Origin of the sequence: Flammeovirga sp. SJP92, assembly GCF_001583495.1 — a bacterium.
Lineage (GTDB): Bacteria > Bacteroidota > Bacteroidia > Cytophagales > Flammeovirgaceae > Flammeovirga.
Map to the genome: position 1 here is coordinate 1 of NZ_LQAQ01000074.1, position 57,671 is coordinate 57,671.

General features: G+C 37.1%; 30 protein-coding genes. 9 read left to right on the forward strand and 21 right to left on the reverse strand.

All coding sequences use genetic code 11. The annotated features are described in order from the left end of the window. From AVL50_RS17260 to AVL50_RS17290, 7 genes are all read right to left on the reverse strand, one after another. On the reverse strand, positions 1–213 hold a 213-nt coding region (locus AVL50_RS17260; protein ID WP_157491386.1), incomplete at its 3' end, for a hypothetical protein. Positions 214–325: 112 nt separating this feature from the next. Continuing rightward, positions 326–916 (reverse strand): hypothetical protein, encoded by a 591-nt coding sequence (locus AVL50_RS17265; RefSeq protein ID WP_157491387.1) that lies wholly within the window; start codon positions 914–916, stop codon positions 326–328. Positions 917–991: 75 nt separating this feature from the next. Then, complete coding sequence (locus tag AVL50_RS17270) at positions 992–1,693, reverse strand: hypothetical protein (protein WP_062617747.1); 702 nt, start codon at positions 1,691–1,693, stop codon at positions 992–994. Between the two features lie 37 nt (positions 1,694–1,730). Next, positions 1,731–2,570: a hypothetical protein gene (locus AVL50_RS17275; RefSeq protein ID WP_062617748.1), complete on the reverse strand. Its 840-nt coding sequence runs from the start codon at positions 2,568–2,570 to the stop codon at positions 1,731–1,733. A gap of 221 nt (positions 2,571–2,791) precedes the next feature. Then, positions 2,792–3,634: a hypothetical protein gene (locus tag AVL50_RS17280; protein ID WP_062617749.1), complete on the reverse strand. Its 843-nt coding sequence runs from the start codon at positions 3,632–3,634 to the stop codon at positions 2,792–2,794. A 299-nt stretch (positions 3,635–3,933) separates the two neighbouring features. Then, positions 3,934–4,521, reverse strand: coding sequence for a hypothetical protein (locus tag AVL50_RS17285; protein ID WP_062617750.1), 588 nt, complete (start codon positions 4,519–4,521; stop codon positions 3,934–3,936). A gap of 106 nt (positions 4,522–4,627) precedes the next feature. Further along, positions 4,628–5,119, reverse strand: a complete 492-nt coding sequence (locus AVL50_RS17290) for a hypothetical protein (protein WP_062617751.1) — start codon at positions 5,117–5,119, stop codon at positions 4,628–4,630. 530 nt (positions 5,120–5,649) lie between these two features. Here AVL50_RS17290 and AVL50_RS17295 point away from each other — a divergent pair. The 5 genes from AVL50_RS17295 to AVL50_RS17315 all read left to right on the forward strand — a co-directional run bounded on the left by AVL50_RS17295 (position 5,650) and on the right by AVL50_RS17315 (position 9,768). Further along, the gene (locus AVL50_RS17295; protein ID WP_062617752.1) at positions 5,650–6,993 is read left to right on the forward strand and encodes a metallophosphoesterase family protein; all 1,344 of its coding nucleotides are present in this window, start codon (positions 5,650–5,652) and stop codon (positions 6,991–6,993) included. 14 nt (positions 6,994–7,007) lie between these two features. Further along, the gene (locus tag AVL50_RS17300) at positions 7,008–7,262 is read left to right on the forward strand and encodes a hypothetical protein (protein WP_062617753.1); all 255 of its coding nucleotides are present in this window, start codon (positions 7,008–7,010) and stop codon (positions 7,260–7,262) included. Between the two features lie 46 nt (positions 7,263–7,308). After that, on the forward strand, positions 7,309–7,983 hold the full coding sequence (locus AVL50_RS33785) for a CatB-related O-acetyltransferase (protein WP_062617754.1): 675 nt from the start codon (positions 7,309–7,311) through the stop codon (positions 7,981–7,983). Between the two features lie 25 nt (positions 7,984–8,008). Further along, the gene (locus AVL50_RS17310; protein ID WP_062617755.1) at positions 8,009–8,596 is read left to right on the forward strand and encodes a Crp/Fnr family transcriptional regulator; all 588 of its coding nucleotides are present in this window, start codon (positions 8,009–8,011) and stop codon (positions 8,594–8,596) included. A 329-nt stretch (positions 8,597–8,925) separates the two neighbouring features. Then, positions 8,926–9,768, forward strand: a complete 843-nt coding sequence (locus AVL50_RS17315) for an oxidoreductase (RefSeq protein ID WP_062617785.1) — start codon at positions 8,926–8,928, stop codon at positions 9,766–9,768. A gap of 482 nt (positions 9,769–10,250) precedes the next feature. Here the strand turns inward: AVL50_RS17315 and rocD are convergent, their stop codons facing one another. From rocD to AVL50_RS17365, 10 genes are all read right to left on the reverse strand, one after another. After that, positions 10,251–11,501, reverse strand: coding sequence for an ornithine--oxo-acid transaminase (gene rocD / locus AVL50_RS17320; RefSeq protein WP_062617756.1), 1,251 nt, complete (start codon positions 11,499–11,501; stop codon positions 10,251–10,253). A 4-nt stretch (positions 11,502–11,505) separates the two neighbouring features. Further along, positions 11,506–13,596 carry a GEVED domain-containing protein gene (locus tag AVL50_RS32610; RefSeq protein WP_063850769.1) on the reverse strand — a complete coding sequence of 697 codons (2,091 nt, stop codon included), beginning with the start codon at positions 13,594–13,596 and terminating at the stop codon, positions 11,506–11,508. 379 nt (positions 13,597–13,975) lie between these two features. Next, the gene (locus AVL50_RS17330) at positions 13,976–15,352 is read right to left on the reverse strand and encodes a YfcC family protein (protein ID WP_062617757.1); all 1,377 of its coding nucleotides are present in this window, start codon (positions 15,350–15,352) and stop codon (positions 13,976–13,978) included. Between the two features lie 14 nt (positions 15,353–15,366). Further along, entirely contained in the window at positions 15,367–16,296 is a 930-nt protein-coding gene (locus tag AVL50_RS17335; protein ID WP_062617758.1) for an isoaspartyl peptidase/L-asparaginase family protein, read from the reverse strand. A 5-nt stretch (positions 16,297–16,301) separates the two neighbouring features. Then, entirely contained in the window at positions 16,302–17,120 is an 819-nt protein-coding gene (locus AVL50_RS17340) for a cyanophycinase (protein WP_063850772.1), read from the reverse strand. Between the two features lie 297 nt (positions 17,121–17,417). Further along, entirely contained in the window at positions 17,418–18,947 is a 1,530-nt protein-coding gene (locus AVL50_RS17345; RefSeq protein WP_062617760.1) for a C39 family peptidase, read from the reverse strand. 418 nt (positions 18,948–19,365) lie between these two features. Continuing rightward, the gene (locus tag AVL50_RS17350) at positions 19,366–20,598 is read right to left on the reverse strand and encodes a PKD domain-containing protein (protein ID WP_062617761.1); all 1,233 of its coding nucleotides are present in this window, start codon (positions 20,596–20,598) and stop codon (positions 19,366–19,368) included. 166 nt (positions 20,599–20,764) lie between these two features. After that, a complete protein-coding gene (locus tag AVL50_RS17355; protein ID WP_172826868.1) occupies positions 20,765–22,144 on the reverse strand; it encodes a RagB/SusD family nutrient uptake outer membrane protein in 1,380 nt (459 codons plus the stop codon). A gap of 11 nt (positions 22,145–22,155) precedes the next feature. Next, a complete protein-coding gene (locus AVL50_RS17360) occupies positions 22,156–25,122 on the reverse strand; it encodes a TonB-dependent receptor (protein WP_062617763.1) in 2,967 nt (988 codons plus the stop codon). A 21-nt stretch (positions 25,123–25,143) separates the two neighbouring features. Then, positions 25,144–27,060: a cyanophycinase gene (locus AVL50_RS17365; RefSeq protein WP_082795885.1), complete on the reverse strand. Its 1,917-nt coding sequence runs from the start codon at positions 27,058–27,060 to the stop codon at positions 25,144–25,146. Between the two features lie 574 nt (positions 27,061–27,634). Here AVL50_RS17365 and AVL50_RS17370 point away from each other — a divergent pair. The 3 genes from AVL50_RS17370 to AVL50_RS32615 all read left to right on the forward strand — a co-directional run bounded on the left by AVL50_RS17370 (position 27,635) and on the right by AVL50_RS32615 (position 39,014). Continuing rightward, positions 27,635–29,053 (forward strand): DUF4919 domain-containing protein, encoded by a 1,419-nt coding sequence (locus AVL50_RS17370; protein WP_062617765.1) that lies wholly within the window; start codon positions 27,635–27,637, stop codon positions 29,051–29,053. A 1,432-nt stretch (positions 29,054–30,485) separates the two neighbouring features. Beyond that, complete coding sequence (locus tag AVL50_RS17375) at positions 30,486–36,236, forward strand: Ig-like domain-containing protein (RefSeq protein WP_062617766.1); 5,751 nt, start codon at positions 30,486–30,488, stop codon at positions 36,234–36,236. A gap of 228 nt (positions 36,237–36,464) precedes the next feature. Beyond that, a complete protein-coding gene (locus tag AVL50_RS32615) occupies positions 36,465–39,014 on the forward strand; it encodes a carbohydrate-binding protein (protein ID WP_063850773.1) in 2,550 nt (849 codons plus the stop codon). A gap of 259 nt (positions 39,015–39,273) precedes the next feature. On the opposite strand, the gene AVL50_RS17385 is transcribed toward AVL50_RS32615, so the two are convergent. Continuing rightward, positions 39,274–40,677 (reverse strand): sulfatase-like hydrolase/transferase, encoded by a 1,404-nt coding sequence (locus tag AVL50_RS17385; protein WP_082795886.1) that lies wholly within the window; start codon positions 40,675–40,677, stop codon positions 39,274–39,276. Positions 40,678–40,853: 176 nt separating this feature from the next. Here AVL50_RS17385 and AVL50_RS17390 point away from each other — a divergent pair, with 176 nt between their 5' ends. Then, a complete protein-coding gene (locus AVL50_RS17390; protein ID WP_062617768.1) occupies positions 40,854–41,840 on the forward strand; it encodes an AraC family transcriptional regulator in 987 nt (328 codons plus the stop codon). Between the two features lie 101 nt (positions 41,841–41,941). On the opposite strand, the gene AVL50_RS17395 is transcribed toward AVL50_RS17390, so the two are convergent. The 3 genes from AVL50_RS17395 to AVL50_RS17405 all read right to left on the reverse strand — a co-directional run bounded on the left by AVL50_RS17395 (position 41,942) and on the right by AVL50_RS17405 (position 57,407). After that, entirely contained in the window at positions 41,942–42,544 is a 603-nt protein-coding gene (locus AVL50_RS17395; protein ID WP_062617769.1) for a DUF4382 domain-containing protein, read from the reverse strand. Positions 42,545–42,710: 166 nt separating this feature from the next. Next, entirely contained in the window at positions 42,711–56,327 is a 13,617-nt protein-coding gene (locus AVL50_RS17400; protein WP_062617770.1) for a gliding motility-associated C-terminal domain-containing protein, read from the reverse strand. Between the two features lie 21 nt (positions 56,328–56,348). Beyond that, a complete protein-coding gene (locus AVL50_RS17405; protein ID WP_062617771.1) occupies positions 56,349–57,407 on the reverse strand; it encodes a PorP/SprF family type IX secretion system membrane protein in 1,059 nt (352 codons plus the stop codon). Positions 57,408–57,671: the final 264 nt, after the last annotated feature.

The following is a 57,671-nucleotide window of genomic DNA, read 5'->3' on the forward strand; positions in this document are numbered from 1 at the left end:
TTCTTCTACATCAATATATTTTCCTAGCAATGCCAATTTAGTTTCATACACACAATCTTGATTGTTAAAGTCTATATTGATTAAGTCAAAAAAGCAGTCTGAACCAAGTCTAGATTCAAGGTCAGAGTTATTATATAACCAAAATTCAAATTCTTTTACTGCGATATTACCTGATAGGAAGTCTAAAATTTTTCTTTTGGTATTCTCTTCCATAAGCTCCATCTTTTTTATTACCTGTTGTTGCTATAGACGGGTGATTAAAAATCAATAAAAATATTGAGCTAAGAATTATTGTTCTCATGATTGTTTCCTTTATAAGTTTGCTTTATTCCTCCTCTTTTAATTTTTCGTATTCTTCTTCAACATTTTCACCCACTTCAAATTTTAAAGTATTTTCATCTAAATACTTTATTTTTTCTAGGCTACTTCCTCCTAAACCAGTATATAGTATATAAAATTCTTCTTTGTAAATAACTACTTGAGGTATAGGTTGACATGTTGTTATGAATTGCTGCTTTCTATCTGGTTCATATTCATCAAAGCTTTGATAAGAGCCAATCAATGAGTTACTTTTAAACCTCAGCTCAATTACTCTCAATTGGGTTTTCTTTGTAATTTCTGTGATAACATCATTGTATTTATGTATATATATTGTTCCAGAATCTGTCAAAATTTCAACCCTAGAGCTATCACTATTTAAGCTATAAGATACACTTAAAGTATCAGTTAAAAATTCTCCTTCTTTATAAAATCCAATTAACTTCCATTTCCCATTAAGTTGTGAACTTATACTTTTTAAAGTATCAGCATAAAGTGTTTGCTCTTCTTGATCTATGAATTCGGTATTTTGACAATAACAGTATGAAGTCATAATCAAGAAAAACTTTAACAGATATAGCCTTTTAATTTTCATCATAAAATCTAATGGAATAACTTTAATATTCTCAACAACTGAGGTTTAAGTTATGGTTAGAAGTTTGTTTTTTTATATTTATAGTCTTTCCAACATGTAAAGAGTATCTGATATTTTTTTGCTAAATACTTCATCTTCACTTTCATATTCGAAAAAACCTTTTTCTAGTTTATTTGAGTTAACCTCAATCCACAGAATTAAAGTATCAATTTCATCTTGATTCAATCCACTGAGTGATTTATTTTTTCCTTTCAAGTCATAATAATAGTTTTCAATAAAGTCTACATAGTTTTTGAAACCCTGACTATTAATGTTTAAATCCCATTCATGAAGCATTCCTTTCAAATCATGAATTTTATTGTTGATTTCAATTAAGGTTTTAGAATCGAAGTAAGGTGCATTATTAATGTCGTATTTCCACCATGCCTTCAGAAATTTTATAATTGTATTTCTTTCATCAATTTCCCATTCATTCCAATTCCCGTAGTCAAGCTTTCCCAAAATTACAAAAGTGTCCAATACCAATTTTCTTGTGGCAGTTAGTTCAAAAATTCGAGGTAAGTAGTGTTTGAAGTCATAAATATCACCCCAAGTTGTCATCGCTTTAAATGCATATTTTGAAATGTCATCGTCTTCTAATTCCCTTAGCTTTTTAGAATGTAAGGTAGATTTATCGTTATCAGAAACACAACACGGACACCCTTCCATAGTTGGCTTGAGTGAATATTTATCAAACGTACTATAAAGTTCTTCTATTGCTATTTTAAATTCTTCTGTCATGTCTTTTTTAGCGTGATAACATTATGTGTGTTTTGATTTATAGGTTTATTAATACCGGTATTGAGAGGTTAACCTTTACTTTTTTCCCTTTCTTTACCGCACTATCAAAATGTAACTTATTTACTATTTCTTTTAAGGGCTTTTCCAGACCTAGAAGATATGGAAAACTAAAATCTGTATTTTCTTGAATTGATTGATAAATTAAACTTCCATTTTCCATTATTGTGATATTCACATGAACAAGGTAATTTAGGTTTAATTTTAAATGACCAAACTTTTTGTATAATTCTGTATTGATCAAATCATTCACTTCTTCATAATTTCCTAAGGGATAACCTCCAAGATTTGACTTTTGAAAATAATATTCTTCCGTTACATAGTAAGAATTTTTTAGTCTTTGAGGTGATTTAAAAAAGGGGAATTTGTAAGGTTCTAATATTATTGACTCCACTTCTTCTAAGGTCAAAGTTTTGAATTGTTCTGTTTGTGACAAACCATAAAACCGTCCTTCAACATATTCATTTTTTACATTTAAATAATTTTCCCCACAATTTGAGATTCGATATTTAGAACGACTATTGTCTATCGCAAATAACCAAATAGAACCTTTTTGAAACATAGAAAAGTTAGGAGAACAGTCAACTACTTCTCTAGTAAGCATAATTGTATCCTTCTCTAAAAAGCCTCTATAATTTTTATGAATCACTATTGATAGAGAATTTTGTTTTAAGTTATTTTCTACAATTTCGCCTAGAACAACAAGGTCTTTTGTTTGATTGGAGTAGGCAAAGCCTCCTACATAATAACAATCACAGCTAAAACCATTATTGTAAGTAAGCACAAAAAGAAGGAGTAATATTGAAAATTTAGAGTTCATTTTTTTTTCTTAGAAAAGTGATGACTAAACTTATTAATGAGGACTAACCGAACAAGTCTTGCTATATATCTGAAGTAATCTTACCCTTAATTTTTCACTGTTCATGTAGGATCTTTTGATAATTCTTTAAGATAATCAGAGAGCTCTTTCAGGTTATAATCCAATGTAATTCCGTTTGCATTTAGGGATAACTTATTTGGCCTAAATATTACAGTACGTTTTTATATTCTTATATACTTTCCTGCTTCCGTTTTAATATGAAGAAATTGAACCTTCTTAATTTTTTGAAGTTCCTCAAGTTGATTTTCTGTCAATCTATTTTCTCTCAACTTAAAATGGAAATGTTCATAAGAGAATACACTTGAACTAAAGAGCTTTTTAAAATTATTGAATGAGGTGAATTCCTCATCCTCTAAATCACCAAATTGGTCGTAGGTTTCGGTGTAGTCCAAACTCCTTAATGCTTTCAAGTTTTCAGATTCTGCTAAATTTTCAATAAAATTCTGATGGTTATAACCTGCTTGGATCGAAAGTGAAGAGATTTGTAAATGAGGAATTTTGAAAAAGTCATTATTAGGAGCAGAGGGAAGTTCAAGCTCTTCAAGTTTTGGCATTTTTAAAACCAATTTTGCAATCATTCCATCTTCATCATCATATTCTCCAATGACACTTTGATTGTGGTCTCCAACATCAGTCAATGCAACTTTAAAAGCCTTTAAATTCACGAATTTAATATCAGACTTTATAATTCTATTAAAGTTCCAATTTCTTGTGCCGTTCGCCCCAGCATCTGGTCCCGTAAAAATTAGTGAGACTATTTGATCTGGGTTTTCGATTAAAAAATCTTGTAAAGCACAAAACCCATAATTGTATTCATCAGGATCAAATTCAGAAGAAGGCATAGTATCATCATCATCATACCCTTCTCCATAAAATACGATTTCGTATAGGTTTCCAATTCGTGAGAAACTAATTCTTGGAGAAGAAGCTAAATTGTAGTCAAGCTCAGAAGAGTTATGATAATTGTAAATTCTCTTTTGTAATTCAAGTAGTTTGTCTTCCATTTTGTTTAGTTTGATTGTTTAGATGGCTACAAGCCTTTTTTATTCGGTTTGAAGAGATCTTGCTTAGAGGCAATAGTTTGTTAGTATTACTACTAACATGATGCTTGTTCAGCTAAATATAAGCATATAACCTAATTTTATCATCAAATTCATCAACTCTGAATTTTCCGACTTTATCTATTTCAGCTTTAATGGTTTTAAAGTCCTGATTATATAGTTGCTTAAAGTCAGCGAATTTTCTAAACTACGTTTTGTGAGTATGTTTATCAATAACTTAAATTTCTACTATTGATATATTTCTAGTTTTCATTTAGGAGGTGTTCCAAACATGCTCTAAGTTCTCTGATTAGGTTAATAGACTTTCGATTTTCAAAATAATTGATGTATTCAGTACGTGATTTAAATGCTTCCGGATTGTCCTTACATCTTTTTTCATACCCCTTTATCATCTTTAAGATTACCTTGCTTTTTTTCTTTTTTGTTTCTGTATTCTTGAGAAATTGCTTAGTTAACTCTCTGTCAAATCCGAAAATTAATTCCACATCCAACTCAAAACTGTTATCATACGTGTTGCCAAACTTTGCTTTATACAATAGATAAATATCTTCCAATGTCATGACTTTATATAACATGAAAGCACATAGTTCCAATGAAGCTATAGAAATTGAAATTTTATTTGCACATCTTATTTCTTGTTTCAAAATCCATCTGATTAGAGGCTTATCCTTTATTGAATAATTTCTAAAAAGTTCGAGAACCAAATCAATTCTATTTTGTAGGTTAAAATCGTTGATCTTACCATATTCCGTCTCTCCATTATGCTTAAACCTGTATTTATCTAATAACTCTTTCTGTCCACTTCTCCTGAACTCTTCAATAATTTGCATAGATTGATATTTTTTGTGAGCCAAATGACTCGGCTTATTAACGATAACCTTTAAATTTTTGGCAGGGTTGCTTCTAAGTTAAAACCTGCCAATTTTCACTGCTAACTTAATGTTTTTTATTTATGACAAAGTATTTATTTCTGTTGTCAACGATTAATCTAAATATTGTAGCATTTACTAAAATTTCCCCACTTTTATCTATCTGATAAACGTACTTATGAGCTACTGAATGATCTAAATATGCTACAGTATCTGTTCTAATTTCGAGCTTGTTGGTCAAAACTACCTTTTCAAGGTTTTTCTTATCAATTACAATTGTGTTATCGTTGATTTTATAAGTGCCATATCTATACTCACTTAGCCCAAGACTCGAATTATTAAATATATAAGAGCCATCCGTTTTAAAGTCGATGCCTGTTCCATTGTAGTCACCATCATAAAATATGCGTACAAGTGTCGGTTTATCAAAAGTAGTATTGATCTGAACATTCCATATTAAAACTATTGAGCCAAAAACTATTGATAAGCCAACGGGTAAAAGCAAAAATATTTTCTTTTCACTTCGAAAATGTTTGATGTCAGTAAATAGCGACCACATCAAAAAGAGCACTCCAATAATTAAAAACCCACCAAAAATTCAAAAGGGATGAGTTTAGTCGATATCTCAGAGAATATCAAGGAGCTATATGATGAACGTACCAATCAGTAATTCGCAAGTGATCTATAATCAGAAGGTCCACTTTTTAATACAAAAATAAAGCGATACTTCATGTTTTGAAAAGGGAAAATATATTGTCTCCTACGTCGCCACCCCTGTCAAAAATGAAGTAGCACTTTAAAATGTATCATAAGATCTTTAGGAAAAAAGAAATTTAATTGAGAAATAAGAAGTAAATTAAGAGTTCAGAAGAAAAACGAGACAGCGTTCAACTAACACTTCCAATACTAATCCCAATTATTGTTTTGCGGTTAATACCTTAAATAAAAAACGACCAATAGAACCACTATATATACGTTTTTTTGCGTTACCTAACCAAATTTAATTAAGTATTAATGATCAATTATTTTTGGTTTAGTACTTTAATGTGTAGAATGTTATTCTGTTTACTTTAAATTAAACTATATTTTATGAGAATCTCTTTCATTCTAACGCTTTTCAGTCTTTCTCTTCTTTTCATCAACACATCATTTGGTCAACATCATCATGACCATGATCATACACATGAAGGTTTGCATCATTGGGAAATCCCAAGTAAAGATCCTGATCGAATAATACTGACATTCCATGGAGACCCTTCTACAAGCAGAGCAGTGACATGGAGAACGGATAAAAGTGTGGATAGTGCAGTAGCAGAAATTGCGGAAGCAACTGTCAATTCAAAATTTGAAGATAAGGCCCAAAAAATAACGGCAACAACGGAGGTGTTTGATTTAGGATTGTATAAAGGCAATTCATCACTGAAGGTAAATTACCATAGTGTTGTTTTTGAAGGTTTAAAGCCTAATACTTTGTATGCTTATAGGGTAAGTGATGGCGGAAAACATAGATCGGAATGGATTCATTTCCGTACCGCTAAAAAAGAATATGCTCCAACAGAGTTTGTCTATTTTGGAGATGCTCAAAATGATGTTTTAGACCATTGGTCCCGAGTGATCAGAATGGCGTATCAAACGTCACCTAATGCATCTTTTGTCATTCATGCAGGTGACTTAATCAATCAGGCTCACAAAGACATGGAATGGGCAGAATGGTATAAAGCAGGTGGATTTATCCATAGCCAATGGTCGGCGATTCCAGTGGTTGGAAATCATGAATTCCGAGGATTGGAAAAAGGAGAGAAGAAGCAATTAGCCATCCAATGGAGGCCTCAATTTACGCTTCCTGTTGAAAAAGAACTGGATGAAAAATTACATGAAACTGTATACACAGTAGATTATCAAGATGTTCGAATTATTGTTTTGAATTCTAATGACTTATTGGAAGAACAAACAGCCTATCTTGAAAAGCAACTGAAAAACAGTGATGCTAAATGGAAAATCATAACGTGTCACCACTCCGTTTTTTCACCTGCAAAAGGACGTAATTTCCAATTTGCAAGAGACCATTGGAAGCCACTTTTAGATAAATATAACGTTGACTTAGTATTGAATGGTCATGATCATACCTACGCTAGAGGGCATGTTCCTACTCGTACTACAGATTCAAAAAATACAAAGGATTTGAGTACTGTTTATGTTACGTCTGTGAGTGGACCAAAGCAATACAAATTGGATCCAGAACAAATGAAAGAATACACCGCAGATGGTTATCAATTAGATCAATCAGGGGAGCAAATTCAATTTTATCAAGTCATTAAAATTGATGGAGATCAACTCACTTATGTGGCTTATACTGCTGTAGGGGAGGAATATGACCGTGCTGTGATTACAAAGAATTTTAAAACAGGAAAGAAGAAGTTGTCACAAAAATAATTGAATAATAAGATATGAATGAAATAGATTGGATTGGCTCATTAGGAGTCTTTCAAATATTATTAGCCTACACTTTAAATGTAACAGGGAAACTAGATAGGGGAAGTATTGCTTATAAATTATTAAATCTCTTTGGTGCTTCTCTTGCGTGCTTAGCATCAGTTTTAATGAATTATATTCCTTTTATTGTTTTAGAAGGCGTTTGGGCTTTTGTTTCTCTTTTATCTTTGGTTCGGAAAGAGAAAAATCAGGAAGAAGGAAAAGTGTAACTTTACTAAAGCCTAAGTTCTAATATCAATTATAAATACAACAAATATGAACAAAGTAAATTTTAATACCCTTTATCCCATTGAAGAATTTAAGAATACGGTTTCTTTAAAAGTGTTAGTGGAAGAAAGTGATGTCAAAAATGTAATCGTAGGAGATTATTCTTATTACAGTGATTTTGATGACCCCACAAAGTTCTTGGAAAAGAATGTGATGTATAATTTTGGAATGTCAGGCACTCAGCTGAAAATTGGGAAATTCTGTGCTTTAGCCCATGGGGTGAAGTTTATTATGGCAGATGCCAATCACTCTACTAAAGGAGTTTCCACTTTTCCATTTGCAGTTTTCGGTAAAGAATGGTCGGATAAATTACCGATCGGAGAATATCCATTTAAAGAATACAAGGATATTGAAGTAGGTAATGACGTGTGGATTGGCTACGGTGCTACTATCATGCCCAATGTGAAAATAGGTGATGGAGCTATTATTGGCAGTAATTCCACAGTGACATCAGATGTTCCTGATTATGCGGTAGTGGGTGGAAATCCTGCAAAAGTAATTCGCTATCGATATACCAAAGATGAAATTCATTTATTGAAAGGTTTGAAATGGTGGAATTGGGATAGAGTATATCTGGACGAGGCCATTGAGATCTTAGTGAAAGGAACGGTAGAGGATCTGCACTTTTTTGCCACTAAAAAAGGATTGATAAAAACATCATAATCATAATAAATAACTCTAATATAAATTGACTGATTACAATAACATACTCCAAAACATCAAACGTTATGTCGCCCTCACTGAAGAAGATGAACAAGATTTTGTAAGCATCATCAAAACTTCCAAAGTGAAAAAAAGACAGTTTATTGTACAACCTAATTTTGTTTGTGAACATCAAACCTACGTTCAAAAAGGAGCTTTTAGAAGTTACTTTGTGAGTGACGAAGGAGTGGATCACACCATTCAGTTTGCCATTGAAGATTGGTTTATCAGTGATTTCAATAGTTATATTCATCAAGAACCCGCATCTCTTTTTGTGGAAGCATTAGAAGATGCGGTCATTCATCAAATTGCTTACAAAGATGTAGAGGCTTTGTGTGACCGAAACCCAAAATATGAACGCTTTTTCCGATTGGTCGCACAAAAATCCTTTGCTTATGCTCAAAAAAGAGTACTATCCAACTTAGGAAAAACTGCAGAGGCAAGATATATTGAATTTCAAGCCCTCTATCCCAGTATTGTAAAAAGAGTACCCCAATACGCTTTAGCTTCTTATTTAGGTATGTCGGCCGAGTTTTTAAGTAAGATTAGAAAACGCTTGGCGGATAAATCTTGAACTAGTTCAAGATAATTTCCTGTTCTAGTTCATTTTTGATGGGAAGTGAATCCACCACTTTTGTAGTAGTACTAGGAGAGAAGAAACCGATATTCTTTTAAAGGGAAAAAGGAAGATGGTTCTTGATATGGTTCGTGTGGACGTTGCAATGCAACGTCCCTACAACGGTATCCATCATAAAGTATATTCTACCAAAAATTGAAAGTAGGATGTAGGGACGTTGTATTACAACGTCCACCGGACCACCATAAAAACCACTTTCGGTCAACAAAATGACTCATTTCTCCTACCCCAGTACTAATCAATCTTCATCAAACCAAAATAAAAAAATGGAAACTACGAATAAGAGAATTTGGATGATTACAGGCATTTCAAGTGGATTAGGAAAAGCGCTAGCAGAAACGGTCCTTGCATCAGGAGATTTTGTCATTGGTACCTTCAGAAATAAAACCCAAACAGAACAATTCAATCAAGAATACGATGGAAAAGCTTTCGGTATCACACTTGATATTACAGAGACCGACAAAGTAACCGAGGCGGTGCATTCTATTTTCAATAATTATGGAAGAATTGATGTATTGGTCAACAATGCAGGAGTGGGATATGTTGGAGCAATAGAGGAAGCTTCATTAGAAGAAGTAAGAGCGGTTTTTGAAGCCAACTTCTTTGGAACATTACATCTCACCCAAACTGTTTTACCATTTATGCGTGAAGCAAAACAAGGTCATATTCTTCAAATTTCCTCTCATGGCGGTATCAAAGCATTTGCGGGTTTTGGAGTTTATAATGCGAGTAAGTTTGCGTTAGAAGGGTTTAGTGAGGCGTTAGAACAAGAAGTGAAACCGTTTGGCATTAGAGTATCTATCGTAGAACCAGGGCCTTTCAGAACTAATTTTGCAGGGAAAGGATTACAGATCGCTCAAAAGACCATTGATGAATATGCTAAAACGTCAGGTGCCTTTAAGGCAAAATTGAAAGGAGTAGATGGAAAGCAGGAAGGTGACCCAATGAAAGCTTCCCAAGCCATTATTGATTTAGTAAATGCCGATAATCCTTCTCTTCGAATGCCTTTGGGAAAAACGGCGTTGATGACGATTAATATGAAGTTGGAGAGTGTGAAAGCAGATTTAGAACAACATGAAAAAGTAGCTTCTGAGGCAGTTTTTGCATAAAAAAACATCGCGTAATTAGTGAGAGCTAAGACTTACATATTGTACAAGGTAGCATGTACGGTGCGTATGTGCTAGGACTTCCATGTTGTACAAGGTAGCATGTACGGTGTGTATATGCTAGGACTTCCATGTTGTACAAGGTAGCATGAACGGTGTGTATGTGCTAGGACTTCCATGTTGTACAAGGTAGCATGTATGGTGCGTATGTGCTAAGACTTCCATGTTGTACAAGGTAGCATGTATGGTGTGTATGTGCTAGGACTTCCATGTTGTACAAGGTAGCATGTACGGTGTGTATGTGCTAGGACTTCCATGTTGTACAAGCCAGTATGTACGGTCAGTACGTGCTAGGACTTACAAATTGTACAAGCTAGCATGTACGGTCTGTACATGTTAGGAATTATCAAAAAAACAAGCACCAAACAAATGTCTGGTGCTTGAATAACTTTCTAGGTTCCTGTAAATAACCACAATTATCGTTTTTAGCTCATAACCAATTCAAATTTCTTTATGGTAGCTTCAATAATATCTAAACACTTATTCAGTTGATGTTCATTGATAACTAGAGGAGGAGCAAAACGAATGATGTTGCCATGTGTGGGTTTTGCCAGCAGACCATTGTGCATCAATTCATAACAGATTTGAGTGGCCGTACTGCTTTCTTCAGTGTCATTGACAATAAGTGCATTAAGCAAACCTCTACCTCGTACTCCCATTAACAATTCCGTTTGTTTGCATAATTCCTGCATTCTTTCTCTGAAAATATTACCTAGTCGGAATGCGTTTTCTGTCAACCTTTCATCTTGCAACACTTGTAAAGCTTCCATCATCACAGCACACGCCAATGGGTTCCCACCATACGTAGAACCATGTTGGCCGGGTTGGAAAACGTCCATTACTTCAGAGGAGGTCAACACTGCTGAAACGGGATAAAAACCACCTGAAATGGCTTTTCCCAAAATGATCATATCAGGTTTGATTTCTTCATAATCAGAAGCCAATAACTTCCCTGTTCTTCCCACTCCGGTTTGTACTTCATCTACCATAAACAGCACGTTATACTTCTTGCAAAGTGCTTGTGCTTTCTTCAAATAACCATCATCCGGCAGATAAACACCCGCTTCCCCTTGTATAGGTTCCATCCACAAACCAGCTACATTTGGGTTTCGTAAAACGTTTTCCAAAGCCTCTAAATTGTTGTAAGGTACAATCTCAAAACCCGGCATAAACGGCCCGAAGTTGGTGGTAGCTACAGGGTCAGTAGAAGCAGAAATAATAGTGGTGGTTCTTCCATGAAAGTTCTTTTCTACTCCAACAATGATCGCTTCATTTTGAGGAATTCCTTTTCGCTCATAACCCCACTTTCTTGCCAATTTAATGGCTGTTTCATTTCCTTCAGCACCTGTATTCATGAGAATCGCTCTTTCATAACCAAAGAGTTGACAGAGCATTTGCTCCGCTTTTCCTAATTGATCAGAATAAAAAGCCCTGGAAGTTAATGTCAATTTAGAAGCCTGTTTTGTCATTGTATTTAAGATTCTCGGATGCACATGACCTTGATTGACGGCGCTGTAAGCAGAGAGAAAATCAAAATATTTTTTCCCTTCTACATCCCAAACATAAACACCTTCACCACGTTCCAAGACCACGGGAAGCGGAGCGTAGTTGTAGGCCCCATATTTTTTCTCTAAATCGATTGCCTCCTGTGTAGAAGTTCCCATTTCTTTTATCATAATTTTATTTCTTAATGACTTTATGTATTGATTTTACGCCATCTTCTTCCACTTGAATCATGTAAATTCCAGCATTCAGTGAAGAAAGATCAACGCTGTTTGTCTGTACTTTTATTAATGTGTTTCCAAGCATATCTACCACTTTTAGTGCTATGTTTTCAGCATTAGAATGGATAGAAATAATCCCTTCAGTTGGGTTTGGATAGAGTGCGTTGTTAGGGGCTAGTGTTGTGAAGTTTTGTGTTCGCTGAGAAGAACTTCCATTAATTGAAACCGTGTAATCTTCCACCTCTCCGTAGCTGATAACATCACAAGGGTTAGGGTAGCCATCATTGGCGTATTGCATGCTCACCCTCATTCTAGTAGTGCCGTTTAATGCAGAAGTAGGAACAGTGAAGTTACTTGTAAACGAACGCCTTGTCGATTTATAAGCGATTTCCTCCGTATTTGTATCGAAAATACCATCTTGATTGTAGTCAATCCAGATCACAAAACGTTCTCGGTCAGAGGTATTAGGATCTACAAAAAGCGTATGAGTATTTCCTTTTGTCAAGTTGAAAGTGACGGAGGTGTAATTTCCGTAACCGTTATCATTACCCGAAAAATTATAAACACCATCAATACCTACTTCATCAATAAATTCATAGCTAGTAGAGTTGCCATAAGAACTGCAATAACTGATACTTCCTGAAGTAGAAACTGTTTGAATAGGAGAGTAGTTGCTTTGCTCCGTTCCGCAAACGCTTCTCACCCTGATGTCATAAGAAGTGGAAGAAGTTAAACCTTGGATAGAATAGTTGGTTGTGTTCACCGTCACTGTTGTCCATGAGGAAGTACCAGTGACTCTATGTCTTAATAGATAGGAAGAGGCGCCTGTATTATTCCAAGAAACTGCGATGCTTGAAGCGGTGGTAGTGCCTATAGCAACCGTAGGGATGTCGCATATAGGAGGGGTCGTTCCTCCATCACAATTTGGAGCTGTGGCACCGATGCTTGCACCACTTCCATTGATGTAATTGAAACCGTTATAACCATTGCTAGTATACATATCTAACCATCCGCCACCAGATGCAGTGGTCCAATCCGTAAGGCTAAATGAATTGCCATTGCCATTGGTAGATCCTTGTATTACATAAGCCTTTACAGCGGCGTTGTTATTATTCCAAACCAGAGATTGCCCTGATGTGATAGTTTCAGGAACAGCACAGTTAACCACCATAAAATAAGCCTTTGTAGGGTATTGCGTCTGTCCGCCGTCACCAAATACTTTTGCCATTCCATTGACATCAATACACACAAACGTAGCTTCATCACAAGCAATCGCATATCGAGCAGTTGCATTATTGTCAGCAACTGTTCTAGCCAGTAATCCAAATGCTCTGCCGTATCGGTTTTCATTATTAGTGCCGTGTGTTCGGTCTAAATGTGTGTCAGTGATAACGTTGGTAAGAACAGGGTTGTTGATAAAATCATTATAAAATAAAGAGTTGCTTGTGTAAGGGTGATAAGGATTGTTCAGTATTTCAGAGCTTAAAATCCCTGAAGTTTCAGGAGCATAATAAGAACCTCCCATAATGGCCATACCTGCCGAAGTACCACCAATTGGCACATTTTTGACATTGATAAGATAATTAAGAGCATCTTCAACGGCTGTCCCTTTCCAGAGATCCATATACTCTCTTTGGTCACCGCCAGCAATAAAAACCGCTTCTGCGTCTCTGATATACTGGGCCACGGTGGCGTTATTTGCACCATTTTTGGTGGTGATGGAAAGCTCTGCGGCGGCGCTGATTGAATTGCTGAAATTACTCCATACCCATGAAGCCTGACCTCCCACAGCATCAGTTCTTAGTACCAAGTAGTCGCCTCCATCTGCTTGGTCTACAAACCACTGTGTGGCATTGACCTCACCATCTCCACCAACTTCGGCACCGCCTACAAGCATAGTTCCCCCATTAGGAGAAATGCTGCCATGCCCATTCCATGTGCCTCCTTCTAAAGAGAAGTTATAGCCTTGTGCGAAAGTGTTGAGCACGTTTAAAAATAAAATAGCAATGAATGCAAATCCTTTTACATTGTAATAGTTACTTTTCATAATAGTTATAATTTATGGAGTGAATTATAATAGACATTCAAGGAGTATCTTCTACTGTGAATGCGAGAAGCATGCTTCTTGTAATTGAGTGTTGAGACAATAGAATGTCACCCCAAGAATGTCTTTTGGAAAAAGGTTTTCTTTTAAGGACTAGGACAATTTGAATGAAAAATTAAGAATGATGAATGTAGAAAAAAGTGCTCGTAAAGAGGTTTTTATAATGGTTCGGCGAACGTTGTAGGGATGTTGCATTGCGACGTCCACTGGACCACAACACGAACCATTTTTCTTCCCTCTTAATTCTTAACTCTTAACTCTAACCTTAAAATTGTCAATAGTTGGTTGAATATTTTCTGAATAGTGGATGAGTTATTTTTGTTTATAAAAGATTAATATAAAGTGGAAGAATAAGAAGTACGCCTGCGGTCAGCATTAAAATACCTAAGAGAGGCGACATCCATTTCAGCCAAACTTCATACGGAATTTTAGCAATGGAAAGCACACCCATGGTGACACCACTTGTAGGGATGATAAGGTTGGTGAGACCATCGCCAAATTGGAATGCTAATACGGCTACTTGTCTTGAAATACCCAACAAGTCACTTAGTGGTGCTGTGATGGGCATTGTCAATGCGGCTTGTCCTGATCCCGATGGCAATACTGTATTCAATGCACTTTGAAACAAGAACATCGCTTCTGCTGCTGCGTATTTTGGTAAGCCGTTCATAAGGTTTGAGATGGAAAATAATACAGTGTCAATAATCTTCCCTTCTGTGGCTACAATCAAAATTCCTTTACAAGAAGCAATGACCATAGCGGCGGTCATCATTTCTTTGGCGCCTTTAATGAAGCTGTCGCTCATTGCATTGGCATGAATTCCACAAATAATACAGCTGAGGAACCCAATCACAAAGAATAAAGCACCAATTTCCACCATGTACCATTGGTATTGGGCCACGCCTATCACGAGCGTTAAGATACCGAAGAGGAAAAGCATTAAGACAAGGCCTCTTTTAAAGGTGAAATCAATGACTTCAGGTTGCTGTTTTTCAATGATATTAGCAGAAGTGTTGAGTACGCTTTTTTGAGGATTACTTTCTATTTTTGAAATGTAATGCATTATATATAATACGCCAATCAAAGTGAAAATTCCCCAAATGAATATTCTATATTCCCAACCACTGAAAAGAGGAATTTCTGCAATCCCCTGTGCAATGCCAATGGTAAATGGATTACTGATAGCTCCTGCAAAACCTACACCTGCTCCCACAAAAGGGATCGCAATCCCAACAATAGGATCTAGCTTCAAAGCTTTTGCCATAGGAAGGGTAATGAGTATAAAAATGAGCACTTCCTCAGACATTCCAAAAGTGGCCCCCGCAACAGAAAAGCAGACGATCACAAACGGAATCATGACCTTTTTATAGGACGATTTCTTATTGCTCCACGCTACTAATTTTTGCAATCCGGCATCAATTGCTTTGGTGGTAGTCAGCATCCCGAAGGCTCCTCCAACGATAAAAATAAAAGCAATGATTTCAGCGGCCGCAATAAAACCTTCAATAGGGGCAGTAAAAAAAGAAGTGATAGACTGAGGTTGAGCCTCTACTAAATGATAAGTATCTGGAATTAAAATATTCCTTCCATCTACAACTTCCCTTTGATATTCTCCTGCTGAGATTACCCATGTAAGACCAATAAAAAAGAGCAGAATACAAGAGGTGATGACCAGTGTATCCGGTAGCTTCTTGACCATTTTATTTTGATTATCTATTTAAAAATAGCAACGTTGAGTTTCTGTTCTTCTGATGAAGTCCAACCTCTGTACATCCCTTCAGAGTTGAATGAAAGCTCAATATTACCTTCATGATCAACGGCAATAATTCCACCTTCACCTTCCATTTTCACTAGCTTATCATGCACCACTTTATCCGATGCTTCTTTTAGTGACAGCTGTCCCATTTCCATATAAGCGGCGATATCTCTAGCCACCGTTGCCTTTAGGAAAAACTCTCCGTAACCCGTACAAGAAACGGCACAACTTTCATTGTTGGCATAAGTACCTGAACCAATCACAGAACTGTCGCCTAGTCTGCCGTATTTTTTATTGACCAATCCGCCTGTAGAAGTTGCTGCCGCAAGATTTCCTTCATGATCCAATGCTACGGCGCCAACCGTTCCAAATTTTCTTTCCCCGTCATGATCCACCAACATTTGATTGGTCTCTTTGGCCATCAGCCATTGCTTGTATCGTGATTGCGTAAAGAAATATTCATCTTTTACTTCTTGCAGTTGATGTCTTTTAGCAAATTTTAAAGCGCCTTCTCCATGCATAAATACAAAGTCCATATCATCATGGATTTTCTTGGCCAAATGAATAGGGTTTTTAATACCGCGGATACCTGCCACAGCACCGGCTTCTAAGGTTTGACCCGACATAATAGAAGCTTCCATTTCAAAACTACCGTCATGAGCCATTACAGCCCCTTTACCTGCATTGAATAAAGGGCAATCCTCTAAAGCGGTCACTGCAATTTCAACGGCATCAACAGCAGTGCCTCCATCCATCAAACATTTTTTGCCTTCATAAAGCGCATGTTGTAATGCTTCCTGTATTTCATCTGCTTTTTCAGGTGTAATCTCTGAAGGTAATAGTGTTCCAGCACCTCCATGAATGGCTAGGGCAAATTTCTTTTTCATAGTTCTTATAGTTTTATTTTATCACCACTGCGAAGAATACTTACATTCATCTTTCGCGTACTGATTTTTGTTTTGTCTGTGTTTATATGTTGGGGTTTTTCTACAAGTATTACCTGACTTTCACCCACCACTTCGGCTGTATTGTTCTCTACTAAAATTGCCGTTGATTCGTCTATTCCAATCCCTTTTAATTCAGGATGTTCAATCACCGCAGAAAATAAGCGGTTGTATCTACTTCTTTGTATAAAGTGCTGGTCGATGATCACATTTTTCAGCATACCAAGACCTTTACTGTAAATAAGATTATTACTTTCTATGGTTCTGCCGGTATCGTCGTATTCAGGATAATTCTTCTCATCTCCCGTGATCATCACATGACTCATTACCGCAGCGCCTGCACTTGTTCCGGCAATCATTCCCCCGTTTTCATAGCAAGAATGAATGGCCTCATAGATTCCAGTTCCTTCAATTCTCTTCATAAATCGGTTCTGATCACCACCAGTGATATAAATTAATTTTGCACCTTTCAAAGAATCTAACGCAGAGGAAGAAGGCATGTTCTCATGTGTATAATACATTGACTGAACATTTGTAAAACCTAGCTCCTTGAATTGTTTTATCCCATAAAAGCTAGAAGTATCAGGTTCTATACTTGACATGGCAAGCACGATACCATACCCTTCCTTCAAATTGGCCTCATCAGCTAATCGTTGGATTAGAGCAGGAGGTCTTTTTCCTCCACCAATGATAAATAACTTACCCTGAGCCACAACTGATGTGGCAAAGAGTATTATAAAGGGCAATATTAATCTGATCTTTTTCAAAATTGCTGACTTTTTTAAGACTCCCTCTCCAGCTATGGGAGAGGGAGATGTTAATTTATTGTTTTGTAAAAGAGTGGTGACGAAATAATTAACGTCAACTAGCTCTTAAGTACAAATTCAAAATTATCTCATACTAATTCTATTTATTGTTTTGCGATTACTTCCTTCAAAAAACTTTTAATACGTTTTTTAGAGTTGTACTCACAAAAAATAAATTAGAATTAACTATGATTTATTTTTGATTTAGTACTTATTAAAAAATACTTTTCTAGCCTACTACTGTATGGTTCATTTTAATTACATGAAGTAAATTTCATGTAACCAAACGTATCCATCAGGGGCAAATGCCGCTCGTACATCATCTTTATGGTACTTTACAGCTTTACCTACAGTTCGCGTTTTGTAATAACCTGAACTTCCATATCTGCCATCCCAAGCTCCATATGGATCATTCACATAATAATAAGTTCCGTCAAACCCTAAAAAGACTACTAAGTGTCCATAGCTTGTGGTGTAGCCATGTGCCATTACAGGTTTTCCTTCAGAAAGTAAGCGGTTCAATTGTGATAAAGAACCATACTGTGTCCCTGCATCTCGAACATTAAGACCTGCATAAGCCGCTTCAGAGTTAAATACAGATTGGAAACCGGGTACCGTCTGTGCCTGGTTTTTGCCATAATAATTGGTGATCTGATCAGGAGTTGTATTTCCTCCATAGTAGTTGATCACCATGGCTATGGCTGTATTTTGACAAGATGAGTAAGGATAAACACTGTTATCCAATTGCCAGTAGTAAGGTACACCTGTGATATAATTACTACCACCACCGATGTTATCCGGGTAAGTACCTTGACGGCTGGCAAGCAGTTTAGTCTTATTGGCATTATACACTTTTATAGTAGTGTAAATTTGTCCTGTTTGATTAAACTGTGAGGTGAAAGTACGACTCGTTTGTGTACTACCTGCATTAATGCTCATATTGCCACTTGCTATAACCCAACTCCCTGAACTACGTTGCACTACTACTTCAACAGCATAACTTCTGCTGATCGAAGTGTTGCTACTCTCTGAGAGATTGACTACTATTTCTTCATTTGTATTGACTTCCAAAGGAGCAGACGAATAGTAAAACTGTCCAATAGAAGGTGTAGGAGAGTTTCCACCGATTCCTACAGATTGACCATTAGCATAGACGCCCTCAATGCTACTGTTTTTAATGGTGATTCTACCGCTTGGTACGTTGAGTACCACGTCAGAACCACTATAACTTACTGCTACTTGATTAGCACTTATCCCTTCGAGAAAGAGGAGGTCACTTCCTCCATCATCGCTTATGACGTCATATCCGCCATAAAGTGCATAGTAATAATTGTCATTTCCAAGTCCTCCATAAAGCATGTCATTTCCTTTATCTCCATAGAGGTGGTCATTACCATCTTCTCCATGTAGGTCATCGTTGTCTTTTCCTCCATAAAGGTCATCATTACCTGTGCCTCCGTAAAGTTTGTCAAGACCGCGGTCACCTCTAATAATATCAGAACCACTATTGCCTTGTAAAAAGTCATTTCCTTTGCCTCCATAGATGACATCATCACCTGCATTGGCATACACTTGGTCATCAGCAGCATAGGCTAAGATTTCTTCTGACAATGAAGTTCCCTCAATGAAGTCTGAATTGGAAGTGCCGTAGATTGTTTTTGAGACGGCTTGTCTTTTGTTACTTTCTTCGATAGTGCTTTCATCTTCTGGTTGAAGTTGTTCTTTTACGCTACATGCTGTAATACAGACAAGTGCAAGTAGCAATAAAAAGTGTGTTACTTTTTTCATAATAGTAATAATTGTATTTAGCTTTTGTATTTAAATAGATATAGTAGGATAGAAGTTCATAATAAAATTAACAATTTATTCTTCTGTCTTTTAACGTGTTACAATTTATATTTATAAACAATAAGTAAACCGAACGAAAGCAATATACGTGCACTTTTCATGACTCATTATAGCTGTATATCAGTAGTAATAAGTACAAATTCAAAAATATCTAATACTAATTCTATTTATTATTTTGCGATTACTTCCTTCAAAAAACTTTCAATAGAACCACTATTAATACGTTTTTTAGCGTTGTACTTACAAAAAATAAATTAGAATTAACTATAATTTATTTCATATAATTTTCTTTTTTAACTCCCCCTCTCAAACTAAAAGGGGGAGTGTAATTCACCTAAAATTTAGCTAAGCTAACCGTCTAATATAAGCCCAATGCTAAGGCATATGGTCTTAAGGTTTTAGCATCTCCAACCACAGGAGCGTCCTCAATATCTAGCACTACTTTGATGTCTGTTCCGTCAAGATTTGCCGACATGATTTTACCATCAGTTCCATCGTCATTGCTTCCTCTATCTGTCCAGTATACTCTTTCTGTGATAGGGTCAGCAATAGTACCCCAAACAAATCTTGAAGGATAATCTACAAACTCTGTTGTTGACTCAGATGCGATGTCATAGATTGTACCTTTAGAAGTGGCATAATCAAAATAATATAATTTACCATCTAAATAAGAGATGTCACCTGCATCCACACCACTGATAATTTCTTCTAAACCAGTTCCGTCTAAGTTCACTTTGTATACACCTCCACTGAAATCATAAGCATCATTCGCGAAGTAAATCACTTGATTTTCTGCATCATAAGAAATTCCCAAAGGCAATGAACCTTCCAAAGCACCAGTATTCGTTGAGAATTCAACAAAAGCTTTCAAGTCTGTGCCGTCAAGGGCCGATGTGTAAATACCTCCGTCAGCACCCCAATACAATCGTCCTTCAATTACTTTTACACCTGCAGGATAGTACATCATATGTTCCTTGTCACCAAGGTCTGCCACGTTCAATAAAACTGATTTCTCTCCATTTACCAACGCATTGTATTGATATAATAACTCGTCTGCTTGATCAATCACGTAAAGGTTTTCATTGTCCAAGTCTGCTACGATTCCATAAGGCTTTGTGTGATTTTCACCGAAAGTCTGGATAACTGGAGTTGTGGCTTCATCATCCAAAATGATCATATGCACTTGTCCTGTTGCTCTATCAGTGTAGTAAAGCGTTGGTTTTTTACCGCCTAGAGGATCTTTGATAACAATGGTCTGAGTTGTTGTGTCTGCTCTTTCATCATCTGCTCTTGCAATTAAAGTGACATCAAAAGTTCCGAACTCCTCGTAAGTGAATTCAGGATTTTCATCTGTTGATGTTTCACCGTCTACACCGAAATCCCAAACGTAAGATGTAGCAGCAATTGATGTATTGTTAAAAGTTACAGTAGATGGAGCGATACCTTCATTCGATAATTCATAATCAAATTTAGCCACAACACTTGCCAATGCAGGTGGTTCTTCGTCTTCTGTACAGCTCGTTAATACTATAAATGAAAGCGGTAGTAAGGTTACTAAAAACCTTAAGAATAAGTTAGAAAAAGTTTTCATAGTTCGTTAAATAAAATAATTAAAAGATATGCTGTTGGGGGCTGTTTTTTAGGTCAGCCCATGTTTTATTTTTTATTTCTCACCATCAAAAATGGCTTTTTAGGCAATAACTCTCCACCCTGCAAAATGAATCACAGGTGGGATTTGTAGTTATTGTTTGCTTCTTCTAGTACCCAGGATTTTGATCGTCCTGTGATATACTCGTATTCGTCTGAATTTCTTTGAGAGGAATAGGGTACAATGTAGCATTTACCGAAATTCCTAAAGTAGAAGATGCTCTGTCGGTTCTTACCAAATCATTCCATCGATGCCCTTCAAAGCACAATTCCCATCTTCTTTCATCCAAAACCGTTTTAATGGGATCACTGCCCAAACTTGTCAAAGGAGTGATGGCACGGTCTCTCACTGCATTCAAAGCTTCAAGAATTGCAGTGGCACCACCCAGTCCATCAATTCTATAATGGCACTCTGCTTGTATCAAATACATTTCTGCTAATCGGAGGATAACGATCGGATCAGCTCCATTGGCGGTGTCTTGGTACTTTGCAACTCTTTTGCTTGTTCCGTTGCCGTCCAAAGTAGGGAAGTCTTGGAAAATAAAAGCGGAGCGTGCATCGTCTTTTTTATAAGAATTGGCTAAGCCATTGGTGTAACTCACTTCACCACGACCACCCAAGGAAGTTGGCGAAAGGTAATAAGACATTCTGTTTCTGTCTTGTGAAGAATAATTCAATTGAAAGATTACTTCATTATTTTCTTTAGAAGTGAAGATGGTTCCAAACTCCTCTTCTAATTCATACTTAGAATTATCCACTACAGAAGTGGCCAAGTCTAATGCTTTCTGGAAGTGCGACTTTCCATCTTCATTGTTACGAAGCAATTCACTGCCATAATAAAGTTCCACTCTTGCCATAAATGCATCAACAGCCGTATTGCTCACAAAGAAATTTCCTTTTTCAATGGTGATTTTCTCTTTCGCCGTAGCCAAATCTTGAAGAATCAAAGTGTAAACTTCCTCTTTGGATAATCGGGCAGGGTTGATGTCGCCGGTGATGCCTTGTGTAGAAATGGATTTGTATGGCACTCCTCCGAAGTTTTTCAACAAATCAAAATGGGCCAAAGCTCTCATAAAATAAGCTTCACCAATGACGTTGTTCTTCTGAGCTTCATCCATCACAATTCCTTCTCCTCTTTCAATGATGTTGTTGGCCGTATTTACTGCTCCATAAGCACTCGACCAAAAGCTTTCAATGTTGGCATTGTCACTTAAAATAGAGTGATTTTCAAATTGCTGATAATCCAGAGAGGTACCCGTTCTTTGACCATCATTGGCTGATAATTCATTCAGAATGTATAAATCCCTTCCGTAATAGCTGTCGGATTGAAATTCGTTGTAAAGACCCATGAGTGCAGAATTCAAACCGTTGGCATCGGTAATGGCCTCATTAGCATCAATGGAAGCTACTGGTTTTACATCTAAATTACTCTCACATCCAATCAGAAGTGCTGCCAGTAAAATGCTTGATATATGTTTTATTTTTTTCATGATTGATTGCATTAGAATGATACATTTAAACCAGCTGTGTAAACTCTTGCATTCGGGTAAGTGAAGAAATCAGTACCCATTCTTACTCCATCATCACCGGCATAATTTACCTCTGGGTCCATACCAGAATAGTTGGTGAGGGTGAATAAGTTTTGACCCGAAACGTAAACTCTCATGCGGTCAATAAATGCTTTGCGAGTAATCTTTTTCGGAAGGGTATAACCCAATGTTACATTTTTTAAGCGGAGGTAAGAACCGTCTTCAACAAAACGGCTTGAAGCTCTGTTGTTATTGTTAGGGTCGTTTGCGGTGGCTCTTGGAATATCCGTTACATCACCTGGTGCTCTCCATCGGTTCAAAATAGCCGTGGTTTGGTTGTCCTCTCCTTTCATCGATTCTAAATAAACTCTTGTACCGTTGTAAATATCATTGCCCACAGAATACTGGAAGAAGATATTCAAATCAAAGTTTTTATAGTTTAATGTATTGGTAAATCCACCAAAGAAATCAGGGTGAGGATTGCCAATTTTTGTTCTGTCTTCTGCTGTGATTTCACCGTCACCATTTACATCTTTAAAGACCATATCACCTGTAGAAGAATCAACGCCAAGTGCTTTGTAGCCATAGAAAATACTGATTGGTTCACCTTCTTCAATTCTATTATTTCCTCTACCAATGTTGTCAATAGGCTGTCCGTTGTAAAGTTTCAAAACTTCATTTCTGTAAGTCGAAACATTCAAAGAGGCTTTCCAAGTGAAATCTTGTTTTCTGAAAATCTCGTAGGCCAACAATACTTCAATACCTGTATTTCTCATTTCTCCAATATTAGAGATAACGGAAGAGAAGCCCGTGGTAGGAGGTAGTGGTCTTGATAACAACATGTCTGTTGTTGTTTTCTGATAAATGTCTGTCGTTAAAGTAAGACGATTGCCCCAGAAACCTAAATCAAGACCGAAGTTGACTTGTTTCACGGTCTCCCATTTCAAGTCTTCATTAGGTAATTGTGAAGGAGCGATGCCGGGCTGACCGTTGTAATCTGCTCCTGAACTGTAAAGTGCTTGGTATCTGAAATCACCAATGGCATCATTACCCGTCAGACCATAACTACCTCTGACTTTAAAATCTGAAAACAGACTTGAGGTTTTCATAAAGTTTTCTTCAATCATTCTCCAAGCCACAGAAGCAGATGGGAAAGTACCGTATCTATTATTTGTGCCGAATTTCGACGAACCATCTCTACGTACACTGAATGCAAAAATATACTTGTTGGCATAACTGTAGTTGGCTTTCGCGAAAAATGAATTCAAACCTCTGTCCAAACCGTAACTGTCGGCTTCAATAATTTCTGAAGCGGAAGTAATGTATTCAAATTCAGGTCTAGAAAAGTTTTGAGCTCTGATGTAATTGCTTCTGTTTTCATAGCTTTCAGAACTAAAACCTGCCAGTACATCAAAGCGGTGATTATTGATTGATTTTACATATTGTAATGTTGCATTGACAGTAGTATTGATGGAAGTATTATTGGCACTAAAACCCAAACCATTGTAAGATGCTCCCTGACGTGTGGTCACTGGATCGTAGCTGTGTTCTCTAAGGTTATAATAATCAAAACCAACCTGTGTGCGGAAAGTTAGATCATTCATAATGGCTACATCTAAGTATGCATTGCCTAACCCTCTGTAAGTGTAGGCTTTATTGATGGCCTCATTGGCAATTGCCACAGGGTTCGCATAGGGACCGTCCTCATTGTAAGTGCCGTCCTCATTGTACACAGGGTAAATGGCCGGTAATGATAAAGCATTTGGAAGGGGAGCGTTGAGTGATTGATCACCTTCAATTCTGTTGTTTTCTGACATTCCAAACTGTAAGCTCGTTCCCACTTTCACTCTTTCAGAGAAGTGATGGTCAATGTTGGCTCTTAAGTTTGTTCTGTCATATCCACTGCCTTTAATTACACCTTGCTGATCAAAATAACTTCCTGATAAGTAGAAGCTCGTTTTTTCATTTCCACCTTGCAAAGAAAGGTCATAAGAAGCGATAGGGGCATCTCTGTAAATTTCATTTTGCCAATCCGTATCATGCGGATAGTTATCAATATACTCTTGTGTATATTTCTCAATCCCTAGCTGATCATTTTTATATTCAAACCACTGTTGTTTGTTTAGTAAATCCAATCTTTTGTATACTTGCTGAATACCTCCATAAGCATTAAATGAGATCTTTGTTTTACCTGTAGCTCCTCTTTTGGTGTTGATCAAAACCACCCCATTGGCCGCTCTCGAACCATAAATTGCCGCGCCTGCACCATCTTTCAGCACTGTAATGGATTCAATATCCGAAGGAGATAAATCCGACAAAGCACTGATTGTTTGTCCACTGAAACTCACTTGTGAGCTGTTTTCTGTGATCACAGGAATACCGTCAATCACATAAAGCGGTTGATTGGCCGCATTGACAGAACCTACACCACGAACACGAACGGAAAGTGCACTACCCGGAGTTCCTGAGTTGGAGTTGATCTGAACACCAGAAGCTTGGCCTGCCAATGCAGCATCTAAAGTAGCCACTGGGAGATCTTTTAAAGTTTCACTGTCCACGGACTGCAAAGAAGAGGAAAGCAACTTTTTACTTGTTGATGAATACCCCACCACAGTCACTTCTTCCAATTCCTCTAATTCCGATACCATACTGATGTTGAGTGTTGTCTGATCACCAATTGTATGTTCTTGGTTGACCATTCCGATATGATTAAAGACGAGCAGTTTACCTTTGTCTTGTGCTGTCACCAACAAAGAATATTTGCCATGCAGGTTTGTAACCGTACCATGTGTAGTTCCTTTGATAAAAACAGTTACACCAGGAATCGGTAACCCGTCAGCTTCACCTATAACTTCCCCTTCAATTTTAAAATCTTGGGAATAGGCTAAACTTATGCTAAATACTAGAATAGCAGTAAAAATTAGTCGAATATGTTTCATAATAATTGTACTTGGGTGTCTTTAGTTTTTTTTGATTTTCAATGTTTTCTGAGCACCAGAATTAAGATCAATGGCTCTGATAATCATTGGAATATTAGACTGAATTGGTAAATCAATAAACTGAGCAGAACTAATGAATTCATTTTGCAGTTTTCCTTGAAAGTCGATGAGTTGAATTTTCCGATCACCCAAATCTTGAAAGATCAACTGATCATTTTTCCATTGGAAGTGAATACCGTTCGTCTCTTTTAAATCATTGATAATAATTGAATTGAATGTTGGTTTGTACTCCTCAAAAGAAGCTTCTTTTAAGAGCGTTGTATTGTTGAAAATAACATGCGACGTGATAGAAGGATAACCGACTATTGCACGTTTGCTGTTGGCCAGACTATAGTTGTCAGATTGATTTTCGAATACAATGGAAGAGCTTTCGCCACTATAATCTACTTCCCATTGCTTTTCCTTTACTTGAAAAGTAGTGACTGACTTTTCAGCGATTCCTACTGTCCACTGAAGGTCTTGTGTCATCAATCCTTCCTGTAAAACTCCAAGCAAATTTTCATTATAATCACTCTCTTTAAAAATATCATTGACAATCAAAACTTTCTCTATAAGACCTAACCCTTCTTTGTAACTCAAGTTACCGTTGTAAGCGACTGATGCATTAGAATAGAGATTTGAAGCATATTGAGCTCCTGCGAAAGGAATAGCCTCATCAAAAACATATACCTGCGTTGTACTGTTTTTCATCTGATTCAATACCCAATTCAAGATTGAATTTTCATCATAAAAGTTTGTGATGTATTGACTTCCAAAAGGGAGTAATAGAAATTCTTTTGTTTCTTGTAGTGTTTTTTTGAAATCTTCCAGTTGTGATGTAGGAAGGTCTTTTAAGTTGATTAGCGTAACATTTTCTCCCCAAGTATTTTCAATTGAAGTTGTTTGATCATAAATAACCATTGCTTTTTTGGAAGAGTTTTGAAGATAATCCTCAAATTCCCCACCGTTGATCAATGATACTTTATTCTGATGTATCTTTGAAATGTGCAATTTTGAAATACTGTCAGTACTCAATTTCAACTGATTCGTAAGGTTGTATTGTTGCCCATGAATACAGCTTGTAATCTGAGTGTTGTTGAGCTGTAAAGGTGATGAAGGAGAGATGTTATGCGTTGAGTTGAGCGTTATAAATGATACTGCTCCAGTACCATAAACAGTACTCACTTTAGTTTTGTCAATACAAAGTGCAGTTCTGTCATCGACACCAATACCTATAGGATTATCGTTGGAATTATGAATATTCCAATACGCTAGCATACTCACAAGCCTAGTCAATCGACCGCGTTCAGCAAAATGAGTATCTACTAAAGTATTAGGTAATACATTAAGGAAATCATTTTGGAACGTGAAATATTTGGCATCCATGTTATTGAATCCATCTTCAGGATAAAGGCTCCCTTTTTCGGCTGTATAAACAATAGAAGCAAGAATTGCCATGCCAGCAGATGTACCGCCAAGCACTACTCCATCTGTAATTTTATCTTCTAATAATTGATGAAAGCTTGAGTTTTTATAATTAGAGTAATATTTGTTTTGATCGCCTCCTTTAAAGAAAAAGGCTGTGTAACCCCTTAATTCACTGATTAAATCAGCATTATTGGCGTTTGTTCGATCAATTTTAAAGTCCTTGACTTCTTCAGCTCCTAAAGCTAGAAAGTAATTTTTTAGCCAGTCATCATCGACTTCTGCATAAGAGATAATTGCTACTTTTTTGTTTTCAGATTGATCTACAAACCACTGATACGGTTCATCAGACCATCCTTCTTTTATCTCACTGCCACCCCCAACTAATAAAAGTGGAATGTCTTGTGCGAATAACGATGAATTAAAAATAGAAGAGACAAGGACAGTAAGCATTAGATAGTAATACTGTCTCATGAATCAAATTATGAAATAGGATAAAAACGAGAGATTTTTAAAAAATATGAAATATAAAAAATGAGATAGGGGGTATGAATCAGCAGTTAAATATGGGCTGTAATCCTTGTAGTCCGAGGTCTTTACAAGGCAAACATTTTGGCGATATGTTTATTAAAAATAATTTCATTTTCTCTGTTGCTTACCGCAATTAAGTAAATAAAATTTAACGAAACAAGCTCCCCTATAATTTTTTATAACTTCTTGTTAAAATCTAATTTTTATTCTGTTAAAACGCAGGTTTTTGAATATATATTCATTTTTATGATAGGTATGGTGTTGTAAATGAATAGAGTAGGCGAATAAATCCAAATTATAATTTGTTGGGAATAATTTCATTTTCTTACCACAATGAGAATTTCATGCTTAAATAATTCTAATATTAGGAGTGTTATTGTTATTTAATTAGTAATTCATAAAATGTTGATTTAACTTAAAAAATAATCTGTTAAAGCAAACAGCATGTGTAACTGACTTTTGATTGAAATGAAAACTGTGATTTCAGAATATTGAAAGCGATAAATTAAACTTCGATATGAAAAAATACCTTATACTATTATTACTGAATCTTTTTATTGTTGCCCCCTCTTTCTGTCAAAATCTTGAAGAAGAACTGGATAATGCGATAACACTGATGGAAAACGAGAAGATTGATGAGGCCATTGTTCTATTAGATAGTTTGATTGCAATAGATTCTGTCAGCAAACAAATTTATTACTTAAAAGGGAGTTCCCATTATCAAAAAAAGCAATATGCATTATCAATTCAAAGTTATCAAAAAGCTTTAGAATTGGACCCTACATATGATAGAGCTATTTTCAACTTAGCCAATGGCTATGAGATGTGCAATAAGCCAGATAGTGCGGAGGTTTATTTCCGAAAATACCTAGAAGTAGAAGGAGAGAGTTCTTACTCTTATATCAGACTAGCAAATACATTGAGCAGTCAAGGAAAGATGGACAGTGTAATGTATTATTATGAGAGAGCATATGAAGTGGATACTACCTATTTGTATGCTATCTACACCTTGGCACAGGAATACTTCATCATGGAGGATTATGTCAAATCAGAAGCTTTTATTGAGAAAGGAAAAGCATTAGATGAGAAAAAAGTAGATTTTTATACTTTACAGGGGGCTTTAGAAAGTAGTAGAAACAATTACAATAAAGTAATTGAGATCTGTGAAAAAGCATTGACTATAGAACCTACCAATTTCGAGATCAATAGGTTATACATTGAATCCACAATGTTACTGAAAACAGACCCTCAGAAGGTTTGTGAGATTGAATATGAAACAAAGTTTGTGGACTATGGCAATACAAAATTAGAAGAGATTTTGGGGAGTATCAGCGAAAAAGATTATGAAAAATACCTGAAAAGAATCAAAACTGGAGAGATCTTATCTTTAGAAGATTATTTACGTTTTTACCTTTCACAGATATACCATCCAAACTTTTCACCTTACTTTAATCAAGATAATGAGGCGATTAAGCAAAGCTGGAATGAAGAGAATTATGAAGAGTTGGTAAAGCACAGTTCAGAAATCTTTAATAATGTACCTTTAAAATTCCCTGACTTGTATAAGGTATGTAGTGCCTATTATTCATTAGATGATATGGAGAATTTCAGAAAGTATTACGCAATTTACTATGGAGTATTGGAAAGCATTCTGGCCACAGGCAATGGTTCTGAACCTGAGTCGGCTTATATTGTTGTTTCAGCTTCAGATGAGTATGATATCCTATATTATACGCGTTTAAATTCATCAGGCCAGTCATTGGTAAATGAAAAAGGACATAGCTATGATATTCTTACAACACAATACAATGATGGTGAAGAAGGCAAAGAAAAGAAAGTATATTTCAACATTGACATCCCAATGAAAAGTCTCCATTCTTCTTTTTCTGCCAAAGCTAAAAAGGGAAAGAAGAAGAAAAAACGTAAAAATAAATAAATGGTGTTGGATAAGTACTAGGACAGAAGAAAAGGGATAATTATAGGTTAATATTTTTTATTCTAATCGAGGCAGATTTGCAGAGTATAGCTTAGTTACGCGATAAAAATCTAACGAAGAGTAGGATAAAAAAGGTAAGATAAAATGTCCGTTTTCTTTTGTCCTAGTACTTAATTAAAGTAACCCTATCAAGATTGAAGTATAGAGATGATTACGAAGGCACATTTTAGTATTTGTGAAGTCAGTATCACTTACTTACGACTATTTTAATCTAGGGAAATAAATTTTTCATCAAGTGCTTATCATTGTAAATCTCAAAAAGGAAGAACAACAAGCCCTATTTCAGCCATTATTTCGAACAAAACTACTCTTAACAATCATTTTGTATAAAATTAGTTTAATGTGAAACAAAATAATCAATGATTCAGTTTATATAAACAGAAGTTAGATGAATGCGCTTAGTAGATAAGTGATAAAAAAAATTGAGAGGGTTAAGTTCATGAAACACCCAGTTGATGATGTCAGGTGGGTGTTTTTTTATGTTTTATTTCAGTTCTCAAAATGCCGAATATCATCTTTGTATATTTTAAAAAACACTTTTTCTGTTTGTCAGCAGGGAGAATAACTAAAAAAAGGTATAAAAATGGTGTTTTTTTAGGGGGATAATTCGAATTATTTGGAGTTGGAGTTGTTCAGTTTTTGAGTAGTAAATAGTAGTCTTATTCAGCGAAAAAGTGTTATCTGTAGAGTAAATATCCCTATATTATACAGTTCTAGTCTAGTTTTTTTTTTGATTGTCTAGTGAATTTTGACGATTCGCGATAGGTGGGATACCTGAAAAAATTATTTAGTATACAGTTTTTGTCTAGTTGGAAAAATTGATTGGGATTTCAGATCTCTTCATATTTGCTAACGTAGATATTACACTTGTGGTGACCACTTATAAAAACAAGTGAACGCGAAACCAAACACCACAAGTGTTTATTTACATTCCCTCCTTTTACATGAAAAAGAGCCTACCAAAAAGACGGCAATCTTATGACTGGTAGACTCTAAATTGAAATTATGTTCAACTTCAAACTGCAATATGAATGAATTATTATTAAATCTCTAATCTATTCTAGATTTTTTCTAGTCTAAATGAATCTTCGTGATTTTTACAGCTATGGATCATGAAGAAAGCAAGCTTAGTTATGTGCGTAAGTGTCAGGACAAAGTTATTTTATTGTAATTCTATTGTGTTTTGCGATTACTCTCTTCAAAAAACTTAAAAATAGGAACATTATAACTGTGTTTTTTCAAGCGTTGTACTCACAAAAGTAAAGCAGAATTGCTTATCATAAATTTTGACTTAGCACTTATTGGAAACTGTATTCATCTTACTTTAAGTAGTATAGTTTTGGCACTATATCCAATGAAATGAAATTTAAAAATGAACTATTTTTTACAAATTAATAAGAGGATTGCCCTTTTGTTAATACTATTCTCATGTGCATACTTCAGTAAAGCACAAGACGTCAACGTAGACGTCAATTTAAATATCAAGCACTCTGTCAACGGCGTATCCGAATTTGAAAGGGAAAAATACATGACCCTTCATGGTACCGCTTTCGAAACGGACTGGGATGGAGAAGAAGACAAACTGGACTATCTCTTAAATAAACTCGATACGTATTTTGGTAGAGATACAGGTTCTGCTACTTGGAAATTCAGTGCTACTGAAGAAGACCCCAATCGTCCTAACCGCCCTAGTTTAGAGCACATGAATGAGCTTGGGACTTGGTTAAAAGGGGAATATGAAAAGGATTATCTCACGCATCAGTATGAGAAAAAAAGCCGAGAACTGATCGGAGGTACCAATCCTCACCCTACATATCCTACGTTGTCTTGGAATGGCGATGGTGTCACTTGGACAGGTTGGCAACCGATGGATGTGGATGTTTCTGCAGAATGGGTGGTGAATTACTTGGACATGTTCTTTAGAAAAACGGAAGGTGGACAAGGTGAACCGTTACCTGGTTATTGGGAAGTGATCAACGAACCGGATATGCCTATGATGACGGGACATATGACGTGTACTTCTCAAGAGAAAATCTGGGAATATCATAACCTCGTTGCTCAAGGCGTAAAGGAGCGCTTTGGTGCGGATAACCCTTACCGCCCTAAAATCGGTGGTATGACTTGGGGTTTGCATGACTTCCACTTGCCGGATGGTATTTCTCGTTATGACGAAAACTATTTGGATCAATGGCTGGATGGTGATGGCTATATCACTTACCACAACATGATGGATTCAGAAGCGAATAATTACAGATCTAACCCTTGGTATCAGTGGGATATTATGTGGCAAGGTTTTATGGATGCTTGTGGTCCGAACATGGATTTCTACTCGATTCACATTTATGATTGGCCGGGTTGGGATATCAATGCCAACGACCTTCCTTCTGCAACTCGTGCAGGTGGTCATACAGAAGCGATGCTAGACATCATTGAGTGGTACGATTTACATAAAACAGGAACACGTAAAGAGTTGATTGTTTCTGAATTTGGTGCTGTAAATGGTACTTATAACCAAAATAACAGACCGGGTGCATTTGACCAGAAAAGAATTGATTGGGAATCTTTAAAACCTTTCAACTCTATGTTTATGCAGTTCTTGGAGCGTCCGGATTACATCACAAAGTCGATGCCTTTTACGCCTATCAAAGCGATATGGGGTGATACGCCAGATCAAAACCTTCGTTACCCATATGCTATGATGCATGACACTGATGGAGACGGTACTTGGGAATGGTCGGAATACATCAAATTCTTTGAATTGTGGAGCAATGTAAAAGGGACTCGTATTGACACAAAATCAACCAATAGGGATGTACAGGTAGATGCTTATGTGGATGGAAATAAGATCTATTTGATCTTGAATAATTTGGAAAACAACTCCAAAGAGATCAATCTTTCTTTCTATGATGATTATGAAAATCCTGTGCAAAGTGTTTTAGTGAAAAATCTTTACTTGGACATGAACAAAGGAACTTCAGGACAGCCTGCTTTAGATGTTTTTGAAGTGGAGTCAGCACCTGGAGCAGTGACGTTGAGTAATGATGCCACTATGGTATTGGAATATACTTTTGCAAATACAGTTACTGTTGATCAGACTTCAGAGGAAACGAAGTTTATGGGAGAAAAGATAGGTTCTGGTTACCATGAATTTGGTAGCGAATTGATTCACGCTAATGGTACCACTTTGACAACTTCTGTCAATGGCGTTGTGGTTCCAAGTGGAGACTATGAGGCCACTGTACGTATCTCAGGAGCTTTCTTTAAAGCACATTTAGGATCGGTGTCAGTAAAGCTAAATGGTGTTGAATTAGAGCATAATAGCAATTGGAGAGGGGCAATGGAAGATCTTAGAAACCAATGGTTAGGTACTTTGGAAATAGATATTCCGGCAGGTTTATTACAGGCTTCAAATACGATTGAATGTAAAACGAATGCACCAACAGACTGGGCGGCAACACAAATTCAAGTATGGGATTTTTCAAAAGCTCCAGGTCGTGAAGGTTCTAATGCGGTAGCATTAAATGGCGTCTCAATTGAAGGAGATACGGAAGTAATGCAAGGTCAAAAAGAGGCTTTAAAAGCAGTGCTTTCTCCAGTAAATGCAACCAACAAAGCGTTAGTTTGGACTTCTAATAACACAAGCGTTGCCACTGTAGATGAGTACGGTGTGGTGACAGGTGTATCAACCTCAGGTTCGGCCACGATTACCGCTACAAATACAGATGGAACCATCTCTTCTTCATTTGTGATTTCAGCTATTCCTTATGCTGACACTCCTGTAGCAAGTCTTTCGATTGAAGAAGGAAACAGTGTAGACGTGGATTTCTATGTTACAACTCCTCTAACATTGAATATTTTACCATTGGATGCGACCAATCAAGAGGCCGTTTGGTCTTCTTCGAATGATCAAACAGTACAAGTTGATCCAAAATCAGGTAGTGTAACAGGTGTTGCGATTGGAGAATCAGCGGTAATTACAGCGACAATTAATGATAATGGCAATGTAATCACTGCTTCTACAACTGTCAATGTGGGAATTGTAGGGGAAGAAAAAGTGTATTGTGATGCCATGGTGAACGAGGTGACTGGAAACACCAATTATACTTTTGATGTCTTTGTGAATCTTTTGGGTACACGAACACTCAAGGTAGAATTAATGCAAGGAAACACTGTTTTGGGAACTGGAACGACCACTACGGAAGTGAAAGGAAAAGATGTTGTAGCAGTGGACTTGGTGTTGAATAATGTACCTGCAGTAGGGAATTATTCATTAAGAGTTTCTGCATTAAACGGAAATCAAATCATCAGTCAATGCTCTTCTGATTTATCAATTCTGGACAGAATCAGACCGCAAAGCATCACTTTGGTAGATTGGTTAAGAGAGGTGGAAGTTGGACAAACATTGCCTGTAACGGCAGAAGTTTTACCTGCCAATGCTTTTGATAAAACAGTACTTTGGTCTTCAACGAATCCGGGTGTTGCCACTGTAGATAACAACGGTACGGTGACAGGTGTAAGCTTAGGAAATACAGTGATCAGAGGTACGCTTCAAGATGGTGGTTTGTACGCTGAGGCCAATGTAAGTGTGAAATCACAAGTGGTGGTACAGCCTACGCAAATCATTATTCCATCGGATATCACTGTTTTCCCTGGCGGAAATATGCAAGTGACGCCTATGTATGTGCCGGAGTGGACCACAGAGAAAAACATCACTTGGTCAACAAGTAATTCTGCATTGGCTACTGTGGATGCTAACGGCTTAATTTCAGCTTCAACAACAGAAGGTACACTTACATTAACGGCAACTTCTGCTTCCAATGCATCAGTGGTGGCCACAAGTAACCTTACAGTGGGAACTACTTTGGTGATTCAAGCGGAATCTTTCAGCAATATGGGTGGAACTGTAGGTGATATCGCTATTTATGATATTCCAACAGGTGGTCAAGGCATCAATAATGTGCAGGCGGGCGACTTCGTAGAGTATGAAGTATTTATTCCTCAAGCAGGGGAGTATTCAGTCGCTTTCTTTGCTGGAACAGCTGTAGAAGATGGTGTGATTGAGATGTTCGTCAATAGTGAAAGCCAAGGTTCCGTGAAGGTGCCAATGAACGATTGGGATGCTTATGCAACAGTTGCTTTGGGACAAAGAGTTAACCTTCCGCAAGGAAATGTAACGATTGGTTTAGTAGGTGCAGGAACATCGGATTGGCAATGGAATCTGGATTACTTCCAGATGAACTTTGAAGGAGAAATTACTTGTGATGAAAACTTGCAAAGTATCACTGTCAATGCTTCCACGACAACGATTAAAGAAGCGGAAACAGTTGTGCTAACGGCTTCACTTCTTCCATCTAATGTTTGTCCAAAAGTGATTTCGTGGTCAAGTAATAACACTAATGTAGCGACGGTCAATAACAGTGGAGTAGTGACAGGAACCGGGGTAGGTACAGCAACTATTTCAGCAACAGTTGATGGCATTACTTCATCAATTGATATTACTGTGACGAGCAATACTATTGCTGTAACGGGTGTAACGTTGACGCCATCTACTTTAAGTTTATATGTCAATAACACCGCTCAATTGACGGCTCAAGTTGTTCCTGTGAATGCGTCGAATAAGAATGTTTCTTGGACCTCTTCTAATACATCAGTGGCTACTGTCAATAATGGTGTGGTCAGTGCAGTGGCAGAGGGAACGGCTACAATTACAGTTTCTACTGCAGACGGTGGTTTTGAAGCTCAGACGACAGTGACTGTCAATGAAATAGTAGAAGGAAGTGATATTGTGATTGAAGCAGAAAGCTTTGTAACAACAGGTGGTACATTCAATGACGGTGTTGTTCCTTTGGGAGTAAATAAAGTAGATAATATCGGTATCAATTATGTAAACAGTGAAGACTGGGCAGAATATGCCGTAAGTGGAAATGGTACCTATGAAGTGACGTATTACATTTCAACGCCAATGTCAGGAGCTTCGATTGAAGCAGTCTTAGACGGCAGTTCGGTAGGTGTAGATAATGTACCAAGCAATGGGCAATGGGACGATTATCAACCTTTAAAATCAGTTCATCAAATTGTACTCAATGGAAGTCATACATTAAGACTTGTGGGTGCAGGCACTAATGCTTGGCAATGGAACTTGGATAAAGTGGTATTAACACCGGTAACGTCTCAAACGGTTCCTGTAACTGGCATCAATGTTACTCCTGCCAATGTCGCATTATTAGTGAATGAAACAGCACAATTATCGGCTTCCATTCTTCCTGCCAACGCTACAGATGCTTCTTATACATGGAGCACAAATAACGCATCAGTTGCTACTGTAAATAACGGTTTAGTAACGGGAGTTGCTGAAGGTACGGCGATTATCACTGCCACTTCAAATGACGGTGGTTTTACAGCTTCTTCAACAATTACAGTTACAAATGTTGTGACGCCTCCTAGCGGATTGGTGATTGAAGCGGAAGACTTCACAAGCACAGGCGGTACTTACAATGATGGCAATGTGCCATTGGGTGTGAATCGTGTAACAGGATTAGGAATCAACTGGGTGAACTCAGGCGACTGGGCTGAATACAGTTTGAATGTAGAAGGTGCCGGTGAATATGAGATGGAGTATTCAATTTCAACGCCAATGAGTGGTGATGTAGCTATACAAATTGAGATTGATGGAACTGTAGTGTCAACAGATGCCGTTCCAAACAATGGACAATGGGATGATTACCAACCATTATCAGCATCAGGTACGGCCAATCTTTCAGCAGGAATTCATACCGTAAGAATTATTGCTTCTGGAACTAACGCTTGGCAATGGAACCTTGATAAAGTGACTTTCAACCCTTCTTCTTCAACTGCAAGAAAAGTGGAATCTAAAGTAGATCTAGCGGAAGAATTATCACTTTATCCTAACCCATCGACCAATGTTGTCAACATCAAAGGTTTACCAAATGGAGCTTATCAAGTGGCATTGTACAACATCAATGGTGTATTGGTGGATTATAAAGCTATTGACTTCAAATACATTCACCAACTGAATGTAGAAGCTCTTACTTCAGGCATTTACCTTATGAGAATTGTAGGGGAAGGCGTGGAGAAAAATGTGAGAATTTCAGTGATGAAATAAAGATAAAAGGAGTGTGATGCTTCCCTCGGGAAGTGTTGCACTTTTTCAGTATCTGAAGGAATGAAGAATTAAGAATGTAGAGTGAAGAATGATCTAGTCTGTAATGTGATTTATGAAGTCGTTTTATAATTACATTTTGGATCTAATATTAACCCTTCATTCTGTATTCTTCATTCCTATCAATACACCCTTAAATCAAATTTTTTACTATCAATTTAGTTTATAGAAATGAAAGAATTACTCTTACTAATTTTAGGTTGTTTGGTGTTTTTCAATACCTCAGCACAGGATTGGAGCGGTATTGCCGTCCCTGCCAATGCGGGATCAGGAAACACTTGGCAACTGCAAGACAACGTGTCAGACGACTTTAATTATACTTTTAACCCTGTCAATGCAAAGACCAACTTTGGAGATGGAAAATGGTACAATTTCTATCATAATACTTGGGATGGCCCGGGTACTACGTATTGGAAATATCAAAATGTATCGGTGAAAAACGGAAGCTTATTTATCAATGCTTCAAGATGGGATCAAAATAACCAAGCCAACCCTTGGAATGGTAATGCTCCAAAAATGGGATTGCCGAATAATGGGGTGAACTCAGGTTGTGTGACTTCCAATGCAAGAGTGCAATATCCTGTTTATGTGGAATCGGCTATTAGTGTGGCGAACATCAGTTTAGCATCATGTTTTTGGTTATTGAGTCCAGATGATACACAGGAAATTGACATCATCGAGAACTACGGTGGAGTGAATGGCTTTAAGCATTTGACGCATATTTCTCATCACTCTTTTATTAGAAGTCCTTTTCATGATTATCAGCCAAGAGATTGGAACAGTTGGTGGCCTGATAGCCGTGTAAATACTTCTTACGGTTGGGGTGATTGGGCTTGGAACAATGGAGATCGTAGGTATTTAAGATTGGGCGTTTATTGGAAAACACCAAATCATTTTGAGTATTATATCGATGGTGAATTAGTGAGAGTGATGTATCATAATGCCATTGCCACTTTAATGAATGGCACTTGGGAGTATACGTATTACAACAGTCAGCACCCTGCCAACACAGTTGATTCATGGGGAAATAATGTAGGTGGAATGCCTGTCAATGCTTCAAATGGTTATTCTGAAGTAACGCTTTACGCTACAAGTACTTCATTCAATATGAATACATTACAATCAGCAAGTGATAATTCAAATGGTATCAATGTGATTGATCCAGGAGCTTATCAAAATGGGAATGGTTTTACAAAGGAGATGGACATTATCATCAATGTAGAATCTCAAAGTTGGTTGGTAAGCAGAGGTGAAACACCTTCAAATGCAGATTTGTTAGCCGATTCAAAAAATACAATGGAAGTGGATTGGGTAAGGGTGTACAAGCCGGTGCCCAGTGGAGGAACTGTAGGCGTAACTGACATTATGGTGACACCTTCCACTTTGGCATTAGAAACAGGTGCTCAAGGTAATCTTACTGGTCAAGTAGTGCCTGCCAATGCTACGGATCAAACTATGCTTTTTGCTTCTAATAATGAAAACGTGGCCACTGTTAATCAGTCGGGTGTGGTGACAGCAGTAGGAGAAGGTACGGCAGTGATTACAGCCACATCAACTGATGGCGGATTTACGGCAACTTCAACGGTGACAGTAAGCAATTCATCTACTCCTCCCGTTCAAGGAGAAGCTTTTACAGTAGAAGCAGAATCATTTACCAACACAGGTGGTACTTTTAATGACGGTCAAGTACCCTTCGGTATGAATATTATGACAGGGGGTGTGAATTATGTGAATGCGGGTGACTGGGCAGAATATTCTATCAATGCCACTGGCACTTACACCTTAGAATATTTGATTTCAACACCCATGACATCAGGAACACAAGTGAGCCTCTTGGTTGATGGCGTAACGGTAAACACCACCAATGTTCCGAATAATGGAAGTTGGAGCAATTTTACATCACTTTCAGCCTCAGGTACAATTACTTTCAGTGGTAATCATACTTTGAGAATATTGGCATCAGGAAGTAATGATTGGCAATGGAACTTAGATAAATTAATCTTCACTCCTGAAGAGGAGGTGACAACTCCTCCAACGTCTTCCAACTTCAGTATAGAAGCCGAAGATTTTACGAATACAGGCGGAACATTTAATGACGCATTCGTGCCTTATGGAGTAAGCATTATGACAGGTGTAGGTATTAACTACGTCAATGGTGGAGACTGGACAGAATATAGTGTCAACGTTCCCAATGCAGGTGATTATAACATTGAGTATATGATCTCGACTCCCATGACAACGGGTACAGGAATTCAGATTTCTGTAGATGGAACCGTAGTGGCAACGGATGCTGTTCCCGCTAATGGAGGATGGAATAATTTCGAAGCATTGATGGCAAGCTCATCCGTTTATCTTTCATCAGGATTACACAGTTTTAGAATAACAGCATCGGGTAGTAATGATTGGCAATGGAATTTAGATAAAGTCAACTTTTCAACGGGAAGCAGTGGAAGAGAGATTGTAGCCTCTGTAGAAGAGGACTTACAAAAGGTAATAGCTTACCCTAATCCATCATCAGGTGTAGTCAATTTGAAGGGACTAGAAATTGGACAATACAATTTGGAAGTATATAATCTTAATGGAGAAAAAGTGTATCAATCATCAATAGATTTCAACTATAAACACCAACTAGATTTAAATACTCTTCCTAAGGGTATTTATTTTATTAATATCAATGGTAAAAGACAATCGGATAAGATAAAAGTGGTACTAATGAACTAAAGAACGGATAATTCAAATAGTGTTTTTACGAGGGTGAAATAGTGAGCTAGAACAGTTCAGTTCACTATCATTCGCTTTTGTAATTGTAATTATATCATACAAGTAACTTCTGAAAAACGGGGTTAGATTTTCTGGCTTCGTTTTTTTTAGTTAATAAGGATATAGTCATTGTAACAAGTTTTTCATAGTTCGAAGTAACATCTTTTGATGAATACAACGAACTATGATAAAGTGATTACTTTTATTAAAGCAATACAGGTTATTTATCTCTTTTCATTTTAGAGTAATCCAAATTTGGATATTCTTTCATACTTTCAAAGTATGGAATCATAGCCTCTTGGAATTTGAAGAACAATGGAATACCTCCACTTCGTCCATATAGGTTGAAAAGTTCTTTTGGATCTGTTTTTAGATTATAGAATTCCGGAATTTGCCCTAGTTTGATCGGAGGAGCTATACAACTTTGAAATTTTGAAAACTTCACAAAGTGCGCTTTGTATTGTGCCCAACGAACTACTGTCAAATCACCATAATAATATACTAAACGATGATCTCGGTTGGAATGCTCTTGCTTTCCTAGTAAGAAATCAGTTTGATCGAAACCATCAATTGGGCGATCGTCTGGCATTTCAGCGCCTACAATATTGGCGAGTGTTGGCATAAAATCCATGGCATGAAACATCTCTTCAGATTTCCAATTTGAACGGATTTTATTGGGCCACGACATCATACCTACAGTACGAAGTCCACCTTCCCATCCAGAACCTAATTCACCTGCCCATGGACCAGGGTCGCCGTTATGATCCGCCTCTGGAGAATAACGTGTAGGACCATTGTCTGAGAAGAAAATAATGATTGTATTTTCACGAATACCTGCATCATCAATAGCACCTACAATCTGACTAACATTATAATCAATTTCCATTAGTACATCAGTATACGCACCACCTTTTGATTTACCAGCAAAATTGGGGTGAGGGACTACTGGATGATGAGGGTTGATAAAAGTAGTAAGCAAGAAGAAAGGCTCTTTTTTATTCGCATGTTTCTTGATATAGTCAACACTTTTCGCTGTAAGTTCACTATCAATTAAACCTCTTTTTTCAAGTGTCATATCAGCCACCACTTTAGCTTCCTCACCTGCTTTGGCACTAAGGATACCTTGAGGTGGGATCAAATCTTCTTGATAACCAGGGAAAGAACTGTCAACTGGGAAACTTGAATTTGCAACACCATACCACTCATCAAATCCTTGATTTTGAGGTTGTCTGTCGGCCGTTTCACCAAGGTGCCATTTACCATAATTTGCCGTCGAATAACCTACCGATTTCAACATTTCCGCTATAGTCACTTCCATAGGATGAAGTCCGCCTGGCTCACCTGGAATAACATAACCTGATGTACCCGAACGGATAGGCATACGAGCGGTCATAAAAGATGCTCTTGATGCCGTACAACTTGCATCAATTTGAAAATCTAAAAACTGAATTCCAGACTCAGCCAGTTTATCCATATGTGGAGTAGGTACACGTAATCCACCATAACATCCCATGTCACCATATCCTTGATTATCAGTCATCATAATGACAATATTTGGCTTATCTTGTCCCATACTAATCGTTGTTGTAAAACACATTAGTACGATAAAAATTAACTGTTTCATGTAAATGATTTGTTTTAGTTTATATGATAATTGTATTGTTAATCACACTTCGTAATGATGGATACAAAAGTCGTTATTGTAATCGGGTTTAATAATTCATATTATTGTCAACAGTATTCAAATAAATAACATAATACTCCTGTTTAAACTAAAGAGTATCAAAAGAGGTAGCATTAATGGATAAACCGGCATTAGTACTAGGGATAGAAGATGAAATAAATCCACAAGCATTCTATAGTGAGTTTAGTGAAAAATATGGTGGAACTTGGGATGGATCACATTATTCATTTGATAATGAATTGGGACGTGGAGACTTTTATGCCCATACTTATCTTAATGGTATTGTTATCGTTATGGCTGATTTCAATGTTAAAGTTCCCATTGAAATAATCAATACTCCTAAGAATGAAGAGCGAATTGTGGCTATCCGTATAGGTTTTTATGGAGATATGTTAGGTCACTCCCCCAATGCCGGCAATACCGAAGGAATCTCTATTTATGATGCCAACCGACCTTATAATTTAACCTTCCCAGGCAATAAAACGATCCGATGGATGTCGATTAGAGTTCCCTTACAACTGATTGATGATTGGAAAACTTCTGATAAGCAAAATGATAAATTTTTTAGAAGGCTGAAAGAGGAAAAAGATTGGTTCTTTTACCATAGACTTTCACCAGAGGTTGAATCGCTTGTTCGAAATTCTTTTATGGAAAGAACAGATGCAAGGTTAAATAAATCAATATTTTATGCAAGAGCCTATGAGATTATCGCTCGATTGATTGTCCTTATAGAGGATGATTCCAGTAATCTAACGAGTAATAATATTCATCCTGATGATTTTTCTTTAATGCTCAATATCAAAGAACAGATTTTATCTGATTACTCTATTTTACCTAACCTTGATACAATCAGTGAAAACAATAATATCAGTAAATCTAAACTCCAAAGAGCTTTTAAAGCGGTCTATGGAATGCCTATCATTAAGTTCTTTAATCAACATCGATTGGAAGAGGCAAACCGTCTATTTAAATACACTACAAAATCCGTTTTTGAAGTAAGTGATGAGTTAGGATTTCATAGTGCCTCACACCTTAGTCGCACTTTTAAAAAGCAGTTTGGTTATAGCCCGAATGATTTGAGAAGTGATGGTTTTAATCAATAATATTGGCTTGTTCTTTAAAGAGCAGTAATAAAAAAAACCCTCAATCATTTATTAAAATGAAAGAGGGACTTCAAAAATATCTTTATGTCAAAAAAGTAAGCTTACTGCACTTTTTCGATATATAAAACACCTTCTTTTGGAGCACCAGCTGTACCTTGTTGTAGTACATAGTCGCCGTTTCCGTTAGCCACTAATCTTAAGCTACCGTCCATATCCAACTTAAGGATATATTTAGTGTTAGTAGCTAAAGCAGAATCATATTCTACATCAAAAGATAACTCTTTGTGAGCCACTTTTAAATTAGCAGGAGTGTCCGAACCAGTTTCGATTACATAGCTGTCCTCGTTTTTATCTAAACCAAGAATAGCACTTTCTACTTCGCCGATAGGAAGTGTTTCGTCAGACCAGATAAGCGTATCTTTGCTTTCGAAGTGTAGTAAATCTACATAACCTTTTCCTTCTTCTTTGTTGAAAGTTACCGATTGACCACCTACTTGTACTGTAAGTGAAGCCACTGATACAACTACTGAGTCAACGCCGGGGATATCCGTTGCTGTAGTTCTTGTGTTGGACGCTGATGAAATATCACCAGATCTTAAGCTTACATCAGCTCTAGAAGAACCTGTTGAATCATCATCATTGTTACATCCGCCAAAGCAAAGAGCTCCAGCTAGTAATGAGTAAAGTAGAAACTTTTTTTTCATAATAGTAAATTATCGTTTTTTACAGTCCTGCAAATATGACAGTTTTCCAAGTAAGATGGACAAACTATTTGATTAAATTAATTAAAAAAATTCTAATGAAGGTGTTAATTATGCCTATTTCATCATCATCAACCCATAAATTAATTCATGGGTTGATGATGATGGATTAATAAATTACTGAAATACCGCTATCTTTTCTATAGACTTCTCCTGGATACAATTCACTTTCATAGGTTAGTGTATAGATATAATCACCAATCGATACCTTACGACCTCTATACGTACCATCCCAACCTTTTTTAGGGTTTCTAAGTTCATATTCATCCGCATATTCTCTGTAGAAAATAATTTCTCCCCAACGGTTATAAATCGTCAAAGTGATATTGAATAAATCGGAAGCTTCAATGTAGAAAGTGTCGTTCAATCCATCACCGTTTGGCGTAAAGCCTGTTGGTGCTGAAATTCTTGGAGGGCATAATTCTACAACATTGATTTCGTATTCTTCAAAACATGCAGTTTCTCTAGAAGTATCCATGATCTTTACAGCATAAACACCTTCTTCACCTCTTGTCACTGTTGGCGTTGTTTCTTCCGTATCTTCCCATACCACCACAACATTTGGATCATTAGTGGCTACTAATTCAATTCTTGCATCGTCTTCAAAACAGAACGTGGTATCTGATGGAAGAAGCGTACCTGGAATTGGATCTCTATTGACTGTAATACTATGCGTATAGGTACATGGATCAGCATTCGGATCACTTTGTACAAGTAAAGTATAAGTGAATGTTCCTGCTTCAGTAACGATGATTGAAGAGGTAGTTTCACCCGTGCTCCACTCAATACCTTTTACTACGGCAGGGTCATCAATGATGGTTGAAAGTGTCACTTCTGCAAAATCACAAGCTTCTATAATTGAGCTTCCTGATCCGTTTGGAAGAACAACCACTTCAATTGAGTCTGTTTTGAAACAGCCTAATTGATTGAAACTCTTCACTCCGTATTTCTGAGATTCAGTTGGAGTAACATTGATTGTGGAAGTCGTTTCACCTGTAGACCACTCCCATGATTCACCTCCAGAGATGCTAAGTGTGGCAGTTTCACCTTCACATATATAGACTAATGGATCAAATGTCGTTTCGGGTAGTCCTATAACATCGATTTCCTTGATCATTACATCTTGACAACCTGAACTGTTCGTGATCACTAAGGCAATTTGATAGTTACCCGTTTGAGGATAGCTGTAATTGATCGATGAATTACTTCCTTGAGAGATCGTATTGTTTCCACCGTAATCCATATACCATTCCCAAGTGATTTCCCCGTCAGGATTTCCTGCAGTTGAACCATTGTTATTGGCTTCAAATTCTTGATCCAAACAGATCAGATCAGGAATGTTGAAGTTGGCGACAGGACTTGGGTAAATAGTGATTGATTCAGAATAAATATTACTTGTACACCCAAGTGCTGATGTGATTCTCAATGCAATAGTATACGTGCCTTCTCCTTCATAAACTTTGTTCATTGTAGGAAGGGTAGATGAAGAATCAGCTGAGAAAGTACCATTGTAATTGAAATCCCATTCGTAAGTATTTTCTCCGTTTGGAATACCTGAAGTTGAAGCATCCAAAGTCAATACTTGCTGAGCACATCCCACCGTATTTTGAATAGTAAAATTCGAAGTTGGTGTTCTTTGGAAATGTACTTTTGCGGTATCGATACCCGGACAAACATCTGGAACTAATTTATTGACTGTCGTTAAAACAACGTCTGCGTAAATATCATAAACATCGTTATCAAAAACAGGAGAGTGTACATTAATGCTGTATTGATTCACACCGTCATTGGACAGCTGACCACCTACCACATTTAAGATTTCCCAACTGTAATCAATATTGCTTTGCTCATCATAAGACGACTGAATTGAGATTGTTTCAGCTTCACAAACGGCCAATGTATCTGTAGGAAGACCAACCAAAGGTGATCTGTGAATAGTAAAACTGAAAGTCTTCGTACTTCCTGCATTGCTACACGTTGCATTGACTTTATTGGTTACCGTCAGCGTTACATCAAAGTTGATCTGCTGTGTATTGACATTATTATAATCCGTATCCTCAAGCGTGATCGATAAGTTTTGACCAGTAAAGCTCTGTACTAAACCTTGGATTCTAGTAGATCCATCAGCTGAAGTTCCAACCAATGAAGCAACGTCCAAATTCCATTCATAGTTGTAATCTTCTGAGAAGTCTTCATCTCCAAAAGGCATAAGCACTACCGGAACAGCCGAACAACCTTCCGCTTCCGCGTCAGGAATAGTGATTTCAGGAATACGAGTAAATTGTACTACCACCTCCTGAGTACTTTCACAACTGCTGTAAAGTGAATTACTAGTGATAAGGTTGAAAGTCACCGTGATCAAGCCAGATGAAGCGTCAAAATCATCTTTCGTCATCTGTACATTGGTCAGCGTATTTGAAGTTGAATTGTTGTAGGCATTGATTTTATTGATACCCGATGCACTAGCCCCATCAATAGAAGCAACTTCCCATCGGATATTAAATACGCCTGCATCAGAAGAAATTCCTTCAATAGTATTGATTTCATCTTGACAGAATACCAACGTATCACTATTGGTAAATACAGGTGCTCTATAAAGGTTGATATTGACGGTTTGACTTCTTTCGTCACAAGAACCCGTTTGATTGATAGTCAATGTACCTGTAATGGCATAGCTATTATTATCAAATGTGATATTTTGTAAAGTAAGACCGGCGTTATTATTTCCTGTTGGAACTAATGTAAATGAACCGCCAGTGACAGATGAAGTCCATGTATGATCGATAGACGCTAGTTCTTCATCGTTGGAAGTATAAAGTTCCAGATCTTCTAAACCATCCACACAATTTTCATAATCTGTGATGCTCGAAAGGTCAACACTTCTTCTAATTGTAATTGTAAAGGTCTGGACGATATTATTACAACTTCCGGTCGTATTTAATGTCACTGAACCTGTAATGACATCACTTCCTTCATCAAAATTAATGGCTGAAACATCCAAACCGCTTCCTTGATTTCCTTTTGTTGATAAATCGAAAGAACCTCCTGTAGTTCCATCCAAAAGAATCCAAGTGTAAGTCCATGATGGAAGGTTTTCACTGTTCCCTGCCCATAATTCTAAGGTGCTACCGTCTTCATCAAAAGCACACAACTCATTCAAATCAATAGACGCTACATCTACTGATCTATTAATTGTCAGAGGAATTGTGTCAGGAGTCGCATCACAAGAGTTGTTGACTGTGAGTACAATGTCAGCTGTGATATTGGTTTGATCTGCATTAAAAATAACTTGATCTAATACCAACTGAGAATTGTTGTTGCCACTTTGTGTAAAGGATGGGATTTGTCCGCCATTGATATTGATGATTTGATAGTTGAAAACCATATTATCAATATCAAATTCATTCTCCTCAATCGCTTCAACATTGGTCGCATTATTTGTCAAACATAAATCTACTCCCGTCAATGTCGTTTGATCAGCTACTCTTTGAATTGTTACTGCGATGATCTTCTCATCCAATGAACAACCAGACTCATTAAATACCCTTACATTGGCTTGAATCTCATCCGATGTGTCATCAAACTGAATAGCATTCAAAATAAGTCCAGAATCATCAGCACCACTTGTCTCTAAGGTAAAGCTACCGCCATTTAATGACCCCGTGACGATTTCATAATCAAAAGTGATATTGTTGATTTGTTCCGTTTGAGGGTCGATTACTGTAATGCCTGTGCTATTGTCCACCAAACATTCATCAATTGTATCTGGGAATAATGAGAAATCGACTTGTCTATTGATTGTCACATCAAAAGAAGTGTTGCTTCCTTGACAAGCATTGCTTAGCGTGACATTAACAGTGAAAGTAATTACATCAGATCCCTCGTCGAAAGTGACTGTTTGAAGATTTACCCCTGAGTTATTATTCCCATATGCTTCCAATGTGGCTGTACCACCCGTCAAGGTTGAAGCATCAATCGTCCAAGAATAATCGATCGTACCCCAAGTTTCTGTAGAGGCTGTAATCAATGTTTCGTCCGTTGTATTTTGAATTAAACAACGTACTTGATTGCTGATCACCGACAAGTCTGGAATTCTATTGATGGTAATCGGAATTACTCTTGAAGCAGTATTACAACTTCCTGTGACATCCAATGTAATTTCAGCATTGATCACTAAAGAATTGGCATCAAATGTAATGTCATTCGCCAGCAATCTAGAATTATTATTACCATCAGATGAAACTGTAAAGCTACCTCCATTGGTGATCGTAAGGTTTGTCCAATTGTAAGTATAACCGGCAATAGTCTCTGTTGATTCTGGATTTAAAATTTGTGCAGTGCTTCCCTGAATCACACAAAGTTCATTGAGAGTGATACTTTGAAGGTCTACATTTCTTCTAATCGTAATCGGTAGCGTTTGAGTGGCATCATTACAGCTACCTGTTAAAGTCAAGTTGATTGAAGCCGTGATTTCGTTGCTTCCTTCATCAAAGTTGATTGCTGTAGCATCAAGACCACTATTTTGATTTCCTTTTGGAGCGATGGTAAATGAACCACCTGTCATGGTACTTGATAGCAAAGTCCAAGTATATGACCATGAAGGAAGATTTTCAGAGCTTTCTGCGTATAATTCCATCGTGCTTCCATCTTCATCAGTAGCACAAAGTTCATTGAGTGTGATCGACGATAAATCTACTGTTCTTTCGATGCTCAATGGAATAGTATCAGGAGTCACATCACATGAGTTGTTGACTGTGAGTACGATGTCAGCAGTGATGTTCGTTTGATCTGCATTAAAAATCACTTGATCTAATACTAACTGAGAATTGTTGTTGCCATTTTGAGTAAATGAAGGAATCTGTCCACCGACTACATTAATGATCTGATAGCTGTAGACCATGTTGTCAATCGCAAACTCATTTTCAGCAATAGCTTCAGTATTTGTAGCATTATTTTCTACACACAAATTCACGCCTGTTAATGTCGTTTGGTCTGCCATTCTTCGGATCGTCACCGCAATGGTTTTATCATCCAATGAACAACCTGCTTCATTAAATACCCTTATATTGGCTTGAATCTGATCAGAAGTATTGTCAAACTGAATGTCATTCAAGATCAATCCTGAGTTGTCAGCACCGCTCGTTTCTAAAGTAAAGCTACCGCCATTTAATGATGCAGTGACGATTTCATAATCAAAAGTGATGTTGTTGATTTGTTCCGTTTGAGGATCGATTACCGTAATGCCCGTACTATTGTCTACCAAACATTCCTCTATGGTATCTGGGAATAAAGAGAAGTCAACTTGTCTGTTGATCGTCACATCAAATGAAGTGGTACTTCCTTGACAAGCATTGCTTAATGAAACATCGACAGTAAAGGTGATTTCATCAGAATTGGTATCAAAAGTGACTGTTTGAAGTCTTACACCTGAATTATTATTTCCATAGGCTTGTAAAGTAGCCGAACCGCCTGTTAAAGTCGAAGCATCAATTGTCCAAGTATAATCGATAGTTCCTAATGTTTCTGTAGAGGCAGTAACCAAAATCTCGTCAGTGGTATTTTGTACTAAACAAAGGAATTGATTACTGATGCTTGAAAGATCAGGAATTCTATTGATTGTAATCGGAATCGTTCTTGAAGCAGTATTACAACTACCTGTGACATCCAATGTGATTTCTGCATTGATGACTAAAGAGTTGGCATCAAATGTAATATCATTAGCCAATAATCTTGAATTATTATTTCCATCAGAAGATACTGTAAAACTTCCTCCACTTATGATATTAAGGCTAGTCCAATTGTAAGCATAACCGTCAAGTGTTTCAGTAGATTCGGCATTCAAGATCTGCAATGTACTTCCTTGTACCACACAAAGTTCATTGAGCGTGATCGCATCCAAATCAATTTCTCTGTTGATGGTAAATGGAAGTGTGATCGATTGATCATTACATGATGTCGATGTAATAATTAAAGTAACATTACCTGTGATGGTTTTTTGGTTGGCATCGAAATTAATATTCTCAGCCATTAATGCTTCGTTACTCTGAGTAGTAGTTGCACCTAATGTCAATGAACCTCCACTAACTGAACCTTCAATTAATGCCCATTCAAAAGTCCAATCAGTAAGTGTTTCTGAAAGTCCGTTGAATAAAGTTGCTGTACCATTATTTGAAGGTGCACAATCTGTATTTAAAGTGATTGAGGCGGTATTAGGAATACGATGTAAAGTAAATGGAATGTCTTTGTCACCAATACCACAAGAGTTGGAAACATTGACTGTAACGATTCCTGAAACTGTAGCACTATTGGCATCAAATGTAATCGATGTCAGTTCTAAACCTGATCCATCTGTATTGACTCCTGCAAAGTCTGCAGAACCCCCTGTAAATGTCGTATTATCATAAGACCACGAATAAACATATCCGTCTATTTCCTCAAAAGCTTGATCGATCAACAATACACCTGTAGCACTTTCTTCCACACAAGTTTCAATGGAAACCACATCATTGATAGAAGGAAGTCGGTTGATAGTAACCGGAATATCTTTAGAATCAATCGCACAACCGTTGGTATTTTGAACTCTGATTACTGCATTGATTGTCGCTGAACTTGGAGTCGTTGAATCATCAAATTGAATGGCATCTAATTGTAACCCTGAAGCGTCAGTTCCTTGAGGGTCTAAGCTGAACGTACCTCCGCTGATAGAAACGATACTCCATGTGTAATTAAAGTTATCAATCGTTTCTGTGGCTACGGCGATTACTTCTACATCAGTGGCTTCATCCAATTGACATTCTGTGATAGAGGCAGGGAAAATACTCATGTCCACTGCACGGTCAATCTGAACGGTGAAGGACTGATTCAAGGTTTGACAAAGTCCTGTCACTTCTAAATCTACCGTAAAGGAAATGGAAGAGGAAGAAGGGTCAATGCTATCATCAAAGTGAATATCATCCAGCACTAAACCAGAATTGTTGTTGGTTGTACTTGGTACTAAAGTGACTGTTCCACCTGATAGCGTTCCAGTAGCAATACTCCAGTTGTAAGTAACACCACTTCCAAAATCTTCTGTATTTTCAATAACAATCGTTTCTCCATCGGTGTCTTGCAAGGCACAAATCACTACATCAGTCAAAGTTGTAAGATCAGGAATACGTTGGATTCTGATTTGTTTTGTCACTGTGCTGTTATCACAAGAACCGCTGACACTTAAAGTAATATCGGCTGTGATTTCAATTGAATTATTATCAAACACAACGTTATTGACCGTCAATAAGGAGTTATTATTACCTGAAATATCCAAATCAAAAGTACCTCCATTTACGGTTGCAGTCACTACATTCCAATCGTAGCTAAATCCTGCAATATTTTCTAAAACCTCATCATGTAAAATATGTCCTGAGGAATTCTCCGTTACACAAAGATCATTTAATGTAACATCTGCCAATTCTACTTTTCTAGTAACATTGACAGGAATATCTTGAGTGATCACACCACAATTAGGAGTCGTAACTGTAAGTGTAACCGAACCTGTGATGATCGATTTTCCATCGTCAAACTGAATATTTCTGATTGAAAGTCCAGTGTTATTGGCTGAAGGAACTAATTCGAAATCACCATCAGTAAAGGTTCCATTTTTGGCCCAAGCGTAAGTGATCGTTGGGAAGTTATCACTAATAGGAGCAAAAATCTGAGTGGTGTTTGTATCATTATCCGTTGTACAAAGTTCAATAGAAGTATAGCTTCCAAGGTCGAAGGTTCTATTGATGGTGAAATCAATGGTTTCTGTTTTATCTGTACAGTTTGGTGTCATCTGTACTAAAGTCAATTCACCAGTGATTTGTTCAGAGTCAGCATCGAAGTTGACTTGATCAAATAATACTCCCGAATTAAGATTACCGTATTGTGTAATGCCCGAAATAGTACCACCCGACACATTTGAAATCGTCCATGTAGAAGTCACACCAGCAAATAGGTTGAGATCTTCAGCATAACCCATTACGTTTGTTTCACCCTCTTCAGCACAAACCACTTGATCTACTAGGTTAAGATCATCGGCTTCCAAGTCAATAACTACAGGAATCAATTTCTCCGTAATACCACAAGTTGTCGATAGTCCTGTGACCGTCAAACGGATTACAGCATTAATGACAGTACTACTTGCATCAAAGTTGATATTGTAAAAATTAAGGTCAGATTGATCTGCTTTGGTATGATCAGTAGATGTTGGTAAATCGAATGTACCTCCTGAAGGAGCAGTTTGGAAACTCCAATTATAAGTATATCCATTAAGTGCGGTGTCATTTCCAGTATCAATCAACTGATTCATATTTACGGCATAAGAACAAAGGGAAATACTGTAGCCAGTCAGTTTTAATACATCAGGAAGTAGATGAATAGAGAAAGGTACCGTTTGTGAAATAGTACCACATGATGCATCTACATTATTCACTTCCAACAATAAATCTCCACTAATCAATACTTCACCGGCATCAAAAGTGATATCATCAAACTCTAACTGACTGTTATTATTTCCGCTAGGATCTAAAACAATAGTACCGTTGCTGATATTATCAATACTCCAATTGAAATCATAACCGTTGATTGCTTGAGCAATTTCATTTAAAACCAACTGATCTGTATCGCCTTGATAGGCACAAAACTCAATTGGTCCGGTATGACCCGTCAGATCAGGAACTCTATGAATTTCTACCGTAGTGTAAATCGGGGTAGGGCTACAAGAAGCATCTACATTATTGACAGTCGTTTTTAAAGTACCTTGAATGATATTTGAGCTTCCTGAGAAAGTAATATTGTCAAATTCTAAACCAGAATTATTATTACCATAACCACTTAATGTTACCGTTCCTCCTGAGATAGATTCCCATTCCCATACATAGGCAAAAGTACCTACCGCAACAGTATTTGGATTGAAAACGTTCACATCAGTGTCTCCATCCAATTGACAAAGATTGACAGCCGTTGTACTGAGGTTATCTGGTAAACGGTTGATCGTGACAGTGAAGGAGTGAGAATTTGTACCACAATTCGCATCAATTCCTGCTACTGTTAAAGTAACTGTACCTGTAATCTGTGTTGCTGAAGGATCGAAAGCAACGTTGGTAAGGTCTAAACCTGAATTATTCGTTCCTGTTGTTGAAGTTGTAATTGTACCACCCGTAACGCTGTGTGTCCAAGTATACGTATAACCTGCAATCACATCGGTTTCTGGAGAAGCTAATGTCTCTGTCACTGCACCATTTTGCAAACAGAAAGATTGGTCCGTTAATCTGAAAGCATCTGGAATACGGTGAACTGTGACTGTAATATCTTTTGTTGCTCCTGCACAACTGTTGTCCATTCCAATAACAGTACCTCTAATCGTTGCTGTAAGTGTAGATGAACCCGTATTGAAATTAATATCATTGAGGTATAAATCAGATCCATCTGATCCAACACCAACTGCAGTAGAGGAAACCGTAGCGGTACCCCCTGTAAAATTACTGATACTCCATTGGTAAGAGTAATTGTCTACAATCTCTGTATTTAAGCCTTGTAACTGAATATTAGTGTCGCCATTCAATGCACAAAGCAATTGATCACCAATCTGTAAACCGTCAGGAAGACGATGAATGGTGTAATTAAAATCTTTGGTAGTAGCACAACCTCCTGCTGGATTATTAACAGTTAGAGTGATTGTTCCAGTGATTTCTGATTCTCCATTACCAAAGTCAACATTGATAAAACGTAAGGCTTCACCGTCCGTTCCATAAGGATCTAAAGTAATAGTACTTCCGTTACTTGGAGCTACTTTTTCTGTCCAAGTAAAGGTCATATTTGGATAATCTTCCGTTGATGTACCCACGACATCTACGCTAGTAGTTCCTTTTAGAATACAAGTTTCAAAGTCTGTAAGGTTGGCAAATACATCAGGGATTCTATACACATTAACCGGAATGCTCACTGTGTTTCCACAACTTGCGTCCAAACCAACCACCTCCAAATCCAATGTGGCTGTGATAACTTCTGAATTGGCATTAAATGTAATAGAAGTAAAATCTACTCCGCTATCATTATTTCCGTTTGTGGTCATACCCATTGAACCACCCGAATTTACGGTAAGTGTCCAATCAAAAGTATAGCCTGCAAAGAAATCGGTATTGGCAGTGACTGCAGTAATCGAAGCTAAACCATTTTCAGCACACAAATCAATTGCAGTCAGAGCAAGTTGATCTGGTTTTCTATAAATCACAAATGGAATGCTATTCGTTACCGTACCACATTGCGGTAAAGTCACTTCTACATCAATAGTACCACTGATCGTTGTATTATTTCCATTAAAATCGATAGAAGTAAACACCAAACCAGAATTATCACTACCATTTTGAGAAGTAGTAATCACACCGTCAGTTGTATTGACTGTATAGCTATAAGTAGCTCCTGCAATAACATCAGTTCCCGCATTTGCAGTAATGGCTTGAACATTAGTTTCTAAGTCAAAAGCACAAAGTGCAATATTGCTTTGGTTGATGATATCAGGAATTCTATTGATCGTAACAGGAATGGTATGTGTCACTAATCCACAAGAAGCCGTTTGTACTTCTACATCAACGTCAGCAGTGACGGTTTCTTGATTATCATTGAATGTCACATTTGTCAACTTAAAACCAGTATCTTGATTACCGAAAGCTGTTCCTGTTAGCGTACCATTTGTAATGTTATTAAGAGACCATGTATAAGTATATCCTGTTAGTACATCCAAGATTTCAGGTGATACTTCTTGATCAATTGCTCCTTCTACTAAACAATAGGTTTGAGCACCAATAGTTGTCACTTGAGGAGTTCTGTCTAAGGTCACTGTAAAGTCCACTGAAGAGGCATTACAACTTCCGTCTACATTGGTAACAGATGCTCTAATTGTAGCTGTGATCTGAGATTGATTGGTATTGAAAGCAATATTACTTACTGATAAACCTGAGTTGTCAGTCGCGTGAATTCCACTAAAATCTGCTGTGCCATTGCTGATACTTAATAGTTGCCATGTGTAATTAAAATCTGAAACGATTTCCGTATTGGCAGGGATAAGCACTACATTATTTTGACCATTGGTTACACAAGCTTGAGGAGCCGTAAATTGTAAACCATCCGGAATTCTATAAATCGTATAGTTTAAAGTCTGAGTAGTTGCCGTACAACCTGCCCCAGCTCCTGTTACTGTTACTTCGATGCTACCATTGATCACTGATGACCCATTATCAAAATCAACATCGTCTAAACGTAATCCACTAAAGTCGTTTCCAGTTTTCGTTAGAGTAGTAGTACCACCTGTTTCTATTTTATTGATCCAATCGTATTCGATAGTTGGAAAATCCTCAGTGTAAGGTGTAACTACAAAAATACTTGGAGTCGCAAGGTCCAATTGACAAGTGGTGAAATCCGTAAGGTTCGCTAAAACATCAGGGTTTCTATCAATTGTCACCGGAATCGACATTGTATTGCCACAATCTGATGCAAGTCCATTAATGACTAAATCGAGAGTCGTAGTGATTTGCTGTGTATTTGGATCAAAAACAACATCTTCAAAACGAATACCGCTATTATTATTTCCGTAAACGACTGCTTGTGTAATGCTTCCTCCATTGATTGCACCTACCGTCCAATTGAAATCATATCCACTAAAATTATCAGTATGTGCAGTGATGATTTCTAATAAAGATTCATTTTGAGTCGCACATATTTCAACTGAAGTAATATCCAATACACTCGGTCTTCTATAAATCGTAAATGGAATATCAGTTGTTGTCGCACCACAAATCGATCCTGTGACTTGTAGGTGGACAAAACCTGTAAGTGATGTATTGGAACCGTTGAAAGTGACATTATTAAAATCAAGCCCTGATTGATCTAAGTTGGTGGTTGGAGATAAAGTAAGTGAACCTAATGAAGGATCATCTAAAGTATAGCTCCAATTATACGTTTGCCCATTGACCACATCTTGAGGATCATTGGCAGGGATCACATTATAACTTCCATTCTGATCCGCACAAAGAACAATTGAAGTCAAACCTTGTGCTGAAGGTAATCTATTGATTGTGATATTAATTTCTACAAATGAGTCTCCACATGTAGGGTCCAAGCCCGTAATATCCAATCGAGCAACACCGGTAATTGTCTCTTCTTTATTATTAAAAGCAACATTGTCAATCGTGAATCCTGTTCCATTGGCACTCGGAATAATATCATAATCACCGTTGGCAGGAGTTCCTACTTTACTCCATGTGTAAGTATATCCATTAATAGGAGACGCATCTTCTGCTACTCCCGCATTTCCAGAACTACCATCCAATGCACAAAAAGTAATGTCTGATTGTGATAATTGAGGAGGAGTTCTGTTGATGACTACATTATAGGATTGAGTATTACATGTCGTATTTAAACCACTAACTGTAAGATCTAAAGTAAGGTTGATGACTGATTCATCACCATTGAAAACGATATTATCTAAACGTAAACCTGAGTTGTCATTTCCAAAAGCCACAAGGTCCACATTGGCACCTGCCGTAATCGAATTGATGGACCATTGGTAATCATAACCGTAAGAGGCTGTATTTTCATTCGCTATAGTAAAGTTTCCACCATTTTGAAGTGAACAAAAAGGAGAAGTAACGGTTTTTAAAGCACTATTGATAAAAGTAACGACTATTTGATCTGTGGCTCCACCACAACCTCCTAATGCCCCACTGGCTGAAATATCAAACGTAGCAGACATTTGTAAAACATCAGGATCAAATTGTACATCAGTGACCACTAATCCACTGTTGTTCGTGCCAGAAGTATTGAAAGTAAATGAACCTCCAGTCAAATTTACCGTTCCTGAACTAGCTCCTCCAATATCCCAAGCGTAGGTAAATGGATCAGTCGTTTCTGCAATGACTTGTCCTAAGTTCTGACCATTGGTAGCACAGACTTCAGTTAAAGCACCAACGGCAATTTCTGGAGTTCTATAGAAAGTTAACTCAATAGATGAGGAATTTGAATCTGTACCACCGCAAGATGCTTCAGCATCAATAGTAATAATGGCAGTATTATCAGTAGGATTAAAGTCAGCATTTAAAACGGTGATAGGGATAATTAAATCCCCATTTGTAGTAGCAGTGGCCAATTGTGCTTTGATGGCATCAATTGCTGCAGTCGTTAATCCAGAAGTATTAGTTTCATCCAAAGTCCAAATTGCACTAACAACACCTCCCTCAGGAAGATCAGGCATTGTAGCATCAATAGTTTGAGTTGATGGAGCACATTGGTCTCCATCAACAACGCTTAGACCAAATGCTTCTGGAACATAATATCCAATATTAATTTCTTTATAGTTGTAACAAGCATTAGGAGTTCCTGAAGTAAAAGAACACCCTTGTTCCCATACTTCGATGACTAGTTTACCGTAGGAGACACCATTGTTTACACTCTTATCAAATTGAACTCTTACTCCATCTTTATCGGTACTTCCATTAAATACAAGTTGACCGACAATATCTTTGAGAGACCAATTGAATTCATAATTTACACTGGGATCTAACCCTTCTAGCTCATAATGAATCGTACCATTGTTTGCTTTTCCACAGATCAGTCTATCTTCTAAACTAATCGGTGGTTGAGCATATACATTACCAAAAGAAAGTAGGGTGGTAATGCATATGATTAAAATCTTTAGTAAAAATGCTTTCATAATTTCCTTTAATTCAAAAAATTAGTTTACCCAAGGAGTAGAACATGGTAGTAGTTCAGCTTTACGCTTTTTCTTTTTACGATAGTCTTTATATAAATCTAAATCATAGCCTAATGATATTTCATGCGACATTGCACCCACTTGGGGAAGGCGGGTTAACGTCCAATCCATACTATAGCCGAATTTTAAACCCTTGATTTTAGTACCTATCATGATAATTACAGCATCATGATTGACTGCTTGTGCATCATTACTTTTGATAACAGGCAGGCCTCTGTACCAAAACCCAACTAATAATGGTTCTAAGTTGGCATAAGCACCAAGGCTCAGTTGTGAATAACCGCCTTGTTGCATAAATAAAGCCACTGGGGAAATAGATTTACCATTATAGCCTTTTACAGTTCTTCTTCTGTTGACATATTCTAACGGAATAACGTACCCACCCATCAATGAAAATTTCATCGGGTAATTTTGCTTTCCATTCATAAAAGTTACGTTAGGTGAGTTGATGTGATGGAAGGACATGCCTCCCCAAAAACCTCTGCCGAATACTAAAATACCAGCCGAAATATCAGGCACAAAAGCATTTTCATTTAGAAGTCTTTCAGCCGTTGGACCGCTAATTCCACCTCCAGGACCAATTTGATCACTGAATATAATATCATTAAAGGCCAATGACGATTGCATAACGCCCAATTGAAGCCCAAAGTTGACTTTCAAATTTTTATTGATACTCAGCAAATAACTACCAATGGCATCAACACTTGTATTGGTAAAACTTCGATTACCATTGATACTCGATCTATCTTGACGGATAGTACCACCTAAAGCAATGTTTTTGCTTGGTATAAATTGGTCATAGCCGACCATATATGTTTCAAAATTGGCAGGTAAGCCTACCCATTGATTTCTATAATTAAATGTCGCTCTGCCATCATACGTATTCCCAGCCATAGCCGGATTTAGATATAAGGGTGCAGCATAAAATTGAGAAAATTGAGGGTCTTGAGCTTTTACTACCATGGAAAGGGTTATCATTAACATAATTAATGAAGCCCTTAACTGCATGGGGTATTGCATTATTTTACTTTAAAATTTATCGTCAGTACAAAAAGTGTCCTTTTTCTTATACGATAAATTCATGCCAAGAAATCATCAAAAAAAATCCTAACATAAAAAAGTTCTGACAGATGTAAGTTTTATACTGGAAATGTAATAGTTATATATTTTATTTAAATAGTTATATATATATAAAATTTTACCTTGTGTATTAGTAAATAACATAACAATATATACATTTTTCATCCGTGAAAGTGTAGTGTATATTGTTTTTGGAATGATACT

Coding starts and splice junctions, on each gene's coding strand:
- AVL50_RS17265 (WP_157491387.1), bottom strand. CDS start 916: ATGATGAAAATTAAAAGGCTATATCTGTTAAAGTTTTTCTTGATTATG.
- AVL50_RS17360 (WP_062617763.1), bottom strand. CDS start 25,122: ATGAAACATATTCGACTAATTTTTACTGCTATTCTAGTATTTAGCATA.
- AVL50_RS17315 (WP_062617785.1), top strand. CDS start 8,926: ATGGAAACTACGAATAAGAGAATTTGGATGATTACAGGCATTTCAAGT.
- AVL50_RS17395 (WP_062617769.1), bottom strand. CDS start 42,544: ATGAAAAAAAAGTTTCTACTTTACTCATTACTAGCTGGAGCTCTTTGC.
- AVL50_RS17405 (WP_062617771.1), bottom strand. CDS start 57,407: ATGCAATACCCCATGCAGTTAAGGGCTTCATTAATTATGTTAATGATA.
- AVL50_RS32615 (WP_063850773.1), top strand. CDS start 36,465: ATGAAAGAATTACTCTTACTAATTTTAGGTTGTTTGGTGTTTTTCAAT.
- AVL50_RS17275 (WP_062617748.1), bottom strand. CDS start 2,570: ATGAACTCTAAATTTTCAATATTACTCCTTCTTTTTGTGCTTACTTAC.
- AVL50_RS17385 (WP_082795886.1), bottom strand. CDS start 40,677: ATGAAACAGTTAATTTTTATCGTACTAATGTGTTTTACAACAACGATT.
- AVL50_RS33785 (WP_062617754.1), top strand. CDS start 7,309: ATGAACAAAGTAAATTTTAATACCCTTTATCCCATTGAAGAATTTAAG.
- AVL50_RS17270 (WP_062617747.1), bottom strand. CDS start 1,693: ATGACAGAAGAATTTAAAATAGCAATAGAAGAACTTTATAGTACGTTT.
- AVL50_RS17370 (WP_062617765.1), top strand. CDS start 27,635: ATGAAAAAATACCTTATACTATTATTACTGAATCTTTTTATTGTTGCC.
- AVL50_RS17365 (WP_082795885.1), bottom strand. CDS start 27,060: ATGAGACAGTATTACTATCTAATGCTTACTGTCCTTGTCTCTTCTATT.
- AVL50_RS17285 (WP_062617750.1), bottom strand. CDS start 4,521: ATGCAAATTATTGAAGAGTTCAGGAGAAGTGGACAGAAAGAGTTATTA.
- AVL50_RS17295 (WP_062617752.1), top strand. CDS start 5,650: ATGAGAATCTCTTTCATTCTAACGCTTTTCAGTCTTTCTCTTCTTTTC.
- AVL50_RS17290 (WP_062617751.1), bottom strand. CDS start 5,119: ATGTGGTCGCTATTTACTGACATCAAACATTTTCGAAGTGAAAAGAAA.
- AVL50_RS17300 (WP_062617753.1), top strand. CDS start 7,008: ATGAATGAAATAGATTGGATTGGCTCATTAGGAGTCTTTCAAATATTA.
- AVL50_RS17335 (WP_062617758.1), bottom strand. CDS start 16,296: ATGAAAAAGAAATTTGCCCTAGCCATTCATGGAGGTGCTGGAACACTA.
- rocD (WP_062617756.1), bottom strand. CDS start 11,501: ATGATAAAAGAAATGGGAACTTCTACACAGGAGGCAATCGATTTAGAG.
- AVL50_RS17375 (WP_062617766.1), top strand. CDS start 30,486: ATGAACTATTTTTTACAAATTAATAAGAGGATTGCCCTTTTGTTAATA.
- AVL50_RS17330 (WP_062617757.1), bottom strand. CDS start 15,352: ATGGTCAAGAAGCTACCGGATACACTGGTCATCACCTCTTGTATTCTG.
- AVL50_RS17345 (WP_062617760.1), bottom strand. CDS start 18,947: ATGAAAAAAGTAACACACTTTTTATTGCTACTTGCACTTGTCTGTATT.
- AVL50_RS17400 (WP_062617770.1), bottom strand. CDS start 56,327: ATGAAAGCATTTTTACTAAAGATTTTAATCATATGCATTACCACCCTA.
- AVL50_RS17350 (WP_062617761.1), bottom strand. CDS start 20,598: ATGAAAACTTTTTCTAACTTATTCTTAAGGTTTTTAGTAACCTTACTA.
- AVL50_RS32610 (WP_063850769.1), bottom strand. CDS start 13,596: ATGAAAAGTAACTATTACAATGTAAAAGGATTTGCATTCATTGCTATT.
- AVL50_RS17280 (WP_062617749.1), bottom strand. CDS start 3,634: ATGGAAGACAAACTACTTGAATTACAAAAGAGAATTTACAATTATCAT.
- AVL50_RS17355 (WP_172826868.1), bottom strand. CDS start 22,144: ATGAAAAAAATAAAACATATATCAAGCATTTTACTGGCAGCACTTCTG.
- AVL50_RS17390 (WP_062617768.1), top strand. CDS start 40,854: ATGGATAAACCGGCATTAGTACTAGGGATAGAAGATGAAATAAATCCA.